General features: G+C 44.1%; 44 protein-coding genes, 12 tRNA genes and 3 rRNA genes (2 of these 59 only partly in view). 34 read left to right on the top strand and 25 right to left on the bottom strand.

Annotated features, from left to right (window positions below):
• The 3 genes from MAR181_RS08375 to rrf all read left to right on the top strand — a co-directional run.
• Nucleotides 1-285, top strand: a 16S ribosomal RNA gene (locus tag MAR181_RS08375); it begins 1,255 nt to the left of the window's first position.
• A gap of 334 nt (nucleotides 286-619) precedes the next feature.
• Nucleotides 620-3,510, top strand: a 23S ribosomal RNA gene (locus MAR181_RS08380).
• 184 nt (nucleotides 3,511-3,694) lie between these two features.
• A 5S ribosomal RNA gene (gene rrf / locus MAR181_RS08385) occupies nucleotides 3,695-3,809 on the top strand.
• The 16S, 23S and 5S rRNA genes sit together here, the layout of an rRNA operon.
• Nucleotides 3,810-4,252: 443 nt before the next feature.
• On the opposite strand, the gene MAR181_RS08390 is transcribed toward rrf, so the two are convergent.
• On the bottom strand, nucleotides 4,253-5,149 hold the full coding sequence (locus MAR181_RS08390) for a LysR family transcriptional regulator (protein WP_013796164.1): 897 nt from the start codon (nucleotides 5,147-5,149) through the stop codon (nucleotides 4,253-4,255).
• A 126-nt stretch (nucleotides 5,150-5,275) separates the two neighbouring features.
• Between MAR181_RS08390 and MAR181_RS08395 the strand changes: the two genes are divergently transcribed.
• Nucleotides 5,276-6,244, top strand: coding sequence for a TDT family transporter (locus MAR181_RS08395; protein WP_013796165.1), 969 nt, complete (start codon nucleotides 5,276-5,278; stop codon nucleotides 6,242-6,244).
• A 174-nt stretch (nucleotides 6,245-6,418) separates the two neighbouring features.
• On the opposite strand, the gene MAR181_RS08400 is transcribed toward MAR181_RS08395, so the two are convergent.
• Nucleotides 6,419-8,320, bottom strand: coding sequence for a TonB-dependent receptor domain-containing protein (locus tag MAR181_RS08400; RefSeq protein WP_013796166.1), 1,902 nt, complete (start codon nucleotides 8,318-8,320; stop codon nucleotides 6,419-6,421).
• A gap of 730 nt (nucleotides 8,321-9,050) precedes the next feature.
• Between MAR181_RS08400 and MAR181_RS08405 the strand changes: the two genes are divergently transcribed.
• From MAR181_RS08405 to MAR181_RS08420, 4 genes are all read left to right on the top strand, one after another.
• Entirely contained in the window at nucleotides 9,051-9,857 is an 807-nt protein-coding gene (locus MAR181_RS08405; protein WP_013796167.1) for a response regulator, read from the top strand.
• 170 nt (nucleotides 9,858-10,027) lie between these two features.
• The gene (locus tag MAR181_RS08410; RefSeq protein ID WP_013796168.1) at nucleotides 10,028-10,741 is read left to right on the top strand and encodes a ZIP family metal transporter; all 714 of its coding nucleotides are present in this window, start codon (nucleotides 10,028-10,030) and stop codon (nucleotides 10,739-10,741) included.
• A gap of 252 nt (nucleotides 10,742-10,993) precedes the next feature.
• Nucleotides 10,994-12,187, top strand: a complete 1,194-nt coding sequence (locus MAR181_RS08415) for a benzoate/H(+) symporter BenE family transporter (protein ID WP_013796169.1) — start codon at nucleotides 10,994-10,996, stop codon at nucleotides 12,185-12,187.
• The gene (locus tag MAR181_RS08420; protein ID WP_013796170.1) at nucleotides 12,178-12,795 is read left to right on the top strand and encodes a GntR family transcriptional regulator; all 618 of its coding nucleotides are present in this window, start codon (nucleotides 12,178-12,180) and stop codon (nucleotides 12,793-12,795) included. Before MAR181_RS08415 ends, MAR181_RS08420 begins: the two co-directional genes overlap by 10 nt.
• A 27-nt stretch (nucleotides 12,796-12,822) precedes the next feature.
• Here MAR181_RS08420 and MAR181_RS08425 read toward each other — a convergent pair whose 3' ends face one another.
• From MAR181_RS08425 to nadC, 12 genes are all read right to left on the bottom strand, one after another.
• On the bottom strand, nucleotides 12,823-13,488 hold the full coding sequence (locus tag MAR181_RS08425; protein WP_013796171.1) for a sensor histidine kinase: 666 nt from the start codon (nucleotides 13,486-13,488) through the stop codon (nucleotides 12,823-12,825).
• Between the two features lie 5 nt (nucleotides 13,489-13,493).
• Nucleotides 13,494-14,705 carry a response regulator gene (locus MAR181_RS08430; protein ID WP_013796172.1) on the bottom strand — a complete coding sequence of 404 codons (1,212 nt, stop codon included), beginning with the start codon at nucleotides 14,703-14,705 and terminating at the stop codon, nucleotides 13,494-13,496.
• A 26-nt stretch (nucleotides 14,706-14,731) separates the two neighbouring features.
• Complete coding sequence (locus tag MAR181_RS08435) at nucleotides 14,732-14,950, bottom strand: DNA gyrase inhibitor YacG (protein WP_013796173.1); 219 nt, start codon at nucleotides 14,948-14,950, stop codon at nucleotides 14,732-14,734.
• Nucleotides 14,947-15,549, bottom strand: a complete 603-nt coding sequence (coaE, locus tag MAR181_RS08440) for a dephospho-CoA kinase (RefSeq protein ID WP_013796174.1) — start codon at nucleotides 15,547-15,549, stop codon at nucleotides 14,947-14,949. Before coaE ends, MAR181_RS08435 begins: the two co-directional genes overlap by 4 nt.
• Nucleotides 15,546-16,328 (bottom strand): prepilin peptidase, encoded by a 783-nt coding sequence (locus MAR181_RS08445; RefSeq protein WP_013796175.1) that lies wholly within the window; start codon nucleotides 16,326-16,328, stop codon nucleotides 15,546-15,548. Before MAR181_RS08445 ends, coaE begins: the two co-directional genes overlap by 4 nt.
• A gap of 9 nt (nucleotides 16,329-16,337) precedes the next feature.
• The gene (locus tag MAR181_RS08450; RefSeq protein ID WP_013796176.1) at nucleotides 16,338-17,402 is read right to left on the bottom strand and encodes a type II secretion system F family protein; all 1,065 of its coding nucleotides are present in this window, start codon (nucleotides 17,400-17,402) and stop codon (nucleotides 16,338-16,340) included.
• 8 nt (nucleotides 17,403-17,410) lie between these two features.
• Entirely contained in the window at nucleotides 17,411-18,334 is a 924-nt protein-coding gene (locus MAR181_RS08455; RefSeq protein WP_013796177.1) for a GspE/PulE family protein, read from the bottom strand.
• Nucleotides 18,331-18,783, bottom strand: coding sequence for a pilin (locus MAR181_RS08460; RefSeq protein WP_013796178.1), 453 nt, complete (start codon nucleotides 18,781-18,783; stop codon nucleotides 18,331-18,333). Before MAR181_RS08460 ends, MAR181_RS08455 begins: the two co-directional genes overlap by 4 nt.
• 62 nt (nucleotides 18,784-18,845) lie before the next feature.
• Nucleotides 18,846-19,223, bottom strand: coding sequence for a hypothetical protein (locus tag MAR181_RS08465; protein ID WP_013796179.1), 378 nt, complete (start codon nucleotides 19,221-19,223; stop codon nucleotides 18,846-18,848).
• Between the two features lie 117 nt (nucleotides 19,224-19,340).
• Complete coding sequence (gene pta, locus MAR181_RS08470) at nucleotides 19,341-21,437, bottom strand: phosphate acetyltransferase (protein ID WP_013796180.1); 2,097 nt, start codon at nucleotides 21,435-21,437, stop codon at nucleotides 19,341-19,343.
• A gap of 44 nt (nucleotides 21,438-21,481) precedes the next feature.
• On the bottom strand, nucleotides 21,482-22,675 hold the full coding sequence (locus MAR181_RS08475) for an acetate/propionate family kinase (protein ID WP_013796181.1): 1,194 nt from the start codon (nucleotides 22,673-22,675) through the stop codon (nucleotides 21,482-21,484).
• Nucleotides 22,675-23,526: a carboxylating nicotinate-nucleotide diphosphorylase gene (nadC, locus tag MAR181_RS08480; RefSeq protein WP_013796182.1), complete on the bottom strand. Its 852-nt coding sequence runs from the start codon at nucleotides 23,524-23,526 to the stop codon at nucleotides 22,675-22,677. The genes MAR181_RS08475 and nadC overlap by 1 nt, the downstream gene beginning before the upstream one ends.
• Before the next feature lie 883 nt (nucleotides 23,527-24,409).
• On the opposite strand from nadC, the gene aceE reads away from it, so the two are divergent.
• Entirely contained in the window at nucleotides 24,410-27,076 is a 2,667-nt protein-coding gene (aceE, locus tag MAR181_RS08485; RefSeq protein WP_013796183.1) for a pyruvate dehydrogenase (acetyl-transferring), homodimeric type, read from the top strand.
• Nucleotides 27,077-27,165: 89 nt separating this feature from the next.
• Nucleotides 27,166-29,058: a pyruvate dehydrogenase complex dihydrolipoyllysine-residue acetyltransferase gene (gene aceF, locus MAR181_RS08490; protein WP_013796184.1), complete on the top strand. Its 1,893-nt coding sequence runs from the start codon at nucleotides 27,166-27,168 to the stop codon at nucleotides 29,056-29,058.
• 330 nt (nucleotides 29,059-29,388) lie between these two features.
• Here the strand turns inward: aceF and MAR181_RS08495 are convergent, their stop codons facing one another.
• Both MAR181_RS08495 and rne read right to left on the bottom strand, forming a co-directional pair.
• A complete protein-coding gene (locus MAR181_RS08495; RefSeq protein WP_013796185.1) occupies nucleotides 29,389-31,041 on the bottom strand; it encodes a SulP family inorganic anion transporter in 1,653 nt (550 codons plus the stop codon).
• Nucleotides 31,042-31,155: 114 nt separating this feature from the next.
• Nucleotides 31,156-34,353, bottom strand: coding sequence for a ribonuclease E (gene rne / locus MAR181_RS08500; RefSeq protein ID WP_041651251.1), 3,198 nt, complete (start codon nucleotides 34,351-34,353; stop codon nucleotides 31,156-31,158).
• Nucleotides 34,354-34,825: 472 nt separating this feature from the next.
• On the opposite strand from rne, the gene MAR181_RS08505 reads away from it, so the two are divergent.
• The 3 genes from MAR181_RS08505 (at nucleotide 34,826) to MAR181_RS08515 (ending at nucleotide 37,244) form a co-directional block, all read left to right on the top strand.
• Nucleotides 34,826-35,794: an RluA family pseudouridine synthase gene (locus tag MAR181_RS08505; RefSeq protein WP_013796187.1), complete on the top strand. Its 969-nt coding sequence runs from the start codon at nucleotides 34,826-34,828 to the stop codon at nucleotides 35,792-35,794.
• A gap of 172 nt (nucleotides 35,795-35,966) precedes the next feature.
• Nucleotides 35,967-36,473: a hypothetical protein gene (locus MAR181_RS08510; RefSeq protein WP_013796188.1), complete on the top strand. Its 507-nt coding sequence runs from the start codon at nucleotides 35,967-35,969 to the stop codon at nucleotides 36,471-36,473.
• A gap of 12 nt (nucleotides 36,474-36,485) precedes the next feature.
• Nucleotides 36,486-37,244 carry a CLCA_X family protein gene (locus MAR181_RS08515; protein WP_013796189.1) on the top strand — a complete coding sequence of 253 codons (759 nt, stop codon included), beginning with the start codon at nucleotides 36,486-36,488 and terminating at the stop codon, nucleotides 37,242-37,244.
• Nucleotides 37,245-37,255: 11 nt separating this feature from the next.
• Here MAR181_RS08515 and nosR read toward each other — a convergent pair whose 3' ends face one another.
• The 6 genes from nosR to glyA form a co-directional block, all read right to left on the bottom strand.
• Nucleotides 37,256-38,611, bottom strand: coding sequence for a response regulator c-di-GMP phosphodiesterase, NosR family (gene nosR, locus MAR181_RS08520; RefSeq protein WP_013796190.1), 1,356 nt, complete (start codon nucleotides 38,609-38,611; stop codon nucleotides 37,256-37,258).
• Nucleotides 38,608-40,128 carry a sensor histidine kinase gene (locus tag MAR181_RS18675; protein WP_013796191.1) on the bottom strand — a complete coding sequence of 507 codons (1,521 nt, stop codon included), beginning with the start codon at nucleotides 40,126-40,128 and terminating at the stop codon, nucleotides 38,608-38,610. The genes nosR and MAR181_RS18675 overlap by 4 nt, the downstream gene beginning before the upstream one ends.
• A 14-nt stretch (nucleotides 40,129-40,142) precedes the next feature.
• Complete coding sequence (locus tag MAR181_RS08530; RefSeq protein ID WP_013796192.1) at nucleotides 40,143-40,685, bottom strand: heme NO-binding domain-containing protein; 543 nt, start codon at nucleotides 40,683-40,685, stop codon at nucleotides 40,143-40,145.
• Between the two features lie 215 nt (nucleotides 40,686-40,900).
• Nucleotides 40,901-43,765, bottom strand: coding sequence for an aminomethyl-transferring glycine dehydrogenase (gcvP, locus tag MAR181_RS08535; protein WP_013796193.1), 2,865 nt, complete (start codon nucleotides 43,763-43,765; stop codon nucleotides 40,901-40,903).
• 86 nt (nucleotides 43,766-43,851) lie between these two features.
• Nucleotides 43,852-44,235, bottom strand: coding sequence for a glycine cleavage system protein GcvH (gcvH, locus tag MAR181_RS08540; RefSeq protein ID WP_013796194.1), 384 nt, complete (start codon nucleotides 44,233-44,235; stop codon nucleotides 43,852-43,854).
• A gap of 55 nt (nucleotides 44,236-44,290) precedes the next feature.
• Complete coding sequence (gene glyA / locus MAR181_RS08545; RefSeq protein WP_013796195.1) at nucleotides 44,291-45,568, bottom strand: serine hydroxymethyltransferase; 1,278 nt, start codon at nucleotides 45,566-45,568, stop codon at nucleotides 44,291-44,293.
• A gap of 371 nt (nucleotides 45,569-45,939) precedes the next feature.
• Between glyA and gcvT the strand changes: the two genes are divergently transcribed.
• The 4 genes from gcvT (at nucleotide 45,940) to MAR181_RS08565 (ending at nucleotide 49,543) form a co-directional block, all read left to right on the top strand.
• Nucleotides 45,940-47,040: a glycine cleavage system aminomethyltransferase GcvT gene (gene gcvT, locus MAR181_RS08550; RefSeq protein WP_013796196.1), complete on the top strand. Its 1,101-nt coding sequence runs from the start codon at nucleotides 45,940-45,942 to the stop codon at nucleotides 47,038-47,040.
• Between the two features lie 111 nt (nucleotides 47,041-47,151).
• On the top strand, nucleotides 47,152-47,697 hold the full coding sequence (locus MAR181_RS08555; RefSeq protein WP_013796197.1) for an elongation factor P hydroxylase: 546 nt from the start codon (nucleotides 47,152-47,154) through the stop codon (nucleotides 47,695-47,697).
• The gene (locus MAR181_RS08560; protein ID WP_013796198.1) at nucleotides 47,678-48,808 is read left to right on the top strand and encodes a 4-phosphoerythronate dehydrogenase; all 1,131 of its coding nucleotides are present in this window, start codon (nucleotides 47,678-47,680) and stop codon (nucleotides 48,806-48,808) included. Before MAR181_RS08555 ends, MAR181_RS08560 begins: the two co-directional genes overlap by 20 nt.
• Before the next feature lie 18 nt (nucleotides 48,809-48,826).
• Nucleotides 48,827-49,543, top strand: a complete 717-nt coding sequence (locus tag MAR181_RS08565) for a flagellar brake domain-containing protein (protein ID WP_013796199.1) — start codon at nucleotides 48,827-48,829, stop codon at nucleotides 49,541-49,543.
• A 75-nt stretch (nucleotides 49,544-49,618) separates the two neighbouring features.
• On the opposite strand, the gene htpX is transcribed toward MAR181_RS08565, so the two are convergent.
• Nucleotides 49,619-50,497, bottom strand: a complete 879-nt coding sequence (gene htpX / locus MAR181_RS08570; RefSeq protein WP_013796200.1) for a protease HtpX — start codon at nucleotides 50,495-50,497, stop codon at nucleotides 49,619-49,621.
• 79 nt (nucleotides 50,498-50,576) lie between these two features.
• Nucleotides 50,577-51,791 (bottom strand): pyridoxal phosphate-dependent aminotransferase, encoded by a 1,215-nt coding sequence (locus MAR181_RS08575; protein WP_013796201.1) that lies wholly within the window; start codon nucleotides 51,789-51,791, stop codon nucleotides 50,577-50,579.
• A 65-nt stretch (nucleotides 51,792-51,856) separates the two neighbouring features.
• Here MAR181_RS08575 and msrB point away from each other — a divergent pair, with 65 nt between their 5' ends.
• Nucleotides 51,857-52,264, top strand: a complete 408-nt coding sequence (gene msrB, locus MAR181_RS08580) for a peptide-methionine (R)-S-oxide reductase MsrB (protein WP_013796202.1) — start codon at nucleotides 51,857-51,859, stop codon at nucleotides 52,262-52,264.
• Between the two features lie 81 nt (nucleotides 52,265-52,345).
• Here the strand turns inward: msrB and MAR181_RS08585 are convergent, their stop codons facing one another.
• On the bottom strand, nucleotides 52,346-52,915 hold the full coding sequence (locus MAR181_RS08585) for a YajG family lipoprotein (protein WP_013796203.1): 570 nt from the start codon (nucleotides 52,913-52,915) through the stop codon (nucleotides 52,346-52,348).
• A gap of 130 nt (nucleotides 52,916-53,045) precedes the next feature.
• On the opposite strand from MAR181_RS08585, the gene MAR181_RS08590 reads away from it, so the two are divergent.
• The 16 genes from MAR181_RS08590 to holB form a co-directional block, all read left to right on the top strand.
• Nucleotides 53,046-53,121: transfer RNA gene (locus MAR181_RS08590), tRNA-Glu, on the top strand.
• A 58-nt stretch (nucleotides 53,122-53,179) separates the two neighbouring features.
• Nucleotides 53,180-53,254, top strand: a tRNA-Gly gene (locus tag MAR181_RS08595).
• A 28-nt stretch (nucleotides 53,255-53,282) separates the two neighbouring features.
• Nucleotides 53,283-53,358: transfer RNA gene (locus tag MAR181_RS08600), tRNA-Glu, on the top strand.
• 58 nt (nucleotides 53,359-53,416) lie between these two features.
• Nucleotides 53,417-53,491: transfer RNA gene (locus MAR181_RS08605), tRNA-Gly, on the top strand.
• A 28-nt stretch (nucleotides 53,492-53,519) separates the two neighbouring features.
• Nucleotides 53,520-53,595, top strand: a tRNA-Glu gene (locus MAR181_RS08610).
• A 58-nt stretch (nucleotides 53,596-53,653) separates the two neighbouring features.
• Nucleotides 53,654-53,728: transfer RNA gene (locus MAR181_RS08615), tRNA-Gly, on the top strand.
• 28 nt (nucleotides 53,729-53,756) lie between these two features.
• Nucleotides 53,757-53,832, top strand: a tRNA-Glu gene (locus MAR181_RS08620).
• Between the two features lie 58 nt (nucleotides 53,833-53,890).
• A tRNA-Gly gene (locus MAR181_RS08625) sits at nucleotides 53,891-53,965 on the top strand.
• A gap of 28 nt (nucleotides 53,966-53,993) precedes the next feature.
• A tRNA-Glu gene (locus MAR181_RS08630) sits at nucleotides 53,994-54,069 on the top strand.
• Nucleotides 54,070-54,136: 67 nt separating this feature from the next.
• Nucleotides 54,137-54,212: transfer RNA gene (locus MAR181_RS08635), tRNA-Glu, on the top strand.
• A gap of 58 nt (nucleotides 54,213-54,270) precedes the next feature.
• Nucleotides 54,271-54,345, top strand: a tRNA-Gly gene (locus MAR181_RS08640).
• 12 nt (nucleotides 54,346-54,357) lie between these two features.
• Nucleotides 54,358-54,433, top strand: a tRNA-Glu gene (locus MAR181_RS08645).
• A gap of 48 nt (nucleotides 54,434-54,481) precedes the next feature.
• Entirely contained in the window at nucleotides 54,482-55,309 is an 828-nt protein-coding gene (gene pabC, locus MAR181_RS08650; protein WP_013796204.1) for an aminodeoxychorismate lyase, read from the top strand.
• Complete coding sequence (mltG, locus tag MAR181_RS08655; RefSeq protein WP_013796205.1) at nucleotides 55,296-56,327, top strand: endolytic transglycosylase MltG; 1,032 nt, start codon at nucleotides 55,296-55,298, stop codon at nucleotides 56,325-56,327. The genes pabC and mltG overlap by 14 nt, the downstream gene beginning before the upstream one ends.
• Nucleotides 56,328-56,339: 12 nt before the next feature.
• Nucleotides 56,340-56,981 carry a dTMP kinase gene (tmk, locus tag MAR181_RS08660; protein ID WP_013796206.1) on the top strand — a complete coding sequence of 214 codons (642 nt, stop codon included), beginning with the start codon at nucleotides 56,340-56,342 and terminating at the stop codon, nucleotides 56,979-56,981.
• A 2-nt stretch (nucleotides 56,982-56,983) separates the two neighbouring features.
• Nucleotides 56,984-57,671, top strand: partial view of a DNA polymerase III subunit delta' gene (holB, locus tag MAR181_RS08665; protein WP_013796207.1) — the 5' portion only. Its footprint extends 248 nt past the window's final position; the window shows 688 of its 936 coding nt (coding positions 1-688); its start codon is at nucleotides 56,984-56,986; its stop codon lies off the right edge, out of view.

Consider the following 57,671-nt stretch of genomic DNA (forward strand, 5'->3'; position numbering starts at 1 on the left):
TAACTTGCGAGAGTGTGCAAATCCCATAAAGTACGTCGTAGTCCGGATTGGAGTCTGCAACTCGACTCCATGAAGTCGGAATCGCTAGTAATCGTGGATCAGAATGCCACGGTGAATACGTTCCCGGGCCTTGTACACACCGCCCGTCACACCATGGGAGTTGATTGCTCCAGAAGTAGCTAGCTTAACCTTTCGGGGATGGCGGTTACCACGGAGTGGTCAATGACTGGGGTGAAGTCGTAACAAGGTAGCCCTAGGGGAACCTGGGGCTGGATCACCTCCTTAAACGATATGAAGCACTGGTGAGCGTTCACACAAATTATCTGATGGCTATGAGTTCTCATAGCAACCTATCTTAAAAGCGTTTTAGACAAAGTGTTAAGCAAGACACTAATCACAACACATTGTGTTGGTTAGTTTCTGACTTAGTGCTTTGCACTAAACTTGCTCTTTAACAATTCGAATTTTGAAATAACGATGAATCAAGCGTTAAACCGGTGGAAAGCACTTTAACCTAGTGACTTTCTATTATCGTAAATCCAGAGAAGAGACAAAAGCTTCTTTGGTATGTGATTCTTAATATGACACTCTTCTGAGTGGAAACTATTTTGGGTTATATGGTCAAGTGACCAAGCGTGCACGGTGGATGCCTTGGCAGTCAGAGGCGATGAAGGACGTGGTAATCTGCGAAAAGCTCGGGGGAGTCGATAAACAGACTTTGATCCCGAGATGTCCGAATGGGGAAACCCACTCTACTTGTAGAGTATCCCACAGTGAATACATAGCTGTGTGGAGGCGAACCCGGGGAACTGAAACATCTAAGTACCCGGAGGAAAAGAAATCAACCGAGATTCCCTAAGTAGCGGCGAGCGAAAGGGGATTAGCCCTTAAGTTGATTTGGTGTTAGTAGAAGACTCTGGAAAGGGTTGCCGTAGAGGGTGATAGCCCCGTATACGAAAACGCCATTTTAATGAAAACGAGTAGGACGGGACACGTGTTATCCTGTCTGAACATGGGGGGACCATCCTCCAAGGCTAAATACTCCTGACTGACCGATAGTGAACCAGTACCGTGAGGGAAAGGCGAAAAGAACCCCTGTGAGGGGAGTGAAATAGATCCTGAAACCGTGTACGTACAAGCAGTGGGAGCCGATTTATTCGGTGACTGCGTACCTTTTGTATAATGGGTCAACGACTTATTTTCAGTAGCAAGGTTAAGCGAATAGTGGAGCCGTAGGGAAACCGAGTCTTAATAGGGCGTTTAGTTGCTGGGAATAGACCCGAAACCGGGCGATCTATCCATGAGCAGGTTGAAGGTTGGGTAACACTAACTGGAGGACCGAACCCACGTACGTTGAAAAGTCCGGGGATGACTTGTGGATAGGAGTGAAAGGCTAATCAAGCTCGGAGATAGCTGGTTCTCCTCGAAAGCTATTTAGGTAGCGCCTCGCGTATTGCCATTGGGGGTAGAGCACTGTTTGGGCTAGGGGGTCATCCCGACTTACCAACCCCATGCAAACTCCGAATACCAATGAGTATGAGCGCGGGAGACACACAGCGGGTGCTAACGTCCGTCGTGGAAAGGGAAACAACCCAGACCGTCAGCTAAGGTCCCAAAGTTACAGTTAAGTGGGAAACGATGTGGGAAGGCTCAGACAGCTAGGAGGTTGGCTTAGAAGCAGCCATCCTTTAAAGAAAGCGTAATAGCTCACTAGTCGAGTCGGCCTGCGCGGAAGATATAACGGGGCTCAAACTGTACACCGAAGCTACGGATTCAAGATTTATCTTGGATGGTAGAGGAGCGTTCTGTAGGCCGTTGAAGGGAAAGCTGTAAGGCATCCTGGAGGTATCAGAAGTGCGAATGTTGACATGAGTAACGATAAGGGGAGTGAAAAACTCCCCCGCCGGAAGACCAAGGTTTCCTGTCCCATGTTAATCAGGGCAGGGTGAGTCGGCCCCTAAGGCGAGGCAGAAATGCGTAGTCGATGGGAAACAGGTTAATATTCCTGTACTCGTGTATATTGCGATGGAGAGACGGAGAAGGCTAGGCCAGCGCGGCGATGGTTGTCCGCGTTTAAGGTTGTAGGCTGGGGTTTTAGGTAAATCCGGAACCCTGTTAAGGCTGAGAATTGATGACGAGTCCTCTTTTGGACGAAGTGGTTGATGCCATGCTTCCAGGAAAAACTTCTAAGCTTCAGATATACAGGAACCGTACCCCAAACCGACACAGGTGGTCAGGTAGAGAATACCAAGGCGCTTGAGAGAACTCGGGTGAAGGAACTAGGCAAAATGGTACCGTAACTTCGGGAGAAGGTACGCCGGCCGGTGTGAAGGACTTGCTCCGTAAGCACTAGTCGGTCGAAGATACCAGGTGGCTGCGACTGTTTATTAAAAACACAGCACTCTGCAAACACGAAAGTGGACGTATAGGGTGTGACGCCTGCCCGGTGCTTGAAGGTTAATTGATGGGGTTAGCGTAAGCGAAGCTCTTGATCGAAGCCCAAGTAAACGGCGGCCGTAACTATAACGGTCCTAAGGTAGCGAAATTCCTTGTCGGGTAAGTTCCGACCTGCACGAATGGCGTAACGATGGCCACACTGTCTCCACCCGAGACTCAGTGAAATTGAAATCGCAGTGAAGATGCTGTGTATCCGCGGCTAGACGGAAAGACCCCGTGAACCTTTACTATAGCTTCACAGTGAACTTTGAACCTACTTGTGTAGGATAGGTGGGAGGCTTTGAAGATAGGACGCCAGTTCTATTGGAGCCAATCTTGAAATACCACCCTGGTACGTTTGAGGTTCTAACTCAGGTCCCTTATCGGGATCGAGGACACTGTGTGGTGGGTAGTTTGACTGGGGCGGTCTCCTCCCAAAGAGTAACGGAGGAGCACGAAGGTGTGCTCAGCATGGTCGGAAATCATGCATAGAGTGTAAAGGCAAAAGCACGCTTAACTGCGAGACAGACACGTCGAGCAGGTACGAAAGTAGGTCTTAGTGATCCGGTGGTTCTGTATGGAAGGGCCATCGCTCAACGGATAAAAGGTACTCCGGGGATAACAGGCTGATACCGCCCAAGAGTTCACATCGACGGCGGTGTTTGGCACCTCGATGTCGGCTCATCACATCCTGGGGCTGAAGCCGGTCCCAAGGGTATGGCTGTTCGCCATTTAAAGTGGTACGCGAGCTGGGTTTAGAACGTCGTGAGACAGTTCGGTCCCTATCTGCCGTGGACGTTTGAGATTTGAGAGGAGCTGCTCCTAGTACGAGAGGACCGGAGTGGACGAACCTCTGGTGTTCCGGTTGTCACGCCAGTGGCATTGCCGGGTAGCTACGTTCGGACGGGATAACCGCTGAAAGCATCTAAGCGGGAAGCCTCCCTCAAGATAAGATCTCACTGGAACATAAGTTCCCTAAAGAGCCGTTGAAGACTACGACGTTGATAGGTTGGGTGTGTAAGTGCTGTGAGGCATTGAGCTAACCAATACTAATTGCTCGTGAGGCTTGACCATATAACACCAAAGTGGTTTTACTGTATAATGGAGCGATTCATTAACAGGCACATAGATTACGATCCGGTTTAACACTTGATCCACGTTATTTCAAAATGAATTGTTAAAGATCCAAGCAACGTATTCGCGTGTTTTGGTTGCAGAGTAGAAGAACTCGAACCGAAACGATACGCAAACCGAATTGCTTGACGATCATAGAGGCGTTGAACCACCTGATCCCATCCCGAACTCAGAAGTGAAAAGCGCCATCGCCGATGGTAGTGTGGGGGATCCCATGTGAGAGTAGGTCGTCGTCAAGCTTTAAAATGAAAAGAACCCCGTCCTGCGAAGCAGGGCGGGGTTTTTTCGTTTAGAACCACGTCACGTATCTCCTCACTACTTCTGGATCCATGTGACTGAGCGATGTTCCGAAGGAACCAGCTCAGGACGCCGAATGGCGCTGCAAAGCAGGATGAAGCGCAGCGTCAGATCATTGTGGTCGTCGTTTTTAATATCCTCAGCGCTCTAATCTCCCCAGACAAAACTGGATCCGAAACAGCAACGTCTTATACCACTGATGTCGTCAGCGACTTATGTTGCGTAGGATCTTGCTAGCTTGTATCTGGTAGACAAAGTCGCTTATGAGAGGGCAGAAATAATTAGTAAACCTATAGCTGTTGTGAGCTAGTGTAAGAATAATAAGTGACGATGAAAACAATGGGATCATTGAGTGCCGTTAAAAGAGCGAATCAAGGCAATAGCATTATGACAAATTGTATTGTTCGCCCCAGTCTTTTAGAAATTGGCTAAAATGCTGTAATCGCCCTGTTAAGTATTTTTGTTTATGCCAGACAAGGTGTAATTGACGAGGGAAGTTTTGCTCGATATTTATTTTATGAATCCGACCCATGTCCAGTTTGTCTTTCGCTGCTAGGTTGGAAATAAAGCTGACTCCTAAGCCTCTTTCTACCGCTAGTAATACGGACTCTAAACTGCTTAGTTCTAATACGGATGTGATATCGCTTAAGGCAGGACGAATACGTCTCTCGAACTGTTGTCGGCTGCCTGAGGCCGTTTCCCGCAATACCCAATTTTGATTGTTTAGTTCATTGAAGGTGATCGATGCTTTTTGCGCTAAAGGATGTTCTGCTGAGCAAACCAGTAACATAGTATCTTGAATCCAGGGGGTTGTGGTGAGTGCTTGGTGGCTATGTTGCCCCTCTATTAGTGCCATGTCTAACTCAAAGTTAAGTAGCATTTTGCATAAGGTTTGGCTATTGGTGATAGTGACCTTGGTTTCCTGCTGCTGTTGGACGTCTTGTTCTGCCAGTAAGTATGGTAGCAAATAATTACCAATTGTTTGGCTGGCACCAATATGAAGGGCGCCTAGGTTATCTATGTGTTTGCCGAAGGTACGCTCAATGTCGCCAGCTCGTCCAATTAATTCATCAGCCATAGGTAATAAGCGTTTACCTTGTTGATTGAGTTGAAGGCGTGGGTGAGCACGATCAAACAAGGGGGTGTCTAAATGACTTTCAAGTTGTTGAAGTGATTGAGATAGAGCGCCTTTACTCAGGCAAAGCACTTCGGCTGCTGAGGTTAAATTACCGTGACGAGCCACGGCGGAGAACACTCGGATTTGTTGTAGTGTAATTTTCATTTGCTTGAGTCTTATTGAAGTTTCGTTTAGTTAAACCAAACACTTTGTTAAAAATGTTTAGATTTTATAATTACATATCTCCTTTTACCATAATCTTATCCCTAATTGATAACTTGGAGTCAGGTTATGTTTAAACGATTGCGTCATAGATTGTCTTTTGCACCAACCCCCATGGCGGGTCTTGCTCTGGGTATTGCCAGTTTAGGTTGTAGCTGGCATTTTGTTATTCAAAAGTCTTCTTTTCTACCCTATTTAGCAGCCACTATTGGTGCTTTTTTACTGATGGTGTTGGTCGGCAAATTTTTGTTACACCCTAAATTATTGATACAGGATTTACAACATCCTGTCGTCGGAAGTGTGGTACCAACGTTTGCGATGGCGCTCATGGTAATTACCATGTCGCTCCATGACTTTATGCCTAGGTTGGCAGTAACTTTGTGGTTGTTTGCCATTGTGATTCATACGGTGTGTCTTGCCACCTTTGTTTACCACAGATACAAGAACTTTTCGCTGATGGATATGGTGCCAAGCTGGTTTGTGCCACCAGTGGGTATCATTGTTGCGGTGATTAGTTATCCAACATTTTTATTTCAACCCTTTGCTGAAGGCATTTTTTGGTTTGGCATAGCATGTTATTTGGTTCTTTTGCCACTAATGTTATATCGCTTGAGATATTGTGGGGCATTACCTGATAACGCCAAACCAACTCTTGCCATTATGGCAGCGCCTGCCAGTGTATGTTTGACGGGTTATCTAACGGTTGTATATATGCCATCTAAATGGATTGTATTGGTTCTATTGGTCATCTCGCTAGTGAAAACAGCCGTGATTTATCGATTTTCGTTGCGTTTATTAAGACTGCCTTTTAGCCCGGGTTATGCCGCCTTTACTTTTCCTTTGGCAATTGGTGCGACGGCTTTGTTTAAAGTTCAAGCGCAGTGTATTGCATGGGGGGTGGATGTTTCTGTGACTCGTCTTTTGGGGGGGGGCGCAGAGGTCGAGCTTGCCGTCGCTACTCTTGTGATTGTTTATGTCATCATTCGTTATGCTTATTATTACGGCATTACGTTACAGCGTGAATTGGTATTTTCTTAAGCATTTTTTTATGTTTGTAGGGAATGAATAGAGTGTTTGATAGAAGGCTGATCCATCGCAGATCCTAGTGTGCGAATTTATTAGAGGTAAGCTTATTTGATGCAAGTCAGTTATAATAAAAAAAGCCTCGAGAAATATTTCATCGAGGCTTTGAATAGTACTAAGAATCTTGTTTTAGAATGAAGCGTCTAAAGCTACCCAGTATTCACGTCCATGATCAACAAAGCCGTATTCTTCATCTGTGAACTCTTCATCAAGTGCGTTATTCATACCAAGACTGATTTTCAAGTTGTCATTAATAATGTAGTTAGCACCTAAGTCTACTAAATCGTAAGAAGGTGTTGGTTCATCTTCTTCATTGGCTTCACCATAGTAAGTATAGCTAGTCCATACCTTTAGTTTTTCGTTTACAGACCAATCAAAAGAGGCAGTAGCCATATGAAGTGGCACACTCGTTAGAGGAGAGCCTTTATTATCGCCAGTTAACTGTTCAGAATCTGTGTAGGTATAGCTTAGTGAAGTCGAAACGCTTTTTGTTACTAAGAGTTTGCTGCTAATTTCAACCCCTTGTGTTTTCGCTTCATCAATATTAACCCATACACGATCTAGGCGACTTCCAGTCGTTGTTGCCTCGCTAGGACAGCTATCGACAGTACAGTCATCTCTTTCAATCTTGTCTTCAAATTGATTATCAAAAACCGTGATGCTCGCCATCAGCACGTTGTTATTAAAAATGGCACTGATTTCGCTGCTGACAGAAGACTCTGCTTTTAAATCCGAATTACCGTAAGTGTCTCTGCCTGAGGAGGAAATTGCCCAATCGCTAGAAAGTTGTCTAAGCTTAGGAGCTTTATACCCTGTAGAAACACCCCCTTTTAGAGTCCAGCTATCATTAATAGAGAAGACTCCATATACTTTAGGACTTAAATGATTCTTGAAGTTTTCGTTTTTATCTGCTCTGAGACCAGTAATTAGCGAAAATTTCTCTGTCATGTACCACTCATCTTCAATAAATGCTGAGAGTTGATTGTTTGACAGTTCAGTTAGGCCACTTGAAGCCTGATTACCGTTATCTTCTAAGTCTGCGTTAATATAACTAACACCAGCTGTTGTAGTGTTGTTCTCTGTAGGTACAACCCAACTAGAGCTGACTTGAGTGTTATTAATTTTAGACTCATCTGTGATGTTATTAGTAGAATCTATCTGAATAAAACTGTTTTCAGTAATATCGTCATAGCGCCCAGTGTGAGTTAGGGCAAAAGACTCTTTTTCATTCTCTTGCTCGCCAGCAGTTCTACTACTAGTAGTTGATTTATTAAGAGTGAATATTCTATTTTGTTCAGTTTTGCTTAAATCTACACTGAAATCATGGTTTTTATTTGCAAGAAAGTTAAATTTTGCGTTGTAGCTGTTGATTTCTTTTTCAGGATTGCCGTCATCAATATCATCTTCTTCTTGATCGTAATACTCGACACTCAATTGGGCGCTTAGGACATTAGGAATAACGGGACCAGACAGTGCAATAGTAGAGGTTTTAGAATTATTAAATTCACTGCCTTCAGCAGAAATGACTTCATGATGGAGATTGCCGTGCCATTCGTCTGTGTGTTTTTTCGTAATAATGTTTATGACGCCACCCATCGCACTGGAGCCATAGAGGGTTGACATTGGGCCTCTAACGACTTCAATTCTCTCGATCAAGGACAACGGTGGCATCCACTCATGATCATAACCATCCGCTGTTTTTTCCCGTGAGTCTCTAGAACTTTGAGGTCTGCCATCAATTAAGAAAAGCGTGTAATCTGGTTCTAAACCTCGCATCTGGATATTGCTACCGCCAGTGGTTCTTGCTATTTGAACACCTGGAACACTTTCAATGACGTCTGCAAGATCTCGGTAAGCGCCTTTTTCTATGTCCTCTGCAGTAATGACACTAATGGATGCTGGTGCTTCCGCTGTGTCTTGTTCAAAACCAGATGCCGTAATCACTAGGCTGTCAAGTTGTTCTTCTGCAAAGCTTGCATTGGAAATGGCGACAGCTAAAACTGTCATCGTCATTATGCTTTTTTTTGACATTGCTGGGGGAGCTCCTATTATTAATATTTATATGATGATAGATTCTAAAGTTAAAAGATAGTTTAAATGTTAACTGTTCTCATTATTGCATTTGTTCTTATTTGTTTGGTGGAACGATGTGTTCCGTTTTGTGCAATCTGTACAAAAAACTGACAGTTTCTTTGAAATAGGAAGCTTACAAGCAATACTAATTCACTGTTGGTTTGAGTTGAACTATGACAAATTTGCTCAGTAACTGACTGAATTTAATTGAAATATGAGATCCATAATGTCGTTACCATCTTGACCTAATTGTTATTCTGACTATGTTTATAAAGAGCAAGCCTCACTAAAGTGTCTTAGATATGCTCATGGATGGAATCATATGGTTGTCAGCGACACAGATGAGGCAGTTACAATAAAAGACGCTATTGTCAATTGGTTAGAGGAGGGCGATAAGGTAACTTTAATTAAGAAGCTTAAAGCCTATCAAGGAAGGAAAAAATCATTTAGTTAGACTGTTGTGTCGTTGGTGTAGATGAAATGTTAGTGTCTGCTCACTTTGTCAAAAAAGCCTAATTTGTCATAACGTTAGTAGATCTTTTATATAAGTTTTTATTGTTATAACTAATTAATATAAAAGGAATTATTCACATTTTAAACTCATTTCTCAGATACATTCCGCTATATTTGGTGATAGTATAATCCGTCTGGTTATTTTTCTTCATTAGCGTATTTCAAAGGAAAATAAATGAAAAATGTTAGTTTTTTGATTGCTGATGACAGTCAATCTGTACGCTCGGTTGTGAAAAGCACCATTTATGACCAACTGGGAAGTCAAAGAATATTGTCTGCTGTCAATGGACTAACAGCGAAGTTTATTTTGCAAAAACAAGCTGTTGATGTGGTTATTTCCGATTTGGATATGCCGCATTTAGATGGATTTCAATTACTTTCCTTTATACGAAACCATCCAAAACTCAAAAATACCCCTTTCATTATGATGGCATCTGAAGACAGCAAAAGCTTTGTCATGGATGCGATTGAGAAAGGGGTTACCCAATACTTGGTTAAGCCTTTCACTCCTGAGAGATTAGAGGATGCTATACGTCGCGCTTGGTATGGCTCCGAACAAAGGCGTAATGCTCGAATTTCGAATCTGCCAGCTCACCGCTTTCAGGTGTCATTTAATTCTCAGGATGCTGTGTTGGGCAAGATCAAAAATATTAGTAGCTCAGGTATGTTATTTGAAGTGGCTTACACTGATCAGATAAGGTTATTCAATAAATGTCGAGTGAGTGTCTCAATGCCAACTTCTAAAGCGCATGAGATTACAATTGCTGAGCTAGTGTATGACATTGTTCGTATTGAAACTACAGACTCTGTAAAAGAGGGGGTTCATGTCTGTAATGTGGCGATCAATTTGGATACATCTGAAAGTCAGCCTGATTGTGTTACCGAATTGGCGAGACTGATGGATTCTCTTACGTTAGAAGGTGTGAAAACTCGTCAAGTTCAAGAAACTCAAGATGATCTCAATGATGAATTAATCGGTTAATGAATGTGCTTAGATGATTTGATCAAAATGGTTGCGTAATGCCAGTGCGAACTTAGGCTTTTTTTGCTTCGTGAGGCGGATGTTTAGGTCAATATCGATCGTTACATTTTTTATAAAGGTTAAATTTGATACAGTAATTAGATTATGCCGACGGTTTAGGAAGACGATTAATGGTGCCGTTACAGCAGGCTTTTTTTCTTACATTTTTTGCGGGCATAGCCATGCCCGCAGGAGCGATCATTGCCCACTTTCTTCACATTAAACCTGTTTGGTTAGAAAGAGAAATCCTTCATGGTATCACTGCTTTTGGTGGTGGTGCCTTAATGTCTGCAGTGGCTTTGGTGTTGGTGCCAGAAGGTATTTCTAGTTTTCATCCCATTCAAGCTGCCGCCATTTTTGTATTGGGCGGCATTAGTTTTATGTTACTGGATTATTCCCTTTCAAAAAGTGGTTCTTCAATGAGCCAACTAATTGCAATGTTGTCTGATTTTATTCCCGAATCACTTGCATTAGGGGCCTCTGTTGCTATGGGTAGCCGTGACGCCTTTCTCATTACTTTGTTGATTATTATGCAAAATATTCCAGAAGGCTTTAATGCATTTCGAGAGTTACGACATACTCGAGCTTATTCTGTTAAGACGGTTTTAATCTTATTTTTCTTATTGGCGTTGACAGGTCCGATCTCAGGTATGATTGCGTACATCTGGCTATCTGAATGGCACAACATTATTTCTGCTATTATGCTTTTTTCGGCAGGTGGTATTCTCTATATTGTATTTCAAGATATTGCCCCTCAAGCTGTCTTAGAAAAGCATTGGGGTCCACCTTTAGGTGCCGTTCTGGGATTTTCATTAGGTTTGATTGGCTATATGTCAATATCATAATTCCTTTCCTTAGATTGGCCTTCATGGTCTATTTTTCATTTCTATTTTCATAACTCATCCCGTGTTTTGGCCTTTGAGATTTAACTTTAATGGTTTGTGGTGTCTGTCATGAGAGTTTGTTTGAGGTGCATTATTCGTTGCGAGTCTTAATTGGTGTGAGTCCATGGGGTTTAGAATAAAGTTAAAAATGTATACATTTTTAACTTTATTCCTCGTATAGTAACGACTTAAGTCTTTATTTGGGTGGCGGAAGTGCGATCAATTCTTAACGATTTTAGTCTGAGTGCAATGGTGGCTGGGTTTGTGGCGGTATTAATTGGCTTTGCCAGTTCTGTTGCCATTGTTTTTCAAGCGGCACAAGCGGCAGGAGCAAGTGAGGATATCATTGTCTCTTGGATCATGGTGCTCGGTATTGGGATGGGGGCCACTTGTTTCTTTTTATCCTTATGGTACAAAACGCCTGTGATTACCGCTTGGTCTACTCCAGGTGCGGCTTTGCTGGCAACCAGTTTAGGTGACGTCAGTTATCCAGAAGCAATTGGTGTTTTTATATTCGCAGGGCTCTTAGGTTGCTTAGTAGGAATGTCTGGCTTGTTTGATAAGTTAATGAATTGGGTACCTTTGCCTATTGCTTGTGCCATGTTGGCAGGTGTTTTATTTCAATTTGGCTTGTCTATTTTTACCTCCATGGCAGAAGATGTTTTTATGGTTGCGATTATGCTGTTGGTGTATTTAGTCGCTAAACGTTTAATGCCTAGATACGCTGTTCTGTTGGTTTTACTTGCAGGTGTTATGTGTGTACTTGGCCGTTCAGAGCAGGCTGTTTTTTCAATGATTCCTATGCAATTTGGTCAGTTAATTTGGGTGTTTCCTGAATGGAAATTGAGCGCGCTCATAGGTGTGGGGATTCCCTTGTTTATTGTGACTATGACGTCACAAAATATACCGGGTGTGGCGGTTATGAGAAGTAGTGGCTATCAAACTCCTGTGTCACCTTTGATTAGTTGGACGGGATTAACCTCTGCTGTATTGGCTCCGGCAGGTGGTTTTGCCTTTAATCTTGCGGCGATTACGGCGGCGATTTGTTCTGGAGATGAGTGTCATAGAGACCCTAAGAAGCGGTATGTCGCTGGACTGTCTGCGGGTGTGTTTTACCTAATTGCAGGTCTAGCTGGTGTTTCTGTCGTTGGTCTGTTTGCTGTCTTTCCTGCCAGTATGGTGGCTGCGCTTGCGGGAATTGCGCTGTTGGGTACGATCGGAATGAATCTTAAAACCGCCATGTTTGAAGACAGCACTCGAGATGCGGCTTTGATCACCTTTCTTGTTACTGTATCTGGTGTTTCGTTTGCCGGTATCGCGTCGGCTTTCTGGGGGATTCTATTCGGTATTATTTGCTTGCTGATTAGCAAGCTACAATGGCGCGTAGGTAAGGGTAAATGGAATTAACGCATAGAATTAAAGAAGACATTTTAAATAACCGATTACCTATGGGAGTGGCTTTAAGACAAACAGTATTATCGGCGCGCTATGGTGTTAGCCGGATTCCTGTTCGTGATGCGTTGCAGGCTTTGAAGGCCGAGGCTTGGCTAGTGCCCCATGGTAAGGCGGGAGTAATGATCCCGGAACTTGACTGGAAAGAAGCGGAAGACCTTGCTTTAATGCGAACAAGACTAGAAAGCTTGGCATTAGGGTTTGCTTTTGAGTACATTGTCCCTGCTCATTTGGATGAAGCAAACTCTTATCTTCGAAAATTAGAAGCCACTGACTTAACCTTATTAGAACGCGGGGAATTGAATTGGTGCTTTCATTATGCAATATACCAAGCCTGTCACCGTCCAACGTTAATGAGAGCCATTGAAGTGCTAAATATTCAAGCCAGTCGCTATCTTGGCTTTCAGTTTGGGCCTTTGGGTTACCACAATCATAGTCAAGAAGAACACAGAGCGTGGTTGGAATTAATAAGGTGTCATAAAAAAACGGAAGCCGTGCTGTTGCTCGAAAAGCATATTATGGACGCGGGACAGCGATTAACTGAGTATTTGAAAAAAGCCTAACAGCATTGTGTCAGTGAGAATATGGGATTATGACATCTGTGGTAAGTGCACAGATAAACAGGCTCCACCAAAGCGAGATATCGACTTTTCAATGTGCCCATGAGCCTCGCCATAAGTATGGGCGTTGGCCGAGAGTTCCGCAAAATATAAGCCTAACCCCGTGTTGTCATCTAATAAGGTATCATGATGGTGTTCTTCGTCATCAACAAAGCCTGGCCCATCATCTTCTACATTGATAATCAAAAAATCCTTGTCTTGAAATGCAGTTAACACAATTTTGCTTTTCGCATAGCGAAAGGCATTGTAGACAGCGGTACTGACGACGGCCGTCATTAAGCGTTCATCAAAGCAACCTGTGAGTTTAGAGTCACATTCAAAACTTAGCTCAAGTCCTTTTGCAGTGGCGGAAGGGGATAGGGCAAATACTTGGTCGTCCAAGAACTCTTCCATTAGGAAGGTGTCTGGATGAAGTTCATACCCATCAGAGGCCAAACGATATAGATATAAATATTCAACCCATTCGTCATTGAGCTTTTTTAGGGACTCTTCAATTTGAACAATTTTACTGTTTTGAGGCGCCTCATTACCCAAACTTTCTTTGACTGTCTGTAACTGGTAGAGCAGAGTGCCCACTTGATTTTTACTCTCATGAATAGCGCTGGCTAAAATGGTGCTTATATTGACTTTTTCCATCTCGGTTAGCTTCCAAATGCATTTGAATAACGGTCGGTTTGCTCTTTGCTAGGCGCGGTTGCGGTGGCCGAGCTAACATCACTAAGCCAAACCTCAAAAATTTGCTTAGCGGTTGAAATTTCATTATCCGCAATACAAATGTCCATTTCGTATTCATAGGCTTTTGCTCTGCAGTCTGGCTCATCAAAAAATCCATCGTGGATTTTTTTTAGGGTGCTGTCGAAATTGTCTTTTTGACGAGGGATCAGAGGGCCATTATCTGCGATTCTAGCCAATGATTCCAAATGCTTTAAATACACCTCAGAAGTGTTATAGCAAGAATGTTTTGCGAGAAAAACGGCTTTGCGATAGGCCATTTCCGAGGTAATACTGTCCCCTAGTAGTAAGCTAATACGTCCCAGTTCCATTTGACGTAAGATGTTTTTAGGTGACTTGGTGATGGCTTCAATTAAGGCGGATTGGGCCTCAGCGACTTTGTCTTGTTTTAACAATACTTTAGCCAACCAGTCATAAGCACTGACAAAAAAACGGTTGTCTAGCATCAACTGATGTAGCAGTTTTTCCGCTTTTTCAAGCTCATCCATTAAGTAATAGGATTTGGCTTTGCCAAATAAAGCCCAAGGCATTTTGCGACTTTTAATGGTTTTATTAAATAGAGAGAGGGCTTTTTTATAGTCTTTTAACTCTAAATAACAATCGCCCATAATGCGTTCACATTTTCCCTCTAAAGAAGGGTATTTCTCCATCACGATTTTGGCTTCATTAACGGCCGTCTCATATTCTTTGTTATCCAGTGCCAAGTTGACTTTATAGAGGCGTTCTTTGGTTTCTAGAAGTTTATTAAGTCGACGTTGTAGCATAGCCTGAGAGAAAGGCTTGGTGACGTAACCATCTGGTTGGTATTCAATTGCGCCCATGACCATTTCAATAGAGGTTTCTGCCGTCACCATTAAATAGGTCGCAGTATTAGGTATCAATGCTGAATGGCGAACTTCTTCGAGCAGCTGTTGGCCATCCTTGCCTTTCCCTAAGTTGTAATCCGATAGGATGACATCAAATGATTTACTGCGAAGCAGTTCAATGGCTGTTTCGGCTTTCATGGCGATATCGATCGAAGTGAAACCAAAATCGGTTAGCATTTTTCGCTGCATGATTCGAGCTTCTGCCATGTCCTCAATCAAGAGTGCTTTTTTCTGAGAAAAATCTTGCTGAGCCATAAAATATTACATTCCCACTCTAAACATCATAAAAAAGACTTATTAGGATTTGCGGCTAAGTCTTCGGAGAAAATTTCATCTTCCTCAGACGTCTGCTGAGGTATGGCATAGGACTCACTGGCCCACTCACCAAGATCAATTAATTTACAGCGAGCACTGCAAAAAGGTCGATCGGGGTTATCATTAGACCATGCGGATTTTATTTGACAGGTTGGGCAAGCAATAAAACTCGTATTCTCTATCATTTGATCAACCTTAAAATTGTTTCGTGCATGTTTAAAACTTTAGCATTCATCTCATTAATATTTCCAGCATTTTCAAGGACTAAATCTGCTTTATCAAGTCTAGTCTGATTGCTTAACTGTGAATTGATAATACTTAGAGTGGTTTCTTCATTAATATGGTCGCGATTCATGACTCTTTGAATTTGAATCTCTTTGGGCGTATCAATCGCGATAACATGGCGGCACATTTTGTTTTGCTGGGTTTCAAACAGCAAGGGGTGAACCAATAAAACATAGTCTGACTTTGCTGCTTGTAAAGCCTCGCTTAAGGATTCTCTTATGGCAGGATGGGTAACACTTTCTAACCAGGCTTTTTCCTCCGGTTGACTAAACACAATCTGTCGTAAAGCTCGACGGTCAAGAGTGCCATCTTCAAGAAGAATGTCATCACCAAATCGCTGGTGTATTTTTGTGAGTGCTGGTGTGCCGCGCTCGACGACTTGTCGGGCGACATCGTCAGCATCAATGCTTTCAATACCAAGTTGATTAAATAAGGTTGCAATGGTGCTTTTTCCGGAGCCAATGCCGCCGGCTAAACCAATGATAGGAACTGCTGTCATAATATCTTTATGTAAAATAAGAAAATGCCCGAAAACGTTAAAAAGGGTCCAAACGCAATTAAGTTTACTTTTTGTTTCACTCTAATGACAGTGTATAAGATTCCGAGTATACATGCACAAAATAGTATGTCAGGAAGGTGCAAAAAACCGAGCCAAGCTCCTAAAACGGCTGTTAATTTCGCATCGCCAATTCCAATGCCGGTTTGCTTTCGAAATCGAGAATATAATTTTCCAAGGCCATATATTACTAAAAAGCCAATGATGGCCCCCAGCACATGATTAGATAGTTGAACTGAATTAAGTTGTGTTAGAAAAGCGCAAATAATTGCGACTAATAGACATTCGTCTGGTAATAGATAGTGTTCACTGTCGATGAAGGACGCTGTTATTAAGGCACTGATGAGTAGACTGTAAAGGATTAAAGCGTAAAGCTCATAAATCAAAAATGGCAGTGCCGCACATGCCATTAAGTGAGTCAGCTCGATGATGGTATAACGAGCTGAAATCTTCTGCAGACAATAACGGCAGCGCCGGCGAAGCAATACAAAACTCAAAATAGGAATGAGATCCCAAATAGACAGTCTGTGTTGGCAGGAAGGACAACGGGAATGTTTGGGGTAGGGGCTATTTATGGTTTTAGGGGGAATGCCTAATATGAGCTTTGCTTCTTTTTGCCAATTTAAGTGTTGTTGTTTTGGCCAACGATAACAGTATGCACCGGAAAAGCTACCAAGGCTTAAAACAAAGATGAGATATAAAGCATAACGAATACAGTCCATGCTTTTCCTTTAAGGTAAATTTAACAAAGGGGCGTAAATGCTAACAAGTGCGGAAGCGACAAAACTCCCGGCCATTAAAAGGCAAAGAGCAGGGATGAGTTTTTCGAGCAAATCTATCTTTTTTTGCCAATTTTGCTCGTGTTTTTTGGCGGCAATAAATAACGCACGATCTAAATCCCCATCCTGCTCTGCTGAGTAAAGTGCAATGGCGGCTTCATCGGGAAACCAATGACTGGGAAAGCTATTGGTATAATTTCGTCCAAGTTTGAGTTGATAGTAGGCACAGAGAATCTCATCAATCGTGGCAGAGTGATTTAAATAGAGGTGCATTTGTTGAAGCGTTTGCTGCAAAGTTGTTCCTGTGTGTCTTGCTGTTGATAGCAAAGAAAAAATCTTGGTTAGGCGAAACGTGATACTGACTTTTTCAAGCCAAGAACAGGCTTTTCCATTGTGTAAGGAAAGCAAGGCATAGAGCTGAACAAAGCTGGTTAAGGCATAAACTGACACCATCGGAAGCATTTCGATAACAGGGTTTTGGTCTGATGTAAGCTGCCAGAATTGATTGGCTAATGAAATGATTAGAGCGATTTGAATGATGCAAAAAGGATATAGGATGGCTTTAAAAATACGTGTAGACCAGTCCAGTAAAGAGGTCAGCTGCAAAATGGATGTCGTTAAGCTCTGTTGACAGTCTTCTCGGGAGCCTTTTGCATTAATAAGCCGACAATATGGCGAGGCAATGTTTAGGCATAAACGGCTGAGACTCAAGTTGAAGTTTTTTCCGTTGTTTAGTTCACTTAATAACGCTTTATTTATCTCTGTAAGAGAATCTGTTCGTGATGCTAAGGCTAGATGTTCTATTGCCTCTGTGAGTTGCAGACCGGATTGCAGTGCGCTATCAATTTCTTTATAGAAGGTTAATAAAGAGACATAGTTGAGATAGGTTGGTTGCCATTCCTTGATACTCAATGGCCATTTACCTTGGGCCATTAGCGCCAAAACGAGCTCGGTTTCAGAGTTGTCTTGGTGAATCTCTTCTCGTTTATCATAAAATATCACTTTGAACCAAGTCATATGAAAGCCTATGTGTGATTCATGGCATGCCAGAGATGGTTTGAGTGGATTAGAGTGTCGTAAGTGTCTGGCATGCGATCGCTCCAGAGGGGCTTTAATGCACTAAAAACGGCATGTTGCCCTTGATCTTGATATTGCATGGATTGATGAATAATGAGCTTTAAGGAGCTGGCCAGAGAGAAAAAATCAACTTGCCAAGCATGACACCGATGAATAGCATCAAAAGCCGAGTTAGTATGCAATGTGGCTAAAACAAGGTGTCCGGTTAGTGCTGCATTAACGGCTAAATTTGCGGTAATGGCATCTCGAATTTCCCCTAGCATTATGATGTCAGGATCTTGTCGTAAAAATGACTTTAGTAAGGCTGCTGAGTTAAGACCGATGGCTGGGTTAGGTTCGCATTGAAATAACCCAGGTAATTCATATTCGACAGGGTCCTCAATCGTAAAAATACTTTTTTGTCCCGTATTTAAGGCTTCTAGGCAGGCGTAGAGAGTGGTGCTCTTTCCTGCACCAGTTGCACCACAGACTAAGATTAAGCCACTGGCTGAATGTATGGCGGTTTTCAGTTGGCTGAAGATGGTCTTAGGCAAGCCTATTTGGTGTAAGCTCAATTGCTGCTTTTCGGGTAATAGGCGGAGAGCGACTTTCTCACCTTTTACTGTGGCAATGATGCTGACTCGAATAAAGGTCGTTTTGTCTTTTTCGCAAAAGGTAAATTGACCTTCCTGAGTTCGCCGAGATTCTGAGAGATCCAAATTGGCCTTCATTTTGATTCGGTTCAGTAAACCTTCGCTAGAAGCCAGTTCAGTTATTTTACTAAGTAAGCCAAATTGTCTTTGATAAATCTGAAGAGCATGATTGGTTTGCTGAATGTGTATGTCGGTCGCACCTGCTTGAATCGCGGTGGTTAATATTTCTTCTAGCGTCATTTTTCTTCTCCGATACTAGAGGCGCATTGCTGAGGCAGAATTTGCTCATTTATATCGGAGAGGCATGACCAGTTGCGGTTGCTATCACGTTGATAGGTGATTACTTGGCCCTCATTGATTTCGGTGCTGTCATTCAGGGTTAATACTAGATCCCCACTGACTTTGTTTTGGTTCTTTACACTAAGGTTTTTAACGATCGAGTCGTCAGCTAAAGTGCGTTTGTAGAGGGTAAATTCCTCGCTACTTGGGAAATGGCCATTTAATAAGATGAATTCTTCTACAATCGCTTGATGTTGGGTGCCTATGTTTTGGGCATCAATGAGTTTGGCTTTGGCTATTTGGCGTGTAAAGGTGGGCGCAGAAAGGCTGGCTAAAATAGAGATAATGGCAATCACAACCATTAGCTCAAGCAAGGTAAAGCCTTGCTGGGCATCGCGGTAAATAAACATTCTTCACTCCTTGAAGAGATCGTTAGGCATCCTGCCTTTGTGTTAAAAAGTCTTGCTCACCATTAGACGGTTTGATCTAACATCTCGCCAGTCGGTGTTTTTTCTGAGTAATATTCAGATTTATTGATTTTGCCAGGTACGAGTAAAGAAGCGTCTTCTTCAATAAACTCATCTTCAATGATGCTGTCTTGTGCCTCTGATGATTTTGCTTTTTTCTTTTTGGCTTCTTCAGATTGTTTCTGCGTACGACCTTGTAGTGCTTGACCTTGTTCGGAAATGGTGACGACTAGGTCACTGGAAGCTTTGGCATTGCGGGCATTCAAAGCCGCCATATTAGTGTCTTCATCGGAGCGGACGTCGTAAGTCGTATAACCTGGTTGGGCTACATTGGATTGTGTATGGTTGGACACGGCAATGGAATGGGGGAGGCTACCGGACATAATACTCACCACTTACAATTGTAATCTATTGTTAATGGTTAAATATTAATCGGCAAAGTGGTGATTGTCCAATCCGGTTTGCATTATATGACTCCGGATTGGACGATGAGGGTTAAATTAAGATTTGATGTTACCTGCTTGGATGGCGGTGATGGCAATCGTGTAGACAATATCATCAACCAGTGCGCCACGAGACAAATCGTTAACCGGTTTGCGAATACCTTGTAACATAGGGCCTATGCTGACCACGTCAGCACTTCGTTGTACAGCTTTATAAGTCGTGTTACCCGTATTCAGATCAGGGAAAACAAATACGGTGGCTTTGCCGGCCACTTTGCTGTTTGGTGCTTTCTGTTTAGCGACTTTCTCCATGATTGCAGCATCGTATTGCAATGGGCCATCAATTAATAGGTCAGGGCGCAGCTCTTGAGCAATTTTGGTTGCTTCTCGTACCTTATCAACGTCGTTACCAGTGCCAGAGCCTCCTGTGCTGTAGCTAATCATGGCCACTTTAGGGGTAATGCCAAATGCACTCGCAGAGTCCGCACTTTGAATGGCGATTTCGGCAAGTTGTTCGGCGTTAGGGTCTGGGTTAATGGCGCAATCGCCATATACCAAGACTTGATCTGGCAGGCACATGAAGAAAACAGAAGACACCAAACTGGCATCCGGAGAGGTTTTGATTAATTGCAAAGCAGGGCGAATCGTATTGGCCGTGGTGTGAACCGCGCCAGATACTAGGCCGTCCACATCACCGGTTTGCAGCATCATAGTGCCTAACACTACGTTATCTTCGAGCTGCTCTCGTGCCACTATCTCCGTTAGACCACGACTTTTGCGAAGTTCAACCATAGGAGCAACATAACGCTCAAGAATGCTGGCTGGATCTAAAATTTCGACACCATGACTTAATTCAATGCCATTATTTTGAGCTGTTCGAAGAATTTCTTTCTCATTCCCAAGCAGGGTACAACGCGCAATGCCTCGTTCTGCACAAATAGAGGCGGCTTGAATGGTGCGAATTTCTTCACCTTCTGGAAGCACGATGCGTTTGTTTAGGGAGCGAGCCAATTCAATTAAACGGAAACGGAAGGCTGGTGGAGAAAGCTTTCTTTCTTCTTGATTGAGGGCAAAAGAATTAATCCACTCATGGTCAATACAACGTGCTATGTGTTCTTTTACCATAGAAACGCGCTCTTTATCATCAAGCGGGATTTCTTGGTTGAATGACTGCATGTTGATAACGGTTTCCCAGCTATTGGAGTTAACCGATAATACTGGCAAACCTTTGGCCATAGCTTTGCCACAAAGTGACATAAGAGCTTCACTGGGCTGGTAGCCACCTGTCACTACTAATGCGGCGATTTTAATGTCATTTAGGGCGGCAATGGCCGTGGCCATAATAACGTCCGTACGATCTCCAGGTGTAAAGACCAGCACACCAGGTTTTAAAGCCTCTAGTACATTCTCAACGCCACGAGCGCAGAGTGTGTAAGATTGCACTCGTCGAGTTTCCATTTCTCCTGCATTGACAATGTTTGCGCCTAAAAAGTCAGCAACGTCTTTTACCCTCGGAAACGTCAGTTCATCGGCCGATGGAATTTGACCAAGTAAACTGAAGTTACGTTTGAAGATACCGCGTTGTGCAAACAGATCACCGTAGGATTTTACCCCTAGTGACCCAGGGGTAGTTTTGTTCAAAATACAGCCAATAACGTCATCGGCTTTAATGCCGCCGTAGGAGCCAGCAGCGATTTCGACATGATGCTCCAGTTCGTTAACACGCATGTTATTTGGGGCGGTTACCAGAACTAGGCCAGCGTCTAAGGTACGAGCAATGGCTTTATTTAAGCGAGTGGCGTATGGGTGGCCGGCAATTTGTGCTAAACCTTCCACAATCACAGTCGAGTCAGGCTCAACACTGGCTTGAAAGCGACCAACGATTTCTTCCATCAATTCATCGATGTTGTCGTTATAAAGAAAGCGTTCGGCTTCATGCAGTGGAATTGGCTCAGCTGGAGTTAAGGAAGAGCCTTGAGCCACCATGGCAGTGGATTTATCTGGGCCTTTATCACCTGGTTGAGGTTGGGCTACCGGCTTAAAGAAACTCGCCTTTAGTCCTTGCTGCTCAAGGGCACGAACTAGACCAACTGAAACGGATGTTAAGCCAACACCTGGTCCTGTTGGGACTGTCATAAGTACGTTAATTGTCATATGTTAAAATCCTATGTTAGTCCATTAATAGTGGGCTGAAACTGTTATAAACCTTGTATCAAGCTGATGGTATCCAATGCAATCATAAGCTCTTCATTTGTTGGGATGATCCACACTTGAGTGTGGCTGTCCTTGGCGCCTATGTTTGATACTGCTCCGCGAGGGGCATTGTTATTTAGGCTGTCATCCAGTTTGATGTTGAAGGCACGGAGTTGTTGGCATATGGCTTGACGAAGATAGTTGGAATTTTCGCCGATACCGCCCGTGAAGACCAAGTGATCAATACTTTCTAAAGTTGTGGCTGTGCTCACAAGGTATTTCGCAGTGCGAACTGCAAACATATCAAGCGCCAATTTGGCTCTTTCGTCGCCTGAAATCATGGCATCTTCAAGCGTTCGACAATCATTTGATAACTCAGATACGCCAAGTAAGCCGCTTTTCTTATTAAGCACATCAAGTGCTTCTTCAGCTGAAAGATGTTTGGCTTTCATAATGAAGGTTAACAAGCTTGGATCCAGGCTACCTGAGCGGGTTCCCATCATCAGACCTTCGAGAGGTGTAATGCCCATGCTGGTATCTGATGATTTGCCCTTATTAATGGCACATGTACTGGCTCCATTTCCTAAATGAGCAACGAGCACGCCTTGTTGGTCACTGTTTGGGGAAAGTTGAGCAAGTTGTTGGTTGATGTAACGGTAACTTGTGCCATGAAATCCATACTTGCGAAAGTGATGTTCGCGGTAAAAATCCATTGGGATCGGGTACAAAAACTGTTCTTTTGACAGGCTTTGGTGAAACGAAGTATCAAATACGGCCGCTTGTGGTAGGCCTGGGAATAATGCTAAAGAGACATCGATGCCTTTTAAATGCGCGGGGCTATGAAGTGGCGCTAAGCTGGCACATTCTTGAATGCCATTAATGACTTCCTGATTGATTAACACGGATTGATTGAAGGTTTCACCACCATGAACGATGCGGTGTCCAATTCCCACCAAGGTATTGTTGATGTCTGGGTGAAGGTCAAGCCAGGCTTTAATCTCTTTTACTGCAAACTCATGGTTGCCCACAGTAAGATTTTTTTGATGCTTTTCGCCTTGATGTTTGAATGTGATGCTGCTTGTGTCTGAACCAAGCTGGTCGGCAATGCCTTCCATTAGGGTATCTTGTCCAGAGTTGGCTAATATGGCGAATTTCAATGATGAACTGCCGCAATTAATTACTAGAATACTGTCTTTCATTATGACTCCTGAGATACTCGTAAAGATAGATCGATGGCGGTGATGTGTTTTGTTAATGCGCCAATGGAAACGAAATCAACACCGGTTTTAGCCACTTCCGGTAAGCGTGGTTTGTCCATGTTGCCTGATGCTTCAAATTTCACTAAGCCATGGTATTGTTGAACGGCTTTGCGCATGTCGTCATAGGAGAAGTTGTCTAACATTATGATGTCAGCACCTGCTTTGACTGCCTCAGCGACTTCTTCTAAGTTTTCAGTCTCCACTTCAATGGTTTTCCCCGGTGCAATTTGTTTTGCCATAGTGACTGCATTAAGGATGGATCCTGCGGCCATAATGTGGTTTTCCTTGATAAGGAAGGCGTCAAATAGGCCAATGCGGTGGTTTTGACCGCCACCTGTGGTAACCGCGTATTTTTGTGCTAAACGCATACTAGGGATGGTTTTGCGTGTGTCCAATATGGTTAATGCTGTTCCTTCCACTAACTGGCAATACTGGCGGGTAATGGTGGCGGTATAAGAAAGACTTTGGATGAAATTAAGGGCCGTTCTTTCACCAGTCAAAATGGTTCGGGCGTGACCTTTAAGAGTAAGGAAGACTTGGTTTTCAGAAACTAGGTCGCCGTCTTGACGGTGCCAGGTTAAGGTTACATCATGTCCAAGCTGAGTAAATACTTCGTTGGCCCAAGCTTGACCACAAAGCACAGCCTCTTCTCGACTGATGACGTTGGCGGTAATATATTGGTCATCTGGAATCAGTTGCGCCGTAATATCGCCACTACCAATGTCTTCTTTGAGTGCAAAAGCAACCTGAGTTTGAATATGCTCAATTAATTGAGCGTCCAAAGGGGTCATGTACTGTCCTATCAATGCGCATTTTCGAATTCACTATTGTAGCTTTATATTAACAAACCGTCAGTGCTGAATTGACCATAATGATTGATTTATATGACATTCAGCTTAATTTGTATCTGAATGAGCAAAACATACTCAAAGAATGGGGGGGAAGATTAAAAATACCGCCTCAGCTGCAGTCTGGTTATGTAATTTTATAACAAGCTTTCAGTCAATATTGATTAAGTTGTGAACAGTTATGTCGGTATTTTTTATCTTTATAGTCTGCATTTTTTATGTGAATTGTTGGTTTTGTCGTTAGACTGAGGCTGAATTGGTCGGACTTTGAGTGGATTTATGTCAGCAAAACGTCATGTTTTAAAGCTACAAAAGTGGTCTTGATCTATGCTTGTTGAGTAGTTTGTCTATGCGATTTCTTGTTTAGGTGTTAATCTTACGCCCGAATTAGAAGAGCATAAGACAAAAAACAGCCTAATTTAGATTGATTAGGCTAAAGTGAAGTAACACTTTATTTGCGCTTTCTACTTTCATTATATAGTAATGAAATTTTGTATTTTCATACCTAGCTAGTTAATGCTGCTGGAGATGAAAAGTAAATGAAGGGTCTGTTGAACCAGACTCAAATTGGAAGCGAGCCGACCAGCGTATTTCAGCTGGTGGTTGATTCAATGGTAAACAATTAAAACAAAAAATCATGACCATTGGTGCTGATAAAACGACACGCTAGCTCAACTGAGTAGGGTGTCGTTTTATCTAGGTCGACTGAAACAATCAGTGCAACACACTGTTTGTTTCTGGCTCGTTTAAGTAGCTTTTAAATGGTTAGTAAGACTGATTATTTAAAGGTTAAGTATCTGTTCTAATAGCGGGAGTTATTAACACGATGACTGAGCAGCATATTCTCGAAGACATCGATCCAATTGAAACCAAAGAGTGGGTCGATGCGCTTGAGTCTGTCCTTCGCGAAGAAGGTCCTGATCGCGCGCAATACATTTTAAACCGTCTGACTGGTGAAGCCTCTAAAGCAGGCACCTCACTACCAGCCTCCATTACGACGTCTTATCGCAATACTATTGCGCCAGAAGATGAAGCACCACTTCCAGGTGACATCTTTATGGAGCGTCGTATTCGTTCAATCATTCGCTGGAATGCATTGGCAATGGTGATGAAGGCAAACCGAGCGGATTCTACGCTGGGTGGTCACATTACCAGTTTTTCATCCGCAGCTACCTTGTACGATATCGGCTTTAACCACTTTTTCCGTGGCAATGACGGTAAGCAAGAAGCGGACATGGTGTTTTTCCAAGGCCATATTTCTCCAGGGATTTATGCTCGTTCATACATCGAAGGTCGTTTGACTGATGAGCAGTTAGATAACTTCCGTCGTGAAGTGGATGGCAAAGGTATCTCTTCTTACCCTCACCCATGGTTGATGCCAGATTACTGGCAGTTCCCAACCGTTTCTATGGGTCTAGGGCCTTTACAAGCCATTTATCAAGCACATGTGATGAAATATCAGCACAGTCGTGGTTTGATTGATCAAGGTGATCGTAAAGTCTGGGCGTTCCTAGGTGACGGTGAGTGTGATGAGCCAGAATCTTTGGGTGCCATTGCACTTGCAGGTCGCGAGAAACTGGATAACCTGATCTTCGTGATTAACTGTAACTTGCAGCGTCTAGATGGGCCTGTTCGTGGTAACAGTAAAATTGTTCAGGAGCTAGAAGGTGTCTTCCGTGGCGCTGGTTGGAATGTTGTCAAGTGTCTATGGGGTCGTCATTGGGATCCTTTATTCGAAAAAGATACCAAAGGTTTGCTTGTCAAGCGTATGAATGAAGTGTGCGATGGCGAACTTCAGAACTACAAAGCGAATGGTGGTGCTTATACTCGTGAGCATTTCTTCGGTAAATATCCTGAGTTGCTAGAAATGGTTAAAGACATGACTGACGATGAGATTATGAATCTTAATCGCGGTGGTCACGACCCATACAAAGTTTACGCAGCTTATAAAGAAGCGACGTCTCATAAAGGTCAACCGACTGTTGTCTTGGCGCAAACCGTCAAGGGTTACGGCATGTTTAAGGCGGCTGAAGCGCAAAATACCGCGCACCAAACGAAAAAACTGGATGAAGAGTCTCTGGCTCAGTTCCGTGACAAGTTTGGTATCCCAATCAGTGATGAGGAGTTGAAAGACTTACCTTATTACAAGCCAGCTGAAGACAGCCCGGAAATGCAATACTTGCGCTCACGTCGTAAAGAGTTGCATGGCGATTTCCCAACACGTCGTCGTGATTGTGAAGCGCTTGAAGTGCCATCTTTAGAAGCGTTTAAAGCGCAAATCGCTGGTACAAAAGGTCGTGAAATTTCGACGACTATGGCGTTCGTGCGTGCCTTAAATGTGATGGTTAAAGACAAGCAAATTGGTTCGCGTGTTGTGCCGATTCTTGCTGATGAAGCACGTACATTCGGTATGGAAGGCATGTTCCGTCAGTTGGGTATTTACTCTTCTGAAGGTCAGCGTTACACGCCGCATGATCATACTCAGATTATGTACTACAAAGAATCTCAAGATGGTCAGATTCTACAAGAAGGCATCAATGAAGCCGGTGCGTTCTCTTCTTGGTTAGCGTTAGCAACGTCCTACAGTAACAGCAATTTGCCGATGATTCCTGTGTACATCTACTACTCTATGTTTGGTTTCCAACGTGTTGGCGACTTGGCGTGGGCGGCAGGTGATTCTCAGGCACGTGGTTTCTTGATTGGTGCGACTGCCGGTCGTACAACGCTAAATGGTGAAGGTCTACAGCACGAAGACGGTCATTCACACATCTTGGCAGGTACCATTCCAAACTGTGTGTCCTATGACCCGACTTACTCTTACGAAGTAGCCGTTATTGTTCAAGATGGCTTGCGTCGCATGTACAAAGAGAAAGAGAGCGTGTTCTATTACCTAACCGTAATGAACGAAAACTACGCACATGAAGATATGCCAGAAGGTGTTGAAGACGGCATCCTGAAAGGTATGTATAAGCTTAAATCACACGCTAAGAAAACCAATAAGAAGCAGGTTCAATTGCTTGGTTCTGGCGTTATTCTTCGTGAAGTGGAAGCGGCGGCGGAAATTCTATTCAACGACTTTGGTGTGAACTCGGATATTTGGAGTGTGACCTCTTTCAATGAATTGCGTCGTGAAGGTTTGGACGCAAGTCGTTGGAATATGCTTCACCCTGAAGCGGAGCAGCGTCAGTCTTATGTTGAGACTTGCTTAGACGGTAACGGCCCTGTGATTGCATCAACTGACCATGTTAAGTTGTTTGCTGACCAGATTCGTCCATTTGTGAAGGGTACTTACAATGTACTTGGTACTGATGGTTTTGGTCGAAGTGATACGCGCGCTCAATTGCGTCATTTCTTTGAGATCAACCGTTACTGGGTTGTTGTTTCTGCCTTAAATGCACTGGCGAAAGACGGTGTGGTTGATGCATCCGTAGTTAGTGAGGCGATTGCCAAGTTTGGTTTAGATCCTGAGAAACCAAATCCAGTTATTTGCTAATTACTTGACAAGCTAGGTATCTGGTTTTGATTTATCAAAACCAGATAAGATTTTAAGTTTGATGCGTCTAAACGACAAAGGAGATTTCTGTGAGTACTGAAATCATTCGAGTACCGGATATTGGCGGTGCGACTGATGTCGAAGTTATCGAGGTCAGTGTTAAGGTTGGTGACAATATTGAAGTCGACCAATCAATTATTGTTTTAGAAACGGATAAGGCTTCAATGGATGTGCCTTCATCGCATGCAGGTAAAATAACGAAAATTTCCGTTACTGAAGGCGATAAAGTGTCAGAAGGTGATGAAGTTCTAGTGATTGAGCTTGAAGCTTCCGCTGTTAATCAAGCAGCATCCGCAGAAGTGGAGAAAGCGGCTGAGCCTGTTGCTGTGCCAGCTTCCAGTGAGCAGCACGTTGTAGTACCTGATATTGGTGGTGCTACAGATGTTGAAGTAATAGAGCTTTGCATTGCTGAGGGTGATCTGGTTGAAGAGGGTGATTCACTGATTGTTCTCGAAACAGACAAAGCTTCTATGGATATTCCTTCACCATTCACTGGTAAAGTAGGCTCTATCTCAATCAAGGTAGGCGATACAGTGTCAGAAGGTCATGCCATCCTAACCATGATGACCGAGTCTGTTGGTGCTTCTAATGTTGTGGCTGAGCCTGCTCAGCAAGCTTCTGAAGCAGCGCCTGCTGTCGCTTCAGGTGGTGTTGAGTCTGTTAAGGTGCCAGATATTGGTGGTGCTGAAGGCGTTGATGTTATCGAAGTGGCTGTTGCGGTTGGCGATGAGGTTAAAGAGGGTGATTCCATTATTGTGCTTGAAACTGACAAGGCATCAATGGACATTCCTGCACCGAAATCCGGCAAAGTGAAGTCTATCTCTTTAAAAGAAGGTGACCAGGTTTCTGAAGGTGATTTGATTCTAGAACTTGAAGTGGAAGGTGCTGTTGCAGCGCCGCAGACTGCTAGTTCTGCGCCTGAGAAGAAAGCCGAAGCGCCAGTAGCAAATCAACCAAAAACAGCGGCACCGGTTGTAGATCAATCTGCTGTATTGACTGAGCCATCCAAAAAAGTTCACGCAGGTCCTGCTGTGCGCATGTTGGCTCGTGAATTGGGTGTTGATTTGTCTCTTGTTCGAGCGACTGGTCCTCGTGGTCGTATTTTGAAAGAAGATCTGCATGCTTATGTTAAAGCGGCTGTACAGAAGGCTGCAACAGCACCTGCTGTAGGCGCAGCTTCTGGTGCAGGTTTGCCAACGGTTCCGGATCAAGACTTCAGCAAGTTCGGCGAAATCGAAATTGTTAAGATGAGCAAGATTCAGCGATTGACGGCTGAGAACATGGTTCGCAACTCTTTGGTTGTGCCACAAGTGACTCAGTTTGATAAAGCTGATATCTCGAATTTGGAATCGTTCCGTAAAGGCTTGAAGCCAGAAATGGAAAAACAAGGTGTGAAATTGACACCTCTACCATTCCTGATCAAAGCTGTTGCGCAAGCTATGGTTGCTAACCCAGCATTCAATGTGTCTTTGATGGCTGACGGTGAAAGCTACGTGCAGAAGCACTATGTTAACATCGGTATTGCCGTGGATTCGCCAGTTGGACTTGTGGTTCCTGTATTGCGTGATGCTGACAAGAAATCAGTCGTGCAGATTGCTAAAGAAGCGGGTGAGTTGATCAAGAAAGCACTTGATAAGCAACTTAAGCCTGCTGATATGCAGGGTGGCTGTTTTACTATCTCTAGCCTTGGTGCGATTGGTGGTACTGGCTTCACGCCAATTGTTAACTGTCCAGAAGTGGGTATTCTAGGGGTGTCTAAAGCTGACATCGAGCCGCGCTGGAATGGTAAAGACTTCGAGCCTCGCACTATGTTGCCTTTGTGTTTGTCTTATGACCACAGAGCAATCAATGGTGGCGATGCGGGTCGCTTCTTAACTTACTTGAACTCATTGTTGAGCGATGTTCGTCGCCTAACGCTGTAACTTTTAAGTTCGTTATGCACATTAAAAGCCACTCAAGTTGAGTGGCTTTTTTTTGTGTCATAGAAATGTGTGTGACGCATCATGCTTTTTTCGGTTTTTCTGCGATTTTTTGGTGTCTCGTTGTCATTAAATGCTTTTTGCTGGTTAGTCAGGCGGCGAAATCATTCAATGTTCATTTTATGTTTCCTTAATTCCTTGTAAGCGCAAGTGCCTTCCCAGATTTGTGTGTTAATGCTTTAGATAACAAGGCGATATGTTTGTCTGAGGAGAGGGTACAAAAAAGCCTACCGAGTATGGGTAGGCTTTTTGGTATTTGTTTAAGGGGAGAAGCTAAGCAGAAGCTAAGCTATTTGTGGCATGTTCAAGGGCCTGTAAGCGTGATTCGCAGAACGCATTATCTGGGAGTCTGCTGATGACGCCAAGTTTCTCAAGTCGCTCAGTTGTCTGTCCGTTAGGGCTGTAAATATACACGGCACAGTCAGCATCAATGGCATCTTTGATGGCGTTTTCGAGTGCTAAGCCTATGGTTAAGTCCATCATGGGTACCGCGCTTAAATCCAATACAACGGCTTTGTAGTTATGGATGCGGTTATGGTGCTTGGCAATGGCTTTACTGGCACCAAAAATCATGGGGCCTGAAAGATAAAATAGCAATACCTTGCCATTCGCACTGTCGAGTAAGTTCTTCTCATTTTCAGTGAGCGGGATGTCGTCGTCGGCATCGCTAATGGCTTTCACATTGCCTGATTGTAGGCGACTGAGTTTCTCGATGGTGATGATGTTGGCGATAAATACTCCTATGCCAACGGCCACCATGAGGTCGACAAAGACGGTCAATGCCATTACACCATACATAATAATAGTGGGGGATAAGGCGACTTTGTGGGCGCGCTTCAGGAAGCTCCAGTCAAGAATGTTAATACCCACATAGAGTGCAATTCCAGCCAGCACAGCCATAGGGATTGGGCTAATTAATTGTGAGGCTCCGAGTACAACCAGCAGGAGAATAAGGGCGCGGGTGATGCCGGCCAATGGGGATTTTGCTCCTGTTTGAATGTTGACGACCGTGCCCATGGTCGCGCCTGCGCCAGGTAGGCCTCCAAGTAGGCCGGACGCTAGGTTCGCAACGCCTTGACCAATTAGCTCACGATTAGAGTCATGTTCTTTGCGCGTTAAGCTGTCAGCTATAACCGCGGTTAATAGTGTGTCAATACAGCCAAGCGTGCCTAAAACCAAACCATTAATGACCATTTCCATTATTACTGAGAATTCAAATGTTGGCCAATGAATGGAGGGTAGTCCAGATGGGATGATGCCTATTCTACGAACATCGGAATCATCAAATAGGATAATGGAAATAAGGGTGATGGCGACCAGGGCAATCAGTTGAGGGGGGGCGTAGCGACGCCATTTTTTAGGTACGTAAAATAACACGCCAAGGGTCATTAGTCCCAAAAATAACTCAGAGAACTTCAGGTTCATGAGTAAGCTGGGGAGTGCGGTTAATGTGCCAACAACGCCTCCAGCCGGCGATGGATGTCCTAAGAAAGGCGCTAGCTGCAAAATGACCAGTATCACGCCAATGCCAGACATGAATCCAGAAATGACGCTATATGGCATTAGGGTAATGTATTTGCCGAGTTTTAAATATCCCAGTGTGATTTGAAAGGCCCCAGCAATCATCACTACAGTAAATGCCATGGCTAAGCCGCTTTCAGGGCTGCTGGCCATCATGCTGGTTAGTACGGCTGTCATAATGACCGTCATGGGGCCTGTGGGTTCTGATATAAGGCTGGTAGAGCCACCAAATAGTGCGGCAAATAATCCAACCAGAATGGCGCCCCAAAGGCCTGCTTCAGCGCCAGCGCCTGATGCAACGCCAAATGCGAGCGCCAAGGGGAGTGACACAACTGCGGTAGTTGCTCCGCCAAATAAGTCGCCTACTAATGTCCAATCTTTGAACCTAGAAAAATCAATAATCATTGAATTTACCTATCCGTTTTTAATCAAAATCAGTCCATTGAAAAAGTCTACATTTGTCTGTAAAAGAGCCCGCAAAAGCGGGCTCTAAGTGAAGGCAGTTAGAATCAATTAATCCTAATTTGATTCAGTGCTTTCTTCCACTGGTTGGCTCTCTTCGCGAGCTAATCTAGGATCGTTTTTAACTCGACCTGAGGCAGTGCGTCGGCGTGAAGTCGCAGCATTGCGCTTCTCTTCCTGTTCTTGGCGGAATTTCTCTTGTTGGGCCAGAATGGCTTCTGGAAGTTCTACCGGAGCGGTTGTTTCTGGGCTTGCCGCTTTCGCTGCTGGCTTGCCACGACCACGTCGAGGAACACGCGTTTTCTTATCTGTCGCTTGCTCTGTTTCAGTTTGAGCAGGCACGGCCGAATCTTGGCTAACCTGTTCGCTTTGGCTTGCGACTGTTTGTTGAGCTGTTGGCTCGGCATATTCAGCGGCAGGCATTTCAATTTCCGGTGTTACGACTTTCGGTTCCGCCGCTGTTTCTGCTGCTTCTTCTATAGTCACATCTTTGGTCGGTAATGCATCTGTTTCAGTGACCGTTTCAGCGACATTTTCTTCGGTAGAGCTGGTTGCTTCAACTTCGACATTAACCGCTTCAGTTACTACTTGAGTTGGTGCTTCAGTGGTCGCTGTGTTAACAGTCTCTGATTCATTGTTAAGTGCTTCAGTCTCAGTTGATGCGCTGATCACTGCAGCCGATATATCCGCTTCAGCGTTTTCTAGCTCTGAGCTTTGTTCTGCTTTGCTGATTTGAGCCTTAACGGACATTTTAGGCTTGGGCTTAACGACTTCTTCTGCTTTCGCGTCTGATGTTGTTTTGCTTTCAGTTTCTCTATCCGAGTCGGCTTCAATGACTGGGCCATTGTTTTCATCAAGTGCTTGAGTTGCCGCTGCGACAGCCTCAGAATTCACTGGTGATGTGGTTTCAATAGCTTGCTCTTTTTCTTCCGCTGATGTTTCTGTTGCTTTAGGTTCAGCTTGAGCAATCTCAGTCTCATTATTCTCTGTGTTGTTCTCTTCACGTTGTGGGCGGCGAGAACGACGAGAGCGACGAGAGCGACGTTGCTGAGGCTCATCACCAGACTTATCCTGTTGATCAGACTGATTGTCTGATTCAGTCTTTTCTACAGACTCTAGTTTGGCAGCTTGTTCTGCTTCTTGCAGTTTCGCGCTTTCCTGAGCTTCATCTTTGATTTTGCCATTGCGACGGCGATTCTCATTGCGGTCGCGTTTGCGTTCTTTCACCTCAGGTACTTCTTTTTGCTGGCGTGCCGCCTTAGGAGCCTGTTCTTGGTTGTCTGTTTTATTGTCCTGTTCGTTTTGACGATTTGGACGATTATTGCGACGACCATTGTTGTTTTTGCCACCAGCTTCCGCTTGTTCGCGGCGAGATTGACGAGTTGAACGTGCTTTATCTTGTGACTCTTCACGCTCTGTGCTCTGGTGTTTCACGTTACGCTTGTTGCGATTTGGTCGAGCGTTTTTGCTTGCGTTTTTGCTGCTGTTATTACGAGTATTTTTGCTGTTCGTGGTATTTTTATTGCCTTTTTCGGCTGCTTTTGAATCTGTTGATTCACCGAATAGGGCGGTCAAAATGCGAGACAATAGGCCAGGTTTATTCGGCTTGCTTGGCTTGCTTTTCACTGGCGTGTTGGTGTGCGCTGGTGCCGGTGCTTTTGGTGCAATGCTGGTGACAGCCGCTTGCTGGCGAACCACTTCGTTGGCTTGACGAGGTTCGTATGGCGGTTGCTCAGGTGTTTCGACTAATGTGTAGCTAGTGTCATTCTGAGACACAACCGAATTGTCATCACGAATTCGTTCAACTTCAAAATGCGGTGTTTCCATGTGCGGATTTGGCACTAGGATAATGTGTACGCTGTTGCGTTTTTCAATTTTCGCAATGTTAGTACGCTTTTCATTAAGCAAGAAAGTTGCGACAGACACAGGTAGTACCGCACGAATTTGTGCTGTACGTTCTTTCGCACATTCTTCTTCAATAAGACGTAATACGGATAAGGCAAGAGATTCAACGTCACGAATGAAGCCTTGGCCATTACAGCGTGGACAAACGATACCGCTGGTTTCGCCAAGTGAAGGGCGTAGGCGTTGGCGAGACATTTCAAGAAGGCCAAAGCGAGAAATGCGACCCAGTTGAACACGAGCACGGTCAGCTTCAAGCGCCGTTTTCATGCGATTCTCTACTTCTTTCTGGTTGCGTACAGGCGTCATGTCGATAAAGTCAATGACCACTAGTCCACCAATATCACGAAGTCTTAGCTGACGAGCAATTTCATCTGCGGCTTCAAGGTTGGTTTGTAGTGCGGTCTCTTCGATGTCGCCGCCTTTCGTTGCACGTGCTGAGTTGATGTCAATGGACACCAAGGCTTCTGTTGGATCAATAACGATAGAGCCGCCAGAAGGTAAGCGCACTTCGCGTTGGAAGGCTGTTTCAATCTGAGTTTCAATCTGAAAGCGATTAAATAGTGGTGTTGAGTCTGTGTAAAGCTTAATGCGAGACTTAAAGTGAGGCATTACCTGCATCACAAAGTTAACGGCATCTTGATAAGCTTGTTTTTCGTCGATCAGTACTTCGCCGATGTCTTCACGAAGGTAATCGCGAATGGCTCGAATAACAATGTTACTTTCTTGATAGATTAAGAAAGGCGCAGGTTTTTCAGCAGCCGCTTTAGTGATGGAGCTCCAAAGCGTTTCTAGGTAGTCTAAATCCCACTGAAGCTCTTCAGTCGAGCGTCCAACGCCTGCCGTACGAACAATCAAGCCGCCATTTTCAGGTGTTTTTAGACCTGACATTGCTTCTTTTAACTGTGAACGATCGTCGCCGTCAATGCGTCGAGAAATGCCACCAGCGCGTGGGTTATTTGGCATTAATACCAGGTAGCGCCCCGCCAAGCTAACAAAGGTGGTCAGCGCCGCGCCTTTGTTGCCGCGCTCTTCCTTGTCAACCTGAACAATGACTTCTTGTCCCTCGCTGATCACATCTTTAATGTTGATGCGACCTTCGTGGTTCACTTTTTTAGAGAAGTAGGTTTTGGAAATTTCTTTAAGAGGAAGGAATCCGTGGCGGTCTGCGCCAAAATCAACAAAAGCGGCTTCAAGACTCGGTTCGACTCGAGTAATTTTGCCTTTATAAATGTTGGATTTTTTCTGCTCGCGAGAGCCAGATTCGATATCTAGATCATACAGACGTTGACCGTCTACTAGTGCAACGCGCAACTCTTCTTGTTGAGTTGCATTTATTAACATTCTAATCATTTTATGTGTGAACTCTGTTAGCGGATACGAAAACGCCACAGCAGTGTCAGGGCAACCATTAATCAATCTGACTCAAAATTATAGAGCAAATCATTCAGTTTTTGTCTGGCGAGATGAATACAGGATTCATTTATTTCTAACTAAACGCGTGTCGCGATCGCTGCCTCGATTATTACCAAATAGTCTCTTTAACTGGTCTCGTTTCTTTGCCTTTTTGTCAAACATCGCGAACGCGCTGTTGAGCAACTTAATGAAATTCCTTCCACTGAAGCGGATTTTTCCGAATCATGCGGTTTAATATTTAAGATTAACTGTTACAGAGGTAAGATAGAGGCCAAAGTGTCGCTTTGGCAGTGTCATTCAATTCTTGCTTCTTATCTTCGAGGTGTTTTGTTGCCTCTTACCCTCTGCGACATTGAATATAACAGTAAAAACTAAGTGCTTCAATTATAAAGGAAACCAATCTTTGCATATGTCCGAAACAGACCAGAATATAACCGCACGCCCCGCTGTGCGCTATGTAACGATAGATGAAAACAATCACGGACAGAGGGTTGATAACTTCCTTGTTACCTTTTTAAAAGGTGTGCCTAAAGGAAAAATTTACAATCTGCTTAGAAAAGGTGAAATTCGCGTTAATAAAAAGCGAACCAAACCAGATTATCGACTGCAGTCTGAGGATGTAGTTCGTATCGCTCCCATTGTTATTGCCCCAGAATCCAAAAAACCAGATTTATCAGATCGTCTAAAAAACGAGATTGAGTCACGTATTGTCTATGAAGATAAAGGTTTGATGGTGGTGAATAAGCCATCTGGTTTGGCTGTGCACGGCGGCAGTGGGTTAAGTTTTGGTTTGGTGGAAGTGGTGCGTCAAATGCGTCCGCAAGAAAAGTTTATTGAGCTTGTTCATCGACTGGACCGTGACACCTCTGGCTTGATCATGATTGCTAAGAAGCGAGCCGTGTTAAAAGAGTTGCATACTGCGCTACGAGAGAAGGAAGGCGTACAAAAAACCTATTTGGCGCTGGTTTATGGGAGCTGGCCAAAACGTAAGCAACAGGTGAATGCGCCTCTGTTGAAAAATGAGCTTAAATCTGGTGAGCGAGTGGTCAAAGTTCACACTGATGGCAAGGAGAGTTTGACCTTGTTCAAATTGGTCAGACAATTTGAAGGTTATAGTTTGATTGAATGTGAACCCGTGACAGGGCGAACGCACCAAATTAGAGTGCATACCTTGCATGCGGGTTATCCCATTGTGGGAGATGACAAGTATTCCCCTGTAGAGGATCTTAAAATGAGTAAGTCCTTGGGGTTCAAGCGTCTTTGCTTGCACGCGACTCGTTTAGTGATTGAGCTGAATGGTGAACGTAAGGTATTTGAAGCGCCGCTTGATGACGAATGGCAACATTCCATGAATACATCCCTAACACCTCTCTATTAGGTATATATAATATCTGTTCTGTGCATTTCTGTTGACACTAGCGAGTCAATATATATTGGCTCGCTAGTGTCATCCTTTTCTAAAGTATTGGGTTTTCTGTGTATCTCGTTTTACGAGCCTTGTGTCTATCTGATTGATATGATCAGTACACTCATTAGAGAGGGGGAGTGAAATGAGGTTGTTTAGATGGAAATGGTTGCGTTCCATACTGGTTGCTTGTCTCTTGAGCTTAACACCATTCAGTATGGCAGGCTCGCAAATGGCCAGTGCCGATTCTTTTCGTCTTTCTGTCGAAGATAGTATTGAAGAGAGAGTAGAAAACGATTTAGAGGAAAAAACTGAGCAGGCGAATATGACTGCCCTGACCGTACACTGGCCGTCAAATATTTTAGCTTCGTTGCATTGGCAAAACACGCTGGATTACATTGCGTCTCACCCTGAAATTTATGGCATGGATTTGCCTTTGGCATACCAGTTAGCCATCGCCAGTGTTGAGGAGGCTTTTCAGGATGAATTTGATCGTTTACTTGATGATCAACACAGAGATATTTTGTTGGCAAAGCAACAGCAAGCTTCTGTTGAAGCCATTAATCAACAAGCGCGAGCCAGGTTGTTAAGCTGTCAAAAAGTAAAGCAAGCTAAGATCCGTCAAATTCAACGTCGATTTTTATCCAGTTAGGGTTTTAGTGTCATGTCAAATCAAGGTCCCCATGCCATCAATTTTGTGACGATTCGTCGTCAGTTTGATTTTCGTGGTATTGAAATGGGGCGATGGGTAACATCCGAAGAAAGAGATCGGGCTGCGCTAAATTTCCATCAGGCTTTGCATGATTTGATGGCGGTGTTGCAAGGCCCAGAAAGTGTGATCTCTTTGCGTGGTACCTTGGGCTTGCAATATGGTAAAGGTGGGCAGCCTGGCGTGGCGGCTCATTATACTCCTGCTACACGGCAGCTGGCACTGGCAAAAAATGCTGGAGCAGGCAGTCTTGCTCATGAGTGGTTCCACGCTTTTGATCATTACTTAGCGGACAAGATGTATGCTCATGTTCCTTCTACCGGCTTTGCCTCAAATCTTTGGTTAAATCTGTCAGAGACTCGTTATAAGCGCCACCGATTAAATGACTTACTTGCAGAGTGCTTTAAATGCATTATGTTGAGCCCTTCCGGCAAGGAGCCAAGTCAACTTTTTATGGCTTCGAAGCAGGCGGATCACACTCTAAATCTTGTCTATTACGCCAAGCCCGAAGAGTTGTGTGCAAGAGCGTTTGAGGCGTTTGTTGAAGATGAAAGCCCAACCAGTCGTTTCTTGGTCAGTGGGACGAAAGTGTCAAAAGAGGCAAATCTTGGTTTGTATCCACAAGGGGAGCAACGGCATCAGATTAATCAAGCTTTTCGTCATTATTTCCAGCTTTTGGGGGCGGCATTGCTTGCGCAAGAAAAGCGTGAATAATGATGTTGTTTTTAGCTTGTTTGGGTTTGTTCCAATAAGGTTTTAGGGATTTCTAATCCAACTGGAATATCGACAAAGAATTGGAAATCACTGTCGTTATTCTGTTCAAGTTTTGTTAAGAGTATGATGGTGCTTTCGGCGAGCTCAATGCCTTTGGGAAGCAGTATATCTCCATGACTGTTTGTTAAGTCGCGTGCCAACATCATACCTGTTTGCAATTGTTTGGAGTCGACACCTATGTCTGAGATAGGTTTTGTCGTTTTCAGTAAGGATAAAGATGATGTCAGTGCTTCTACTGCGCTTGTGTCGTAGTGACTCCCAGCCTTTGATGCTAAAAAATCGAGTGCTTCATTATTGGTAAGAGGATTTTCTAACATCCGTCCAACGCGTAACTCTATGTAGTCATTCACCACCGTTAGTATTCTAGCGGATAGGGATATGTTTTCTGCTTTTTCTCCTTGGGGGTAGCCTTCGCCATTCAAATATTCTTTGTGGTGAAGAATGATTTCAGCGACGGGAACTAAAGGGCGAATGTTTTTGATTAAATTCGCTCCGGTGATTGGGTATTGCTCGTATTGCTCTTTTTGCTCGTCAGATAATAATGCATAAGGGGTAAGCAGCAACTCATCGTTAAAGCTGACTTGACTCATATAGCGCATTTTTGCAGCTCTTTTAAGGTGGACCTGTTCTCTTAATGGTACTTTTAACACCTCGGCAATATCGCTAACTAAGGTGATAATATTTGGTATGTTCGTATTAGGATGAGGGGATGGGGTGCGCATATCCAGTAAGTTGGCAAACAGGTCTACGGTGCTCTTATAGTTTTCTTGTAGCGCGCCATTTATTTCAACAATTTTTTGTGTTCGCTCCTTAACTGTAGCTTCTAGCGTTTTATTTTTCTCTATAAGCTCTTTGTTTTTGGCGGCTAATAAATGGTGTAAGTTTTCATTTTCGCTTTTTAAATTCACTGTATTAAATGCATCTGAGACCAGTTCTTTGATGTGGTCATCATCCCACGGCTTTTGAATGTAATTTGACACTTTGCCACGATTGATTGCGTCAATGACGGACTCTATATCGGCTTGCCCTGTCAATAGAATGCGAATGGTATCTGGGTATTGTTCAGCCACGATAGCCAGAAATTCTGGGCCACTCATTTCAGGCATACGGGCATCTGAAATGATCACTTGAACAGAGTGGTTCGCTAGTAAATCAAGACCTTCCTGACCACTGTTTGCCGTTAAGATAGTATAATTACTTTTTCGGAATAAACGTTTTAAAGAAGACAAAACGTTTTGTTCATCATCCACTAATAATAAGGTGGATGCTTCTCTTATACTCTCTATCTCAGTATTCTCATGACTCATTCAAGGTTCTCCTTTTGACCTAGTTTACTATCGCTTACTGGATAAGGTAGCCAAATATTGAATGTTGTACCATCGCCTACTTTGCTGGTGACGTTTATTGTTCCTTCGTGACTTTCTATAATGCCATAGGAGATGGACAGTCCTAACCCCGTGCCAACACCCACGTCTTTTGTTGTGAAGAAGGGGTTAAAGATAGAGTCCAAGTGTTCTTGATCTATTCCACAGCCATTGTCTGAAATCATGACACTCACCCCATGATCACTTTCTTTTACGCTAATGTTTAATTCCCCTTGTTCATTCATGGCATGGGCTGCGTTCACAAACAGGTTCAAAAAAACTTGTAGTAGCTCACCACTGTTTCCTTCGATCTCACTTATTTGATGAAAATCCCTATGGATCACACCCTTATATTTAAGTTCATTGTTAGCCAGTTTTAAGGCTTCTTCAATGATTGTGGTAACATGGCAGGGCTCTTTTTTGTCTTCAGACTGGTGAGAAAAGCGCTTGAGTCCTCCGACAATATCAATAATTCGTTTGATACCTTGTTGTGACTCTTTGAATAGATTTTGAGTGTCTTCTAGTAAAAAATCCATGTCAATGTCTTTCCAAGTTTTGTCGAGTTCATCTACAGATTGGATAATAGCTTCATCATTTGACTTGGATAATTGCTCCGTGTGTGCCTTGGTCTTTTGAATATAGTCGATAAAGTCCTCTAGATACCCGCCTAGAGACCCAAGGTTACTCTTGATAAACCCCATGGGGTTATTGATTTCATGGGCAATACCGGCAGATAGCTGACCAACCGTTGCCATTTTTTCTGACTGAACAAGCTGATTCTGTGCCTCTTTTAACGCTTCATTTGCACTGGCGATTTCTTGATAGCTGGCTAGCAGCTTATCATCTTGATATCGGTGTTCTATGATGATGCCAAGTTGATTCGTACCTGTTCTAAAGACATCCAATAGTTGCGTTTGTTTTTCTGTGAGTTCATGGCTTAGCAAAATAATAATGCTAGTGAGGTGCCCTAGACTCATGATTGGCAGAGCGATAAGGGTATCTATTTGTTGGCTGTTTATTTCTAGATTAATCGTTTCAATTAGTAGCTCTTTTTTCTCTCGTACTATGGGTTCAACATCTTTGATAATCTTTTCTACTTCATCCTTTTGCATTGTCATCTCATCATGGTTTTCCTGATTTGGGTTGCAAAATAAAGGCGAAAAATAATCATCATGTTTAGTGTTAAAGGGGAAGTGTGCGAAGGCCGCAAATGAAATCTCACTTAATACCATCATGTTATTCACCATAGGCGGGAGAAAATCACGTAATTTAGGCCGATTGATACCATAATCACTAATGTGAATTAGAAACTTATTTTCTTCAACGGCAAAATGAAGTGAGCTGACATTTTCTTTTAAAGCGGCGTTGGCGAAATGAAGTTCGCGGCTTTTCTTTTCCAATATCTGCTCTGCATTTTTGCGCGCCTTCCTTTCACGCTGGAAAGCCGCTTCATAATCCATAAAAGAATCCTTCTTTAGCTACGTTCAATGACTAATGAGCAGTGGTCTGCACCCTCATTCATGCAGCAGGTATGCTTTATGGTAATAGGCGTATCAAAACTTTCTGCAGCCTTATGAATTAAGCCAATGGCCAATAAGCACAGCTTACGTGGAGACTGATAGTAGAGCGTAACACCATTGTCGCGTTTTTCAGTCACTAGGATGCTAGGAGTTGAGGCATCGGGATATAATTTATTCACTTCGACATGGATAACAGAGTCGACCGCTTCGAGTAAGCTCCATAGGTCAGGAAAGTCCATCATGGAAGGTGGTAGGCTATGCGCTAATCCGTCATATAAATAACGTCCAAATGCTTCCACTAAATCTGGTACCGGGATTGAGCTGTGTTCAGATAAGGCGACGACCAAGGATAATATTTCTTCATCATCATAGGTTTCAGAGCTGGTATAAATTCCGCCACTAGGTAAATTGCACTTTTCCAATAATGTTTCCCAGCATTCCATGCCAAATTGTTCTTCGATCATTTCTTGAAAATTGGTAAATACAGCCCCTTTCATATTTAACCTCCTCTTTGTTTGCTTACTACAATAATAAGCAACAAACATAAAACTCACCTGAATTGATTGGTTCTAGTGCGTAATTTTTTGTTGGAGATTGGCAGTGTTGCTGTAATGGCGTATAAGACGACTTAATTTAGATCAGTAAGAAATAAATATGTTGAAGGGCATAAAAAACGAGCCGCATGGGCTCGTTTTTTTATGTCGGAAAGTTGTTAGTCTTGGTAACTCTCAATAGGAGGGCATTCACAGAACAAGTTACGATCTCCATACACGTTATCAATACGACCAACAGGTGGCCAATACTTACGAGCCTTGATCCAAGGTAGTGGATAGGCGGCGTCTTGACGTGAATAAACATGCTGCCAATCGGCTACCAATAAACTGTCTGCTGTGTGTGGTGCGTTTACTAGAGGGTTGTCTTCTAATGGCCATTCGCCAGCTTGCACCTTGCTGATTTCTTTACGAATTTGGACCATGGCGTCACAGAAACGATCCAATTCATCTAGGTTTTCAGACTCGGTTGGTTCGATCATTAGAGTGCCTGCTACAGGAAAAGACATAGTCGGCGCATGGAAACCAAAGTCCATCAGGCGCTTGGCAATGTCTTCCTCTGAAATGCCGGACTCGGCTTTTAATGGGCGAATATCGATAATGCATTCGTGAGCGACGGTGTCATTCTTACCGGTATAGAGTACTGGGTAGTGTTCGCCTAGACGTTTAGCAACATAGTTGGCGTTTAAGATGGCATTATAAGTTGCGTCTTTTAGACCTTGATCGCCCATCATTTTGATGTACATCCAGGTGATTACTAGGATGCTAGCGCTGCCGTAAGGGGCGGCAGATACAGCACCATGCTGTTCTTCCATGTCCAAAACTGGGCTAATTGTGTGGCCAGGCAAGAAAGGCGCGAGGTGTGACTTAACGCCAATAGGTCCCATGCCTGGTCCGCCACCACCGTGCGGGATGCAGAAGGTTTTGTGCAAGTTTAGGTGAGACACATCTCCTCCAAAAGAGCCTGGAGGAGCAATGCCAACGAGAGCGTTCAGATTGGCGCCATCAATGTAGACTTGGCCGCCAAATTTATGGACAGTGTCACATACTTCACGAATGTGCTCTTCAAAAACACCGTGAGTGGATGGGTAGGTCGCCATAATGCAGCTAAGTTGCTCTGCGTGTTGCTCGGCTTTTTCAGCAAGGTCAGTCAAGTCAATATTGCCGTTTTCATCGCATTTCACAATCACAACCTTCATGCCTGCCAGTGCTGCAGAGGCTGGGTTAGTACCATGTGCGGAGCTTGGGATCAAACACACGTCACGATCATGATCACCACGAGACTTGTGATACTTGTCAATGGCCACCAAACCAGCGTATTCACCTTGAGCGCCTGAGTTAGGCTGCAAGGAAACGGTATCGTATCCAGTTGCTTTGGATAACATGGCAATGAGCTCTTTTAGCAAAGCGTGATAGCCAGAGACTTGGTTGTTTGGTGCGAATGGGTGAATGCGACCAAATTCTGCCCAAGTGACTGGAATCATCTCGGATGCTGCGTTCAATTTCATAGTACATGAGCCCAAAGGAATCATGCTTTGATTAAGGGCAATGTCTTTTACTTCAAGCTGATGCATGTAGCGCATTAACTCGGTTTCACTGTGATGACGGTTGAAAACAGGGTGCGTCAAGATCGCGTCTTGTCTCAGTAGATTAGATTCTAAGCCATACTCTGCTTGGTTATTAGTGATGTGCGCCAAGCTCAGTTCGATGCCAAAGCAGTCAAGAATGTCAACAATGTCTTGTGGTGTGGTGGTTTCACTGATGGAGATGGATAGTTGCTGGTTGCTTGGCTGATAAAAGTTCATCAGCTGGTTTTCTGCTTTTGTGATAATGTCGCTGGTATGGCTGCCGCTTTCAATCAATAGTGTGTCAAAGTGGGCACTATTGGTTTTAAAACCATTTGATTGTAAGTGATTGGCAAGGCAATGCGTTAGGCTGGCAACGCGACCGGCAATTTTCTTCAGACCGTCTGGACCGTGATAAACAGCATAGAAACTCGCCATCATGGCAAGTAGCGCTTGTGCGGTACAAATATTAGACGTGGCTTTCTCACGACGAATGTGTTGTTCACGAGTCTGCATGGCCATGCGCAAAGCCGGCTGATCATGACTGTCTTTCGATACGCCAATAACACGGCCAGGCATAGAGCGTTTATAAGCGTCTTTTGTGGCTAAGAAAGCAGCATGAGGTCCACCAAAGCCCATAGGGACGCCAAAGCGTTGTGCACTACCGAAAACAATGTCGGCGCTCATGTCGCCAGGTGATTTAAGTAATACAAGAGAGAGTAGGTCGACAGCAACACTTACCAAGGCTTTTTGTTCGTGAGCTGATGCAATGTAAGGTGTTAAATCTTTCACTTCGCCATCAATGCCAGGGTATTGGATTATCGCACCAAATACATCGTGGTCATTTAGTTTCTCTAAATCGTCAATCACGACATCAATGTTGAGCAATTCGGCGCGAGTCTTCACCACATCAATGGTTTGTGGCAAGCAGTGATTTGCCACAAAGAGTAGATTGCTTTTCTTTCTGTTAGAGCGCTTCATCAGCGTCATGGCTTCAGCTGCGGCGGTTGCTTCGTCTAATAATGAAGCATTGGAAATTTCCATGCCTGTTAGGTCGATTATAACTTGCTGGAAGTTCAGTAGTGCTTCCAGACGACCTTGTGAAATTTCGGGTTGGTAAGGTGTGTAAGCGGTATACCAGCCTGGGTTTTCTAATAAGTTACGTAAAATAGGTGAAGGGACAAAAGTGTCGTGATAGCCCATGCCAATAAAAGAACGCGCCACTTTGTTTTGTTGTGCGATGGCTTTCAATTCTGCTAGGGCATCATTTTCGCTGACCGCTTGCGCGCTTAAATCAAGGTTTGCTTGGCGAATGGCCTCAGGTACCGTTTTTTCAATCAATTCGGCTAGATCGTTTGCACCAATGGTGTTCAGCATTTTAGCTTGCTCTTGACTATCAGGTCCGATATGGCGAGCGATGAATTCGTCGTTGTTCAACAAATCGCGGATGCAAGATGTCATAGTTCAATCACCTATTAAAAGAAGAGAGTGGAGAGTGTGCTCTTCCACGTTAATGGAAGAGCAGGGCAGTACGAATGCGAGTGAAATTACTCGATAGAATCAGCGTAACCTGATGCATTGAGCAACTTATCAAGGTCAGCGGGATCGCTAAGTTTGATTTTAGCAATCCAGGCACCTTCATAAGGTGCTTCATTGATAAGCTCTGGTGCATCTTCTAATGCTTCATTCACTTCAATGATTTCACCATTCACTGGGGCGTAGATATCAGATGCCGCTTTCACTGACTCGATCAATGAAAACTGTTCTGAAGCCGTTGTGGTTGCACCTACTTCAGGTAGTTCGACGTAAACAACATCGCCAAGCAAGTCTTGTGCATGATCCGTAATGCCAACGGTGACAGTGCCATCACCATTGTCTAGAACCCACTCATGTGAATCAGCGTATTTTAAATTTTCTGGGATAGTGCTCATGTGTTGTTTGCCTCTTAAAAAAATACCCAAGAGGAAGTCCTCTTGGGTATGTTGATTAGCGGTAAAGTGGGAAGCGTTTGCAAAGCTCTTTTACTTCTGCAAGAACGCGAGCCTCAACTTCAGGGTTGCCTTCAGGCATTGCCACAAGACCATCTAGAACATCACTGATTAGATGACCCACTTTACGGAATTCTTCTTCGCCAAAGCCACGAGAAGTAGCGGCTGGTGTACCGATACGAATACCAGAGGTAATCATTGGTTTTTCAGTGTCAAATGGAATGCCATTTTTGTTACAAGTAATGCCAGCACGTTCTAGTGCTTTATCGGCCATATTACCTTTGATGCCTTTTGGACGTAGGTCAACTAGCATTAGGTGGTTATCAGTACCACCAGTTACCACATCACAACCACGTTCAATCATCACTTCAGCCAGAACCTTGGCGTTAGTAACAACTTGATCAATGTACGTTTTGAATTCTGGTTTCAATGCTTCGCCAAACGCGACGGCCTTACCGGCAATCACGTGCATTAGTGGACCACCTTGGTAACCAGGGAAAACCGCTGAGTTGATTTTCTTGCCTAAATCCAAGTCGTTTGACAAGATCATGCCACCGCGAGGGCCACGTAACGTTTTGTGTGTCGTTGTTGTGACAACATGTGCGTGTTCTAAAGGTGATGGGTGTGCGCCAGTGGCAACCAAACCTGCAATGTGAGCCATGTCAACGAACAAGTACGCGCCAACCTTATCAGCAATTTCACGGAAACGTTTGAAATCGATAACGCGAGGAATGGCAGAACCACCAGCGATGATCATTTTAGGTTTGCACTCTAGTGCTTGCGCTTCGATGGCATCGTAATCGATCAATAGAGTATCAGGGTTAACCTGATATTGAACCGCATTGAACCACTTGCCAGATTGAGCTGGTGGCGCCCCGTGAGTTAAGTGACCACCGGCATCAAGTGACATACCAAGAATGGTGTCACCCGGTTGCAATAACGCTAACATAACAGCGCCGTTTGCTTGTGCACCTGAATGAGGTTGTACATTGGCAAATTCACAGTTAAACAATTGCTTCGCACGATCAATGGCCAATTGCTCGGTCACATCAACCGCTTCACAGCCACCGTAATAGCGACGGTTTGGGTAACCTTCCGCATATTTGTTAGTCAGCACAGAACCTTGCGCTTCAAGTACGGCTTTTGAAGTGATGTTTTCAGAAGCAATTAACTCAATGCCAGTTTCTTGGCGTTCTTGTTCTTCTGTAATCGTTGCGTAAAGCTCAGGATCTCGCTCTGCGAGAGTTTGGCTGAAAAAAGCTTCGGTGTTGGCCATGGGGAAATTTCCTCTTAAATAAACATGTATGCCCATAAGACAATGAGTCTTGCCTATAATAACACTAAGGCAGTCTAAGGTGATGAAAAAAGATCATCTTTCTAAGAGCGTCAGTCATTGTTCTGTTCACGTCAATTTGTGCTCATCATAATCAAAAAGTTTCCGATTGGAAACATGTAAATCATAAAGATTTTTAAATTTGTATTTTTATTTCTTCTGACCGATTGGTTTGATAATCATATGGCTTATACGTGGTAAGGGATGAAAACAGTTTAAATTAAATGCACTGGGTACTTGTCAAATCTGGTTAGTTTTCGATAACCTGTTTCCAATTGGAAACACGGCAAATTAATTTGATAAAGGGTTAGATTATGAAACGTACAGCATTACATGAGCAACATCTCGCCAGTGACGCCAGAATGGTTGAGTTTGCAGGTTACGAAATGCCTGTGCAATATCCATTGGGTGTCAAAAAGGAACATTTGTGGACTCGCGAGCAGGCGGGCTTGTTTGATGTTTCCCATATGGGCCAGGTTATTTTAAAGGGTGATAATGTTAAATCTGAGCTTGAGGCGATTTTGCCGGTCGATGTACTTGGTTTAGCAAAAGGTATGCAGCGGTATGGTATGTTTACCACTAAAGAGGGTGGGATTACCGACGATCTGATGTTCGCTAACTGGGGGAGCGAGGTTTTTATGGTGGTGAATGCCGCTTGTAAAGAACAAGACATTGCTTACCTAAAAGATCAATTGCCCACCTCACAAGTGGAGGTGATTGAAGATCGTGCTTTATTGGCCATTCAGGGGCCAAAAGCACGTGAGGTGTTTGCTCGTCTCATCCCAGAAGCCGCAGAAATGACTTTTATGCAGAGCTTGGTGTTTGTGTGGCAAGGTGTTGAAGTTTGGGTGAGTTGTTCTGGCTACACAGGGGAAGATGGTTATGAAATCTCGGTGCCTGATGCTCATGCGGCTGAATTTGCGCAAGCCTTGTTGTCGCAAGATGAAGTGGAGTGGATTGGTCTTGGGGCGCGTGATTCATTAAGACTTGAAGCCGGCTTATGCCTGTATGGTCATGATATTGATACCAACACTACGCCGGTTGAAGCGTCTTTAAATTGGGCGATTCAAAAAGTTCGTCGTCTTGAGGGTGAGCGAGCAGGTCAATTTGTGGGGGCGGATGTCATTTTGTCGCAATTTGCTCAGAAGCCAGCGCAGAAGCGCGTAGGTTATCTTGTTGATGGTCGAGCGCCAGTTCGAGAAGGGGTTGAGCTGGTGGCGGCTGACGGTAATAAAGTTGGGCGAGTTACCAGTGGTGGCTTTTCCCCAAGTTTGTCTCAGCCAATTCTGATGGCTTACGTTTCGACGTCTGTGCTTGAGTCTGATGAGCCGGTGTTTGCTGAGATGCGCGGTAAGCAAATTGCTTTAACTAGGGCGAGCATGCCTTTTGTGCCATCTCGTTATTATCGTGGTTAAACCCTTTTAACCACGATCGTTATCAGAACCGGTTGATGCGCCATGGAGAGAACGGCTTTACATGGCGCATTTTTATTTGTTGTGTGATAATTCTTATCTTTTGGAGAACCTGTGTTGGCAAGTGTTACTCAACTTGTTGCAGCTTTTGATGCCTGCTTTTTATCATCTTTCAATACACGTTTAGTTGGCAATGCCGAAGAGCCTTTGTATCTTCCGGCAACCTTAGACGAGCCTGCGAAAATTTTATTTCGTCTTGATTACGTATCAAGTGCTTTGCATGAGGTCAGTCATTGGTGCATTGCTGGGCTTGAGCGTCGTCGTCTCGAAGACTATGGTTATTGGTATGAGTCGGATTCCCGTAACTTAACCACGCAAAAGCAATTTGAACAGGTTGAGGTCAAACCGCAGGCGGTCGAGTGTATCTTGCATTGGTCGGCCGGACTCGAGTTTCGGGTCAGTGTGGATAATCTGGCCTTACCAGAATACGATGCTTTACCCTTTAAACAAGCGGTTATGTCGCAAGTCGGTCGCTATATAAATGACTGGACTGTGCCTGAAAGAGCCTTGTTGTTCTCGCGTTATTTATTAGCGCAACGCCATCCTAATAAAGATTTTAGTGAGTTTTTAAAGCAAAAATATGAAGATCATTGCAGATGAAAATATGCCTAAGGTGGAAATGCTGTTTTCCCATTTAGGTGAAGTGACGTTAGTGAATGGCCGCAATCTAACTCACGAACAAGTTAAGCAAGCGGATATTTTATTAGTTAGATCCGTTACCAAGGTTAATCAAGCGCTACTGGAAGGTAGTCAAATTCGGTTTGTTGGTAGTGCAACGATTGGTATTGATCATATTGATTTAGATTATCTTGCGCAAAAGGGTATTCAGTTTTCTAGCGCGCCTGGCTGCAATGCTCAGGCGGTTGCGGATTATGTCTTCAGTGGCTTAAGTCATTTATACCTGACCAAAGGTGTGAAATGGTTAGGCCGTAAAGTTGGCATTGTTGGTTTTGGAAACGTGGGAAAAACAGTCTATCAAAGGTTTAAGGCATTAGGCTGTGAGGTTTGTGTTTATGACCCATTAAAACAGCACCAAGACGGCGAAGTGGCGAATTTTGTCTCTTTGGCGGAGGCCTTGTCCTGTCAGGTTATTTCATTTCACGCACCATTGACTAGAACAGGATCATATCCGACTGAAAATATGGTCAATGTTGCACAGCTCGAACAGGTTGCGGCTGATAGTATTATTATTTCGGCTGGTCGTGGAGGGGTGATAAACGAATCTGCTTTGATCGCGCGATACCATGAATTGCAAGGCCAGTTGCATTTAGTCATGGATGTTTGGCAGGGCGAGCCGAGTATTAATCAATCCTTGCTGGCAATTGTTGATATCGCCACGCCACACATTGCTGGATACAGTAAGCAAGGTCGTGAGAAGGGCAGTTGGATGGTCTATCAGGCGTTATGCGAATTCCTGCAGCAGCCAACAAAGATAGCTTACGAAGACGCCATTAGTGCCGGAAATTTTACATCAATTCAAATGCTTGGCGATATTTGTAAAGAAGAAATGCTGGCGAGAAGCATGCATGCCCTTTATGATGTGGCGAGAGATGATGCTCGATTAAGATATCAGTATCGACAAAACACAAAAGAGAACATATTTGATTGGCTTAGAAAAAACTATGTTGAACGCGACGAATTTAATACTTGTCAGGTGCAGCATGATTCAGGTCAGGCCAATTTGGCCGCAGTTGGCTTCAATCAATCATAATCAAAATTAAGGTATAGCATGGCTGGAGTAATGCAGGTTGATTTAGATGACCTTGACGTGCCCGTTGGTACGAGAGTGCAATTGGAATTTATTTCACCGCCGGGTCGTTATATGGTGAAAGTGTTAGGAAATCTGCCAGGTGTTTCTTTAATTTTATCTTGCCCAAAAATGAATGGAAAAAATATCCTGGTTCGCGACAGTCAGGTTGTTAATGTCCGTCTCATGTTAAGTACCCATGTGTGTGCTTTTTCCAGTAAGGTGGCTAAAAGCTACTTGGAACCAGCTGCCCATTTGCATATCGCTAATCCAAGTTATGTTGAAGCGTCAGAAGTGCGACAGGCTGTGCGTGTTGAAACCAAACTGATTAGCAATGTTGAAGGGGATAATAGTGATACTTCAATTGCTTCGGCTTCCTCGGCGATTATCACCGACTTAAGTTATGGCGGTGCCAAAGTAATTTCAAAAGAAGATTTTGGATCTGTTAATCAAACCATGAAGATGGCGTGCAGTGTTAAAATCGGCCCTTACTCTCATCTATTGAAATTGGATTGCGAAATACGTTCGCAAGAAATTCAGATGCTAGAGCAAGTGCAGGCAAGCATGGAGGATAATGAATTTTTGACCCGGATGGGGGTGGAATATTTCTATGTCTATGGGATTCGCTTTGTAAATCTTTCTAAAGAAAGCGGCATTCCGCTCATGGCTTATATATTGGATACGTTAAAAAAGAAATAACGTCATAGTATTGCCCTTTAATCCCATAAAAATGCCAGCAACTTTGCTGGCATTTTTGTCTCTGTGCTATGTCGGTTAGAGTTTTTGCAATGCGTCAATTCGGTCTCGAATTGGTGGGTGGCTAGAGAAGAGCTCACCGAGAGTCGGTCTCTTTCCTTGACGGATGCCAAACGCCATCATAGAGTCTGGCATATGGCTTTCCTCATGCTCTTGTTGTAGACGTGCCAGGGCCGCTATCATAGCGCCTTTCCCGGCCAGTCTTGCGCCTGCTTCATCTGCACGAAATTCGCGGAAGCGCGAAAACCACATAACAATCATTGAGGCAAGAATGCCGAAAACAATTTCGAACACAAATGTCGCAATATAATAGCCCCAGCCAACAGAGCCTTCGTTATCATCTTTGCGTAAGAATTGGTCCACGGCATAGGCGGCAATGCGGGCAAAGAACATCACGAAAGTGTTTACCACGCCTTGTATCAAAGACAATGTGACCATGTCACCATTAGCCACGTGGCCGATTTCATGGGCCAGTACGGCTTTTATTTCGTCGGGTGGAAAACGCTCTAGCATGCCGCTTGATACCGCCACCAGGGCGTCGTTTTTATTCCAGCCAGTGGCAAAGGCATTTGCATCATGAGAAGGAAATATCGCAACCTCTGGCATGCGAATGTTTGCTTGCTGGGATAGCGCTTGAACCGTATCTAATAACCAAGCTTCTTTGTGGTTGCTGGGTTTTTCGATGACCACGGCGCCTGAACCACGCTTGGCCATAAATTTAGATAAGAGTAAAGAAACAAGACTTCCGGCAAAACCGAATACAGCACAGAAAATCAGCAAGTTGCTAAAATTCAAGCCATTGCTACTCATGTAGCCATTAACTCCTAATAAACTTAACACTATGCCGGCCACGACCATGACGGCAAGGTTGGTTAATAGGAAAAGGATGATACGCATTCTACTATGCTCCTTAAAAGACTGGTAAGAAGCATAGTAGGGGCTGGAAGGATAATTTCAAGAGAGAAGGTAAAGGATGTTAGCGTCTTATTCTATGCAGGAAGGCGGCAAATCTTTCCATCGCCGGTGTTAGTTCTTCAATGTGCGGTAGAAAAACAAAGCGCACATGATCAGGTGTTGGCCAATTAAACCCGGTGCCTTGAACGATGAGTACTTTCTCTTCTTGCAGAAATTGCAGAACCAAATCCATGTCGTTTTGTATCTGATAGACCTTGGGGTCTAGTTGTGGAAACAGATACATTGCCCCTTGAGGTTTATGGCAATTGACGCCCGGGATCGAGTCGAGAATATCAAACGCGACCTTGCGTTGTTCGTACAGTCGACCACCTGGAATGATGAGCTCGTTGATGCTCTGGTAACCCCCTAACGCAGTTTGTACCGCATGTTGTGCTGGGACGTTGGCGCACAGTCGCATTGAACTTAAAATGTCTAAGCCATCGATGTAATCCACAATCTTGCTGCGATCTCCGGTAATGGTCATCCAACCTGAACGAAAGCCAGCGGTTCGGTATACTTTAGATAAGCCGCCAAAGGTTACACAAGGAATGCGGCCTTCTGTGAGAGTTGCCGTTGGAATGTGTTGGGCTTCGTCGTATAAGATTTTGTCATAAATTTCATCAGAGAAAATAAGCAAATTGTGTTCATCTGCTAAATCGACAATGGCCTGTATCAGACTTTTTTCATACACTGCGCCAGTAGGATTATTAGGATTAATAATGACAATGGCTTTGGTCTTATTTGAGATTTTTGAACGTATATCATTAATGTCAGGCTGCCAACCGGAACCGGGGTCACACATATAGTGTCTAACATAACCACCTGATAGAGTAGCGGCGGCTGTCCACAGTGGGTAATCTGGCGCAGGGATTAAGATTTCATCACCATCGTTAAGCAAGGCTTGCATGGCCATAACAATTAATTCGCTAACGCCATTGCCCATCCATACGTGATTAACGTCAGCTGACTTAATGCCCATGGCTTGGTATTTTTGCATAACGGCTTTGCGAGCGGAGAAGAGTCCTTTGGACTCGCAATAGCCTTGTGATGTGGGTAGGTTACGGATGACATCGACTAAAATTTCATCTGGTGCTTCAAAGCCAAATGGCGCTGGGTTGCCAATATTGAGCTTTAAGATGCGTTGACCTTCTTCTTCCATGCGCATAGCTTCTTTAAGAACGGGTCCACGGATTTCATAACAGATGTTGGCGAGTTTGTTTGATTTGCGAATTTGCACCAATTTGTCCTTACATAAAGCTGGGCGAAATGAGTAACTTTACACCTAACTTGGGAGCATTCAAGATGGCTGAGTCAGTTAGCGAGGAAAAAATTGTGAAATCAGAAGAAGAGTGGCAACAAGAGTTGCCAGAAGAGGTGTTTAATATTGTTCGCAAAAAAGGCACCGAGCGAGCTTTTACTGGAAAATATGAAAAATTTTATGAACCGGGCGAATACCATTGTCGTTGTTGCGGTGCCTTGTTGTTTGATTCTGATACGAAATACGATTCAGGTTCGGGTTGGCCAAGTTTTTATGATGCCAATATGACAAACATTGAAGAAAAGGTAGATGGCTCTTGGATGATGCAGCGTACTGAGATCATTTGTCGTCAGTGTGATGCACATTTGGGGCATGTGTTTGAGGATGGTCCGCAGCCAACAGGGTTACGTTATTGCGTTAATTCCGCTTCTTTGTTTTTTAAGGATAAATAATGGCATTTAATGCCCCTAGTAGGTAAAGGTGCTGGTGGTCTAAGGAGAAAGGGCAAGTCGATCGACTTGCCCTTTTTTTGTCTATTTTAATAAGCTAATAATGTTGGGGTCGGCTAATAGGCGAGTGACGGTTTGGCTGGCCAGTTCATTCATATCATCTTGAATACTTGATTGATACGGCATGGTGCCATATTCACGTACTTTCTGAGAGCCGAAGTTGGCTTTGTAGGTTTGGCCTTTTGCTGCTAATACGACATTTAATTCGAAATCCATTGTGGCAATGGTTTTAAGAGCGTCGACTTTGGTTGTATAGCTCATTTTGTTGATGTTGATTTGAAGGTCTGCGGCTGGTAAAACCCCTTGATCAGGGGTAAAACCGAGTTGACGTAAACCTGTAAGGACACTTTGTTTTACACTTTCTTTTATGTCGTTAGTGGTGTAGATGTCAGCGCGCTCATTCAAACCTGTTTTGATAGAGCCAATGCTGTTGGTGAGTTTGGTATTGGTAGAAACCTTAATGACTCGTTCATTTGTAAGGTTGGTATTTTCGATGGAAGCTTTAGGTTCGACATTAATATAGTGCGTTGTTGAGCAACCAGCCAAAAGTAGCGTGGAGAGGGATAGGGCGAGAATAATGGATTTGTTTCGCATAAGAGCTCCGTTAATATTGATTTTGAAAGAGGTTTTTCTCTAAGTCGCTTAAATTAATGAAAAAAACTGTTGATTTTAAGATTAGTAACAGTAATATACGCACCCGCTCACACAGCAAGATTATGTTTTAGTCCCATTCGTCTAGAGGCCTAGGACACCGCCCTTTCACGGCGGTAACAGGGGTTCGAACCCCCTATGGGACGCCAATCTTAAATCGATTGTTACATAGTCTAACGGTAAATGCTGTGAGTGATAAGTTTTTTTGCGGGAATAGCTCAGTGGTAGAGCACAACCTTGCCAAGGTTGGGGTCGCGAGTTCGAGCCTCGTTTCCCGCTCCAGTTTCGCACTTTCGTAAAAGTGTATTGTGTCCCATTCGTCTAGAGGCCTAGGACACCGCCCTTTCACGGCGGTAACAGGGGTTCGAACCCCCTATGGGACGCCACTAATTTTGACCATTTTGCTTGCGAGAGCAGGGTGGTGATAAAAGAAAATAGAGTTTTGCGGGAATAGCTCAGTGGTAGAGCACAACCTTGCCAAGGTTGGGGTCGCGAGTTCGAGCCTCGTTTCCCGCTCCAGTTTTGCACTTTCGTAAAAGTGTATTGTGTCCCATTCGTCTAGAGGCCTAGGACACCGCCCTTTCACGGCGGTAACAGGGGTTCGAACCCCCTATGGGACGCCACTAATTTTGACCATTTTGCTTGCGAGAGCAGGGTGGTGATAAAAGAAAATAGAGTTTTGCGGGAATAGCTCAGTGGTAGAGCACAACCTTGCCAAGGTTGGGGTCGCGAGTTCGAGCCTCGTTTCCCGCTCCAGTTTTGCACTTTCGTAAAAGTGTATTGTGTCCCATTCGTCTAGAGGCCTAGGACACCGCCCTTTCACGGCGGTAACAGGGGTTCGAACCCCCTATGGGACGCCACTAATTTTGACCATTTTGCTTGCGAGAGCAGGGTGGTGATAAAAGAAAATAGAGTTTTGCGGGAATAGCTCAGTGGTAGAGCACAACCTTGCCAAGGTTGGGGTCGCGAGTTCGAGCCTCGTTTCCCGCTCCAGTTTTGCACTTTCGTAAAAGTGTATTGTGTCCCATTCGTCTAGAGGCCTAGGACACCGCCCTTTCACGGCGGTAACAGGGGTTCGAACCCCCTATGGGACGCCATTCTTATCTTGATTGGTGTCGTTACTCGTTAATGATGTAGTATTCAATATAAGAGTGTTTAGACTGTGTCCCATTCGTCTAGAGGCCTAGGACACCGCCCTTTCACGGCGGTAACAGGGGTTCGAACCCCCTATGGGACGCCATAATTTAAATCACTTTGCCGATTAAGGGCAGGGTGGTCACTATTGTTAAAATAGTATTGCGGGAATAGCTCAGTGGTAGAGCACAACCTTGCCAAGGTTGGGGTCGCGAGTTCGAGCCTCGTTTCCCGCTCCATTTCAAAAATATGTCCCATTCGTCTAGAGGCCTAGGACACTGCCCTTTCACGGCAGTAACAGGGGTTCGAACCCCCTATGGGACGCCATTCTTTTTTTGCGCTATCATAGCTGACTTTAATTTGAGCTTATTAGCCATGACTTGGTTTGTTAATTACACATTAAACACCTGCATTTCTCCAGCTGATCGTGGATTAGCCTACGGCGATGGTGTGTTTGAGACCATCCATGCCAATCAAAATGGCTTCGTGCGTTTATCCTCTCATCTAACTCGCTTATACAAAGGGCTAGAAAAGCTTTTAATGGCCTTTGATGTTGAGCAGAAAGAAGAGTTGTCTTATTTTTTGCGGACGATAGTGTCTGATCAACTCGATGGCGATTCCGTTGTCAAAATAATGGTCACTCGTGGGCAAGGTGGACGAGGCTATCAGCCTCCGAAAACAGTGAAGCACACTATTGTGATCGGTATTTTGCCGTTTCCCAACTACCAAGCTGAAAGCCTTCATGGTGTTGGCGTGTCACTTTCGCCAATACCCGTCAATTCGAATTCTTACTTAGCAGGCATTAAACATCTCAATCGACTTGAGCATGTAATAGCCAAACAGTATTTAGCGTCTGATGATTTTGAAGCCATTATGTTAGATTGTCAGGGGTATGTGATCGAAGGCATTCAAAGTAACGTCTTTTGGTTTAAAGATGGTCTTCTGTGCACACCTAATCTTGATGCTGCTGGCGTAGAAGGGACATATCGGCAAGCCATTTTGGCTGAAATGGCGACACAAACAACTTTGATAGGAAACTTTACCGCGGAACACTTGTTAGCGGCGGACGAAGTGTTTATGGCCAATAGCTTAATGAAAATCGTGCCAGTCATTCGGATTGGCCATCAATCATTTACTATTGGTGCGAATACCAAGAATTTACAATCTTTGATGCAAGCTAAGGACATGCATGGCATACATTAAATGGCTCTATCGAGCAGCGTTTCTCATTATTACCTTGTTGGCTTTATGTGCCGGATACCTTTATACACAGGTAACTTCCCCGATCATCTTATCTGATACGACCACTTTTGAGGTCATGAAAGGGGACAGTGCCTATAGTTTAGGGCATCGTTTGCATTCAGAAGGTCTTATCGAACAGCCATTTTTGACTCGTGTTGTGGCTAAGTTAAAACCCGCCTGGGTACCCAAGGTTGGAAAATATGCGCTTGAACCAAGTATGAATTTGATGCAAGTGATGGCGCTGTTTGATTCAGGTGAATCCATATCGTATGACATTACCTTGTTAGAGGGTAAAACCACTCAGGATTATTTGTTGGCCATGAAAGCCAAAGGGAATATTAAAATGACCTTGCTTGGCTTATCGGACAAAGAAATAGCGGAAAAGCTGGCGCTTGAGGTGGATCATCCAGAAGGTCGTTTTTTTGCTAATACGTATCGATATCAGGATGGCGATACGGATGTGAGTATTCTAAAGCATGCAAATGGTTTGTTGGTGAACACTTTGGCGCAACTGTGGGATAATAAGGCGGAAGGCTTGCCCTATAAAACCCCTTATGAAGCCTTGATTATGGCGTCGATTATTGAAAAAGAAACAGCGGTTCCAGCAGAGCGCCCTTTGATTGCAAGAGTCTTCATTAGTCGTCTTCAAAAACGTATGCGATTGCAAACCGATCCAACTGTGATTTATGGTTTAGGTAAAGCTTTTACCGGCAATTTGACACGCAAAGGGTTACAGTCAAAATCGCCTTATAACACCTATCGTGTCTATGGGTTGCCGCCAACGCCCATTGCCAATGTCGGCCGTGAAGCCATAGAAGCCGCACTTAATCCAGGCCGAACTAAGGCACTATATTTTGTGGCCAAAGGGGATGGTTCTCATGCCTTTTCCAATAGTTTGAAAGAACATAATCGGGCGGTTAGAAAATATCAGTATAAGCGTCGAGATGATTATCGTTCCACGCCTCAAGTCACGCAGTAGAAGGTTAATGTCATGAAAGGAAAGTTTATTACACTTGAGGGTGGCGAAGGTAGCGGTAAGTCAACCGCCATTGAATCAATTAAGCAATGGCTCGATGATCATTCTATACCATACCTTATGACACGTGAGCCAGGTGGTACGCCTTTAGCAGAAGACATTCGCAATTTAATTTTGCAAACAAGAGAGGAATCTGTCAGCGATATGACAGAGTTGCTGTTGGTGTTTGCAGCCAGAGCGCAACACATTGCAGAAAAGATCCAGCCAGCACTTCAGCAAGGTGTTTGGGTGATAAGTGACCGCTTTTTAGACTCATCTTATGTTTACCAAGGGAACGCACGTGGCGGATCGTTCGCGATCATTGATCAATTGGCTGAATGGGTTGTTTCCGATTGTCAGCCAGACGCCACCTTGTTGTTGGATGTTTCGGTGGAGGTTGGTCAGCAACGAGTGGTTCAGCGCCAACAACAAGACAGACTAGATAAAGAGTCATTCAGTTTCCATGAGAAAGTGAGGCAAGGTTTTTTACAGCGTGCTGTCGCGGAACCAAATAGAGTGTCCATTATTGATGCTAGTCAAGACATCGAGTCTGTAAAACGACAGATTCAAGCTCAACTGGATAGATTGCAGTTAAATTGGGCCTCAACAGGGAGCTAATCATGTCAATTGCACCTTGGCTGCAACACAGTTTGCTGCAAGTACAACAGCTCAAAGTCTCTGGTGGTTTATCCCATGCGTTATTGATTACAGGGGCGGATGGTGTCGGGCAAGAATCCTTGGCGTTTGAGATGGCGAAAGATTTAATGTGCGAATCTGAGCAAGCGTCAGCTTGTGGTCAATGTCATTCTTGTCAGTTAATGGCGGCTGACACTCATCCAGATTTTCGGGTGCTGGATGGCGAATCAGGCACGATCAAAGTTGACCAGATTCGAAATTTAGTACAAAAAATCACCCAGAAACCGCAAGTGGGGCAAACCAAAGTCGTCCTGATCAGTCATGCTCAATCAATGAATATCAATGCTGCGAATGCTGTGCTCAAGGCGTTAGAAGAGCCATCTGATCGAACTTTCTTTTTATTGACCAGTTCACAATCAAGCCGTTTATTACCAACCATTCGCAGTCGTTGCTTGTTGGTCAGTGTTCCCACTCCGAACGTCGAACAAGTAGATGCTTGGTTGGCTGAGCATAATCAAGAAGCCAATCTGAGTCGCTTATTTTGGTTAACCACCCAACCGTTTCGCCTATTGTCGATCGAAAAAAATCAAAAAGCCGAGTTGTTTTTATCCTTGCCCGAGAAGGTGAATCAGTTTTTACAGCAAGAAATGACAGTCGCGGAGTTGTTGAAGG

The organism is Marinomonas posidonica IVIA-Po-181, from assembly GCF_000214215.1.
In the GTDB taxonomy this organism is placed as follows: domain Bacteria; phylum Pseudomonadota; class Gammaproteobacteria; order Pseudomonadales; family Marinomonadaceae; genus Marinomonas; species Marinomonas posidonica.

What these genes read in the sequence shown, in the direction of transcription:
- MAR181_RS08460 (WP_013796178.1), bottom strand. Translation starts at nt 18,783, where the DNA reads ATGTTTATTTACCGCGATGCCCAGCAAGGCTTTACCTTGCTTGAGCTA.
- nadC (WP_013796182.1), bottom strand. Translation starts at nt 23,526, where the DNA reads ATGACCCCTTTGGACGCTCAATTAATTGAGCATATTCAAACTCAGGTT.
- MAR181_RS08390 (WP_013796164.1), bottom strand. Translation starts at nt 5,149, where the DNA reads ATGAAAATTACACTACAACAAATCCGAGTGTTCTCCGCCGTGGCTCGT.
- MAR181_RS08395 (WP_013796165.1), top strand. Translation starts at nt 5,276, where the DNA reads ATGTTTAAACGATTGCGTCATAGATTGTCTTTTGCACCAACCCCCATG.
- MAR181_RS08475 (WP_013796181.1), bottom strand. Translation starts at nt 22,675, where the DNA reads ATGAAAGACAGTATTCTAGTAATTAATTGCGGCAGTTCATCATTGAAA.
- MAR181_RS08585 (WP_013796203.1), bottom strand. Translation starts at nt 52,915, where the DNA reads ATGCGAAACAAATCCATTATTCTCGCCCTATCCCTCTCCACGCTACTT.
- MAR181_RS08430 (WP_013796172.1), bottom strand. Translation starts at nt 14,705, where the DNA reads ATGGCTCAGCAAGATTTTTCTCAGAAAAAAGCACTCTTGATTGAGGAC.
- MAR181_RS08560 (WP_013796198.1), top strand. Translation starts at nt 47,678, where the DNA reads ATGAAGATCATTGCAGATGAAAATATGCCTAAGGTGGAAATGCTGTTT.
- MAR181_RS08505 (WP_013796187.1), top strand. Translation starts at nt 34,826, where the DNA reads ATGTCCGAAACAGACCAGAATATAACCGCACGCCCCGCTGTGCGCTAT.
- msrB (WP_013796202.1), top strand. Translation starts at nt 51,857, where the DNA reads ATGGCTGAGTCAGTTAGCGAGGAAAAAATTGTGAAATCAGAAGAAGAG.
- MAR181_RS08445 (WP_013796175.1), bottom strand. Translation starts at nt 16,328, where the DNA reads ATGGACTGTATTCGTTATGCTTTATATCTCATCTTTGTTTTAAGCCTT.
- tmk (WP_013796206.1), top strand. Translation starts at nt 56,340, where the DNA reads ATGAAAGGAAAGTTTATTACACTTGAGGGTGGCGAAGGTAGCGGTAAG.
- nosR (WP_013796190.1), bottom strand. Translation starts at nt 38,611, where the DNA reads ATGAGTCATGAGAATACTGAGATAGAGAGTATAAGAGAAGCATCCACC.
- MAR181_RS08420 (WP_013796170.1), top strand. Translation starts at nt 12,178, where the DNA reads ATGGAATTAACGCATAGAATTAAAGAAGACATTTTAAATAACCGATTA.
- MAR181_RS08510 (WP_013796188.1), top strand. Translation starts at nt 35,967, where the DNA reads ATGAGGTTGTTTAGATGGAAATGGTTGCGTTCCATACTGGTTGCTTGT.
- MAR181_RS08405 (WP_013796167.1), top strand. Translation starts at nt 9,051, where the DNA reads ATGAAAAATGTTAGTTTTTTGATTGCTGATGACAGTCAATCTGTACGC.
- MAR181_RS08425 (WP_013796171.1), bottom strand. Translation starts at nt 13,488, where the DNA reads ATGGAAAAAGTCAATATAAGCACCATTTTAGCCAGCGCTATTCATGAG.
- MAR181_RS08435 (WP_013796173.1), bottom strand. Translation starts at nt 14,950, where the DNA reads ATGATAGAGAATACGAGTTTTATTGCTTGCCCAACCTGTCAAATAAAA.
- pabC (WP_013796204.1), top strand. Translation starts at nt 54,482, where the DNA reads ATGACTTGGTTTGTTAATTACACATTAAACACCTGCATTTCTCCAGCT.
- MAR181_RS08410 (WP_013796168.1), top strand. Translation starts at nt 10,028, where the DNA reads ATGGTGCCGTTACAGCAGGCTTTTTTTCTTACATTTTTTGCGGGCATA.
- aceE (WP_013796183.1), top strand. Translation starts at nt 24,410, where the DNA reads ATGACTGAGCAGCATATTCTCGAAGACATCGATCCAATTGAAACCAAA.
- MAR181_RS08565 (WP_013796199.1), top strand. Translation starts at nt 48,827, where the DNA reads ATGGCTGGAGTAATGCAGGTTGATTTAGATGACCTTGACGTGCCCGTT.
- MAR181_RS08400 (WP_013796166.1), bottom strand. Translation starts at nt 8,320, where the DNA reads ATGTCAAAAAAAAGCATAATGACGATGACAGTTTTAGCTGTCGCCATT.
- pta (WP_013796180.1), bottom strand. Translation starts at nt 21,437, where the DNA reads ATGACAATTAACGTACTTATGACAGTCCCAACAGGACCAGGTGTTGGC.
- glyA (WP_013796195.1), bottom strand. Translation starts at nt 45,568, where the DNA reads ATGGCCAACACCGAAGCTTTTTTCAGCCAAACTCTCGCAGAGCGAGAT.
- MAR181_RS08495 (WP_013796185.1), bottom strand. Translation starts at nt 31,041, where the DNA reads ATGATTATTGATTTTTCTAGGTTCAAAGATTGGACATTAGTAGGCGAC.
- rne (WP_041651251.1), bottom strand. Translation starts at nt 34,353, where the DNA reads ATGATTAGAATGTTAATAAATGCAACTCAACAAGAAGAGTTGCGCGTT.
- MAR181_RS18675 (WP_013796191.1), bottom strand. Translation starts at nt 40,128, where the DNA reads ATGGATTATGAAGCGGCTTTCCAGCGTGAAAGGAAGGCGCGCAAAAAT.
- MAR181_RS08515 (WP_013796189.1), top strand. Translation starts at nt 36,486, where the DNA reads ATGTCAAATCAAGGTCCCCATGCCATCAATTTTGTGACGATTCGTCGT.
- gcvH (WP_013796194.1), bottom strand. Translation starts at nt 44,235, where the DNA reads ATGAGCACTATCCCAGAAAATTTAAAATACGCTGATTCACATGAGTGG.
- gcvT (WP_013796196.1), top strand. Translation starts at nt 45,940, where the DNA reads ATGAAACGTACAGCATTACATGAGCAACATCTCGCCAGTGACGCCAGA.
- mltG (WP_013796205.1), top strand. Translation starts at nt 55,296, where the DNA reads ATGGCATACATTAAATGGCTCTATCGAGCAGCGTTTCTCATTATTACC.
- coaE (WP_013796174.1), bottom strand. Translation starts at nt 15,549, where the DNA reads ATGACAGCAGTTCCTATCATTGGTTTAGCCGGCGGCATTGGCTCCGGA.
- htpX (WP_013796200.1), bottom strand. Translation starts at nt 50,497, where the DNA reads ATGCGTATCATCCTTTTCCTATTAACCAACCTTGCCGTCATGGTCGTG.
- MAR181_RS08450 (WP_013796176.1), bottom strand. Translation starts at nt 17,402, where the DNA reads ATGACTTGGTTCAAAGTGATATTTTATGATAAACGAGAAGAGATTCAC.
- MAR181_RS08530 (WP_013796192.1), bottom strand. Translation starts at nt 40,685, where the DNA reads ATGAAAGGGGCTGTATTTACCAATTTTCAAGAAATGATCGAAGAACAA.
- MAR181_RS08465 (WP_013796179.1), bottom strand. Translation starts at nt 19,223, where the DNA reads ATGTCCGGTAGCCTCCCCCATTCCATTGCCGTGTCCAACCATACACAA.
- gcvP (WP_013796193.1), bottom strand. Translation starts at nt 43,765, where the DNA reads ATGACATCTTGCATCCGCGATTTGTTGAACAACGACGAATTCATCGCT.
- MAR181_RS08455 (WP_013796177.1), bottom strand. Translation starts at nt 18,334, where the DNA reads ATGACGCTAGAAGAAATATTAACCACCGCGATTCAAGCAGGTGCGACC.